A 57,671-nucleotide genomic window follows, 5' to 3' on the forward strand; every position below is an offset into this window, starting at 1 on the left:
TCCTCAAGCGCCGGACGGGCTGGGTGGACGAGTTCTGACGCGGGTGGACGGGATGACCCCCGTGGGTGGGAAAACGGTCTGGACAGCCTCGTCCTCACACGCCGGACCGGCTGGATGGACGGGAGCTGACGCGGGCGGGCGCGATGACCCGCGTGGGTGGGAGAACGGCCCAGACGGCCTCGTCCTCACACGTCCGACCGGCTAGAGGTTCACACCGCCCGCCATGCCTCCAGGGCCAGCCCCGGCTCGTCCTTCCGGCGGGTGGTCAGGAGTTGGCCGTTGTCCGGGTGGAGTGTGGCTGCGACCACCCGGCCCTCGTTGTCCTCGGCCAGTGACAGCTGTACGTCCGCCGGGAGTTGGGGGCCCGACTCGGTCCACCAGGCGCCGGCGTACTCCTGCTCGGTCGGGTAGGCGGCGAAGGCGATACGGCCGCTCGCGGAGCGCTGGGCGAGGAGCGTGCAGTCGACGTCGTCGAGGCGGCAGCGGATCGCGGACACCGGTCCCGGTCCGACGCAGGTGATGAGGGGGACGGGCTCGCTGCCGGCCCGCCAGGCGCACACGGTGTCCGTCTCGTCCGTGAAGAAGAGGGTCACGTGGTCTTCGGAGGTGGCGAGAGCCCGCAGGGTGCCCGGTCGCGCCGCCACCTTCAGCGGTTCCTCGTCCAGCGCGGGGATGTGGCCAGGGCCCGCCTGGGTCCAGCGCAGGATGCCCGCCGGTGAGGCCGCGTACAGTTCGACGAGCCCGGCCGCCCGGGTCACGGCGGCCAGTTCGCCCTCGACCTCACGGCCCTTGAGGTCGCGCCACGGACCCCAGCCGCCGCGCTCCTTCTGGCCGCGCATACTGACGCCGCCGCCCCTGTTGCGTACGAAGACGTGGGCCCGGCCCTGCGCGTCGACCGTGACGGCCGGTACGCCCGTCGCCTTGCCCTTCTGGTTGGGGTGCCCGAGCCGGTTCCAGTCGAGCGCGGCGAGATGCGGCCGGAAGTGGGTGGAGTGGACGAGTCCCGCTTCCTCGGCTCCCGTTGGACGCCAGGAGACGAGATGGGCGTAACCGTCGGCTCCCTGGCCCACGGCGAGCACCGGGTGGACGCGCTGGTCGCCGCCCACCGTGCGAGGAGCCGTCCAGGGGCCGCCCGGGTGCTGCTCGGCCCAGCACCACACCGCTTCCTCCCGCGGAGCGTAGGCGCTGAGCCGGCCGTCCCGGCCGCGTATGAGCCAGTCGCCGTTCACTGTGCGGACCATTGACACTCCCCTATTCTAATCGGGCCGCGTGATCCGCCTTCGTGCGACCCTGGCCTCATGGACGCCCCGCTTCTCCTGATCGTCGACGCCGCCAATGTGGTCGGGTCCGTGCCCGACGGCTGGTGGCGCGACCGCCGGGGAGCCGCGGAGCGCCTGAGAGACCTGCTCGTCCCGTACGCCACGCAAGGGCTTCCGGAACACCCGGGTCCCCTGGAAGTCGTCCTCGTAGTCGAGGGAGCCGCCCGCGGAGTGACCTCCGTGCCGGGAGTACGGGTCGACGCGGCGCCCGGCAGTGGCGACGACCGCATCGTGGAGCTGGCCGCCGAGGCCGCGGACCGCCCGCGCCTGGTGGTCACGGCGGACCGTGAACTACGACGCAGGGTGGGCGCGTTGGGCGCGGAGGTCACGGGTCCACGGACCGTCCGCCCATGACTTCCTCAAGCCCCTGACTTCCTCAAGTCCCTAGCACCCTCAGGGCCGTAGCCCCCTCACCTCACGCGTGCGTACAGCACCGCACCGTCCACCACCTCCACCTGCTCGTACCCGGCCGCCAGCAGTCTCCGTAGCGACGGCACCCGTTCCGGTGCGTACGGCTTGCCCCGGGAGTCGTCGACGACGAGGGCCGGGGCGTCGGCGGTCAGTTCGTCGGGGAAGACCGGCCAGGCGCCGTCGCCCCAGCGGCGCCGGGCCAGCGAGGCGAGCAGTACCGCGGTCAGCAGTTGGGCCGCTCGCCAACAGCCGTGCCTGGACGGCGAGATAGCCCTCGTCCGGGTTCCACAGCCGTAGCCGGAACTGTGTAGAGGACGCTATTCGGCCCCGCATTCTCCGCCGAAGCGGGACATACGGGGCCGGGGCGTTGCGAGGATTGACTACTGGGCGTCTCCGCGCGGCGGCTTCATGATCTGGCCGACCGTGGTCTCCTCGTGCCGTCCGAGGCGGCTGTGGGAGCGGCCGTACAGGAAGTACACGAAGAAGCCGATCGCCATCCAGATGCCGAACCGCACCCAGGTCTCGGCGGGCAGGTTGAGCATCAGCCACAGCGAGGCGAGGACGGACACGATCGGCAGGAACGGCACCAGCGGGGTGCGGAAGGAGCGGTGCAGCTCGGGGCGGGTGCGGCGGAGGGTGATCACGCCGATCGCGACGACGACGAAGGCGAAGAGAGTGCCGATGTTCACCAGTTCGGCGAGTTCGCTCAGGCTGGTGAAGCCCGCGACGATCGCGATGATGACACCGAGCAGGATGGTGGGCCGGTGCGGGGTCTTGAAGCGCGGGTGGACGCGGGAGAAGAAGCGCGGCAGCAGTCCGTCGCGGCTCATCGCGAAGAAGACCCGGGTCTGGCCGAGGAGCAGGATCATGCAGACCGTCGTGAGGCCGACGGCGGCGCCGAAGCTGATGAAGCCCGCGTACCAGGGATGTCCGGTGGCCTTGAACGCGTCGGCCAGCGGGGCGTCCACGGACAGTTCGGAGTAGTGCTGCATACCGGTCACGACGACCGACACGGCGACGTACAGCGTGGTGCAGATGAGGAGCGAGCCGAGGATGCCGCGTGGCATGTCCCGCTGCGGGTTCCTGGTCTCCTCCGCGGCCGTGGCCACGACGTCGAAGCCGATGAAGGCGAAGAAGACGACGGAGGCGGCCGTGAAGATGCCCATCACCCCGAAGTTGCCGGGCGCCCAGCCGAACATCAGCTGGATGAGGGGGGACTGGAGATCGTCGCCGGCCGGCACCGGCACGGAGTCCGGGATGAAGGGCTTGTAGTTGTCGCCCTTGATGAAGAATGCCCCGGCGATGATCACGACCAGGACGACGGTCACCTTGATGGCGACGACGAGCGAGGTGATCCGCGCGGAGAGCTTCATGCCGAGCACGAGGATGCCGGTGAGCACGAGGACGAGGGCGGCGGCGAGGATGTCGAAGCCGAAGCCGTCGGCCCCCTCTCTCCCGCTGAGCGCCTCCGGCAGCTGCCACCCCGCGTTGTCCATCAGCGAGGCGATGTAGCCGGACCAGCCGACGGCGACCACCGCCGTGCCGAGCGCGAACTCCAGCACGAGGTCCCAGCCGATGATCCAGGCGGGCAGTTCACCGAGGGAGGCGTACGAGAAGGTGTACGCCGATCCGGCCACCGGGACCGTGGACGCGAACTCGGCGTAGCAGAGCGCGGCGAGCGCGCAGACGACCCCGGCCGCGACGAAGGCCAGGGCTACGGAGGGGCCGGCGTTGTTCTTGGCGACCGTGCCGGTGAGAACGAAGATGCCGGTGCCGATGATGACACCGACGCCGAAGACCGTCAGATCCAGGGCTGACAGGGATTTCTTGAGCGCGTGCTCCGGTTCCTCTGTGTCCAGGATGGACTGCTCGACCTTCTTCGTCCTGAAGAGGGTGCTGCTCACGGGCTTACCTCCCACGCTTGGCGTCCTCGACATGATCGAGAGGGGGCGTAGTCCGTATGCCCCGGCACGTGGGGATTCACGCGAATGGGCCGGTTTCACCACCGTAACGGGTGTTGAAACCGGCCCACTTGCAGGTGACACAGGCTCTCAGTCGCGGGCGGGCTCCACCGAGGCGTGGGGCTGCTCGAACCGGCCGTCGAGCTTCGAGACGAGGCCGGTGACCTGCCGGGCGATGTCCGGTGCGGTCAGTCCGATCTCGGCCATGACCTCCTTGCGGGAGGCGTGGTCGAGGAAGCGCGGCGGGATGCCGAAGTCGCGCAGCGGTACGTCCACGCCCGCGTCGCGCAGGGCCTGGGAGACCGCCGAACCGACGCCGCCGACCCGCGAGTTGTCCTCGACGGTGACGACGACGCGGTGCTGCTCTGCGAGCGGGGCGATGGCCTCGTCGACGGGCTTGACCCAGCGCGGGTCGACGACGGTCGTGGTGATGCCCTGCTTGTCGAGGAGGCCGGCGATCTCCAGGCACATGGGCGCGAGGGCGCCGACGGAGACGAGGAGCACGTCCGGGGCGTCGGTACCCGGCTCGCGCAGTACGTCCATGCCGCCGATCCGGCCCACGGCGGGTACGGCGGGGCCGACCGCGCCCTTGGAGAAGCGGACCACGGTCGGTGCGTCGGTGACCTCGACGGCCTCGCGCAGCTGGGCGCGGACCTGGTCGGCGTCGCGCGGCGCGGCAAGGCGCAGGCCCGGGACGACCTGGAGGATCGACATGTCCCACATGCCGTTGTGGGAGGCGCCGTCGGTGCCGGTGATGCCTGCCCGGTCGAGGACGAAGGTGACACCGCACTTGTGCAGGGCCACGTCCATCAGGACCTGGTCGAAGGCGCGGTTGAGGAAGGTCGCGTAGACGGCGAAGACGGGGTGCAGTCCGCCGGTGGCGAGGCCCGCGGCGGACACGGCGCCGTGCTGCTCGGCGATGCCGACGTCGTACATGCGGTGCGGGAAGGCGTCCGCGAACTTCTTCAGGCCGACCGGCTGCAGCATCGCGGCCGTGATGGCGACGATGTCCTCGCGCTCCTTGCCGAGCTTGACCATCTCCTCGCCGAAGACGGAGGTCCAGTCGGCGCCCGAGGCCTTGATCGGCAGGCCCGTGTCGGGGTGGATGGGGCCGATGCCGTGGAAGCGGTCGGCCTCGTCCTGGAGGGCGGGCTGGTAGCCGCGGCCCTTCTCGGTGAGGCAGTGCACGATGACCGGGCCGCCGAAGCGCTTGGCGCGGGCGAGCGCCGACTCCAGGGCCTCGATGTCGTGGCCGTCGATGGGACCGACGTACTTGAGCCCCAGGTCCTCGAACATGCCCTGCGGGGCGATGAAGTCCTTGAGGCCCTTCTTGGCGCCGTGCAGGGTCTCGTAGAGGGGCTTGCCGACGACGGGCGTGCGCTCCAGGAGGTCCTTGCCGCGGGCCAGGAAGCGCTCGTAGCCGTCGGTGGTGCGCAGGGTCGCCAGATGGTTGGCGAGGCCGCCGATCGTGGGTGCGTACGACCGTTCGTTGTCGTTGACGACGATGACGAGCGGGCGGTCCTTGGCGTCGGCGATGTTGTTGAGCGCCTCCCAGGCCATGCCGCCGGTGAGGGCTCCGTCGCCGATGACGGCGACGACATGGTCGTCCTTACGCAGGACCTCGTTGGCTTTCGCGAGGCCGTCGGCCCAGCCGAGGACGGTGGAGGCGTGCGAGTTCTCGATGACGTCGTGCTCGGACTCGGCCTGCGAGGGGTAGCCGGACAGGCCGCCCTTCATCTTCAGCTTCGAGAAGTCCTGGCGGCCCGTGAGCAGCTTGTGGACGTACGACTGGTGGCCCGTGTCCCACAGGATCCGGTCCTGCGGCGACTCGAAGACGCGGTGCAGGGCGATGGTCAGCTCGACGACACCGAGGTTGGGGCCGAGGTGGCCGCCGGTCTTGGAGACCGCGTCGACGAGGAAGGTCCTGATCTCGCCGGCCAGCTGGTCCAGCTGCTCCAGGCTGAGCCGGTCCAGATCGCGCGGTCCCCTGATGCGGGTCAGCAGCGGCACCCGTGCCTCCTTGCAGTAGAGCTGATCGAGCTTTGCCGGGCCTGTCGAGTCTAATGTTCCGCCTTTCACGGCGACGCCCGGGCTGTGCGTCGTACGTCACGCGATCGGCCGTAAAACATCTCGCCCAAACTCCCCGCCACCAAACGCATGCGGACACACAAAGGTGCCCGGCGCCTCCACGGGCACCGGGCACTCGTGCGCCCCTAAGGGGCGCGGGGAACTGCGCGACCAGCCACAACGGACGCGCAGGTCACAGCATTACGCGCGCCCCGCGGTCTTCTGGGTCTTACGGGTGATCGAGTCGATGACCACCGTGGCGAGCAGCACACCACCGGTGACCATGTACACGACCGGCGTAGCGATCCCCTCAAGAGCAAGCCCGTACTGGATCGAGGTGATCACCATGACACCGAGCAGCGCGTTCCACGTACGCCCACGCCCACCGAAGAGGCTGGTACCACCGATGACGGCCGCCGCGATGACGTTCATCAGAAGGTCACCCGCACCGGCACTCTGGTTGGCCGCGGCGATCTTCGAGGCCCAGAACAGACCACCCACCGCCGCGAAGAACCCCGCGATGGCGAACACGGAGATCCGTACCGCCGTGACGTTGATACCCGCACGCCGGGACGCCTCCACGCTGCCGCCGAGCGCGAAGATCTTGCGGCCGTAGCCCGTGCGGCGCAGCACGAAGTCGGACACGACCAGGACCACGACGAACAGCAGCAGCGCCAGCGGCAGACCCTTGTACTGGTTGAACATGATCGCGGCGGCGAAGGCGATGACCGCGAGCACCACGGTGCGCACCACGATGTCGACGAGCGGCCGGGCCGGGATGCCCGCGGCCTCGCGACGGCGGCTGTCCAGGAAGGAGGTGACGAAGAAGAGCGCCACCGCCGCGATCGCGAGACCGTAGGCGGCCGCGACGTCCGAGAAGTAGTACGTGGTCAGCTTGCCGACCACGCCGTCGCCGTCGATGTTGATCGTGCCGTTCTCGCCCAGGATCTGGAGCATGAAGCCGAGCCAGAACAGCAGGCCGGCCAGGGTGACCGCGAACGCGGGCGCACCGATCCTGGCGAAGAAGAAGCCGTGCATCGCGCCGATGGCCGCGCCGCCGGCGAGGGCGATGAGCACGGCCAGCCACTCGTTCACGCCGTGCGTGACGCTGAGGACGGCCATGATGGCGCCCGCCACACCGCTGACCGAGCCGACCGACAGGTCGATCTCGCCGAGCAGCAGCACGAAGATGATGCCGACGGACATCATGCCGGTGGCGACCATCGCGACGGCGATGTTGTTGAGGTTCTCGGCGGAGAGGAAGGCCGAGTTGAGGCTCTGGAAGATGACGCAGATGACGATGAGGCCGATGACGACCGGGATGGAGCCCAGGTCACCGGCGCGCATCTTGCGCTTGAACTCGTCGAAGTAGCCGGCGAAGCCGCGCTCGCGCACCAGCAGCCGGGGGTCGACGGCGACGTCGGCGCCCGCGGCGGCCTCGGGGTTCTCGACGATGTGCTCGTCCTCCGGCGAAACAGAGGTCTTGTCGATGCTCACTTCTGAACCTCCCCGTTACCGCGCGCCGCACGACGGGTCACGGCGTTGTCCGTGGCACCGGTGATGGCGGAGATGATCTCTTCCTGCGAGGTGGTCTTGACCTCGAAGACGCCGTTGTTGCGGCCGAGCCGGAGCACGGCCACCTTGTCGGCGACGGCCTTCACGTCGGCCATGTTGTGGCTGATGAGGAGGACCGCGTGGCCGCGCTCGCGCAGCCGCTCGACCAGGTCGAGGACCTGGGCCGTCTGCTCGACGCCGAGGGCCGCGGTGGGCTCGTCGAGGATGACCAGCTTGGGCTCGCCGAGCATGGAGCGGGCGATGGCCACCGTCTGGCGCTGACCGCCGGAGAGGGAGGCGATCGGAATGCGCACGCTGGGGATGCGGATCGACAGCGTCTGGAGCAGTTCGAGGGAGCGGCGCTCCATCTCGACCTCGTCCAGGACGCCGCGCTTCTTCACTTCGCGGCCCAGGTAGAGGTTGCCGACGACGTCGATGTTGTCGCACAGCGCGAGGTCCTGGTAGACGGTCGCGATGCCCAGGTTCTGGGCGTCGTGTGGCTTGTTGATCTGGACGGTCTTGCCGTCCCATTCGATGACGCCCTCATCGATGGGGTGCACGCCGGCGATCGTCTTGACCAGCGTGGATTTTCCGGCGCCGTTGTCGCCGACCAGGGCGACCACCTCGCCGGCGTGGACCTCGAGCTCTACGTCGGTGAGCGCCTGGACGGCACCGAACCGCTTGGAGACCCCGCGCAACGCCAGAACAGGCGTAGCGGACACGTGAACCATCTCCTTCGCCGCCTGACCCGGCGGGAGGTTGTGCAGAAGAGTTTGGGGGGTGAAGTTGTTCCGTCCGGCGCCCCGCCCTAGCTTGCGGGGCTGGTGGTTGCGGGGCGCCGGAGGGGCTTCGAGTGCGCGAGTCCCTTACCGGAATTCAAGCCCCGTACGGGAATTCAAGAGCGAATTCCCGTACGCGGGAAGGGACTTGCGGTTGCCTAGTTCAGGCCGACCTTGGCGCAGGCCGCCTTGAACTTGGCGGTGCAGATCTCGTTGACCGTGTAGATGCCGTCCTTGATGACGGTGTCGTTGATGTTGTCCTTGGTCAGCGAGACGACCGGGACGAGCACCGACGGGACGCCCTTGGTGGTCGGGCTGTCGACGGAGTCCTTGGCGATGGAGTCGAGCTTCTCGCCCTTGGCGAGCGCGACGGCCATCTCCGCGGCGACGTCCGCCTCCTGCGGGTAGGGCTTGTAGACGCTCATGTACTGCTCACCCGTGACGATGCGCTGCACACCGGCGAGCTCGGCGTCCTGGCCGGTGACCGGCGGGAGCGGGGTGACGCCCGCGGCCTTCAGGGCGGTGATGATGCCGCCCGCCATGCCGTCGTTGGCGGAGTAGACGCCGACGATGTTGTTCTTGCCGATCGAGGAGATCGCGCCTTCCATGTTGGCGTTGGCGTTCTCCGGCTTCCACTCCTTGGTGTCGTACGACTTGGCGATGTCCACCTTGCCGTCGAGCTCGGAGAGCGCGCCCTTCTTGAAGAGGGCGGCGTTCGGGTCGGTGACCGCGCCGTTCATCATGACGATCTTCGCGGAGGGCTTGGCCTTGTCGCCCAGGGCCTCCAGGAGCGCCTTGCCCTGGACGCGGCCGACCTCTTCGTTGTCGAAGGAGGTGTAGGCGTCGATCGGGCCCTCGGCGAGACGGTCGTACGCGACGACGGGGATGCCGGCGTCCTTGGCCCTCTTCACCCCGCTGGCGATGGCCTTGGAGTCCACCGCGTCCACGATCAGCACGTCGACCTTGTTGGTGATCATCGTGTCGACCTGCTGGGACTGCGTGGTGGCGTCCTGCTTGGCGTTGGCGTAGACGATCTCGCCCTTGTTGTTCGTGAGCTCCTTGACCTTCTTCTCGATCAGGGGCTTGTCGAACTTCTCGTACCGGGCGGTCTGGTTCTCCGGAAGGAGGAGACCGACCTTGATGTTGTCGCCCTTGGCGGCGGTCTTCGTGGAGTCGCCGTTGTCGCCGGACTCCTCGGCGCTGCCACAGGCAGCCAGCGAGACGGCCATCGCACCTGCTGCAACGGCAAAGGCGGCGCGGCGCATACGCGTGTTCACTTCAGAAACCTCCCTGACGAGGCCGCGACGTTGCGGCCGAGGTGGCTGGAAGTCAACTCGGCCACAAGTGCGACGTCAAGAAGTAAATCCTTAACGAGATGGCAACGGTGCCATCCGTTCTCTAAGTGAAGGCAGGTGTGGCCGCGGCAAGCGATCCGTCCAAAAGGGTTGAATCGCCCATCTCGCTGAGAGCGAGAGCGAGCGCCCCGAGGACCTCCGCCCGACCGCCAAGTGCCCCTGGCAGAACGGATAGTTGACGTGCCGCACTGGGGATCGCATAGCGGCCGACGGACTCCCTGATGGGTCCTAGTACGAGCTCTCCGGCCTCGGCGAGATCACCGCCGAGCACCACACGGCTCGGGTTGAGCAAGTTGCAGAGATTGGCGACTCCACTGCCGATGTGTCGGCCGACGTCGGCGATCACCCGACGGCAACCAGGGTCTCCGTCCCGTGCCAGCCGTACGACACCTTCCATGGTCAGGTCCGTGCCGTGGCTGGACTGGAGGAGCGGCAGCACATAGCGCGCCGCCGCGAACGTCTCCAGGCAGCCGCGGTTGCCACACCGGCAGACCGGGCCGGACTCATCAAGAGTAATATGCCCGATTTCTCCCGCTGTGCCACCCGGGCCGCGATAGATCTTGCCGTTGATCACGAGTCCGGCGCCGACACCGCTCGCGACCTTGATGTACGCCAGGTCCCTGACGCCCCTGCCGCTTCCCCAGACGAGTTCGCCGAGGGCGCCGAGGTTGGCGTCGTTGTCCACGTGCACCGGTACGCCGAGGCGTCCCCCCAGCTCCTCGGCGGGCTTGGTGCCGGTCCAGCCCGGCAGGATCGCGGTGGAGCCGAGCGTCCCGGACTCCACGTCGATCGGCCCCGGCACGCCGAGGCCGACGCCCGTGATCTTCGTACGGTCCACGCCGGTGGCCGCGATCAGACGGCTGACCAGCTGTTCCGCGCGATCGAAGCCCTGGGCGGCGGAGGCGTCCACGTCGAGCGGCTCGGACTCCTCGGCCAGCACCTGGTGGGCGAGATTTCCGATCGCGACGCGCAAATGCGTATGCCCGAAGTCGACGCCGATCACGATGCCGGCGTCGCCGCTCAGGCTGACGCTGCGGGCCCTTCGGCCGCCTGCCGAGGTGGGTGTGACCTCGACCTTTCCGCCGTCCTTGAGCTCCCGGACGATGTTGGAGACCGTGGCCGCGGACAGGCCCGTCGTCCTCGCGATCTCTGCCTGCGTGAGCGATCCGGCCAGGCGTACGGCGCGTACGACCCGCTCGAGATTTGCTCGGTGCAGCGACGACTGCGACCCCGGAGTCTCCACGACGACCTCCTGCGTACGGGGTCGCCTCGGTGAGACCCCGTCTATGTCCAACTAGTGAACTCTAAGCTGAGCCGTTTGGGCTGCCTCCCGTCAAGAGGTTGAGCAGAGGGGCGCATGCCGGTGCCCGCACACACCAGGGTGGCCCCGGCCTCATTCCGGGACCACCCTCGCAAACCGAACCGACGGCCGAACCGTTACTTGAGGGCGCCCGCCGTCAGTCCCTGTACGACCTGGCGCTGGAAGATGATGTACGCGGCGAGCACCGGCAGCATCGCCATCACGAGGCCGGCGAAGAGGCCGGACCAGTCGCCCTTGTAGCCCTGGCTGACGGCCAGCTGGACGAGGCCCTGGGTGAGCACCTTCCGGTCCGGTTCGGTGTTGAGCACCGTCGGCAGCATGTACTGGTTCCACTGCCCCAGGAAGTTGAAGATGCTGATGCTGATCAGACCTGGCTTGGCCATCGGCAGCATCACCTGGAAGAACGTCCTGGTGTGCGAGGCGCCGTCCACGAAGGCCGCCTCGGCCACCGAGGTCGGCAGCGTACGGAAGAAGGCCGTCATGAAGAACACGGTGAACGGCAGCGAGTACGCGATGTAGACCAGGATCAGTCCGGGCAGCGTGTTCAGCAGCGAAAGGTTCTGCATGACGTAGAACAGCGGAACCAGCGCCAGGATGATCGGGAAGCTCATCCCTCCGATGAAGAGGAAGTAGATGAAGCGGTTCCCGGGGAACTCGAAGCGCGCGAGGACATACGCCGCCATGGAGCCCAGCAGCATGGTGCCGACGAGCGAGAACCCCACCACGATCACGGTGTTGAGGAAGTAGTCGCTCATGTTCGCTTCGGTCCAGGCGCGCGACCAGTTCTCGAAGTGCAGTGTGTCGGGCAGCGCCCAGGGCGAGCTGAAGATGTCCCGGTCCGTCTTGAACGAGGTCATCACCGCCCACAGCAGCGGCAGCACGACCATGAACGCCCAGAGGATGAGCATGCCGTGCGAGAAGAAGTTGAGGGTCCTGCCCTCGGTGGGCTTCTCCAACGGCCCGGGCACCGCCGTCGTCTTGGTGACGGGCGGCCGCTCCTCGGCGGTCTCGGCGGGAGGCGTATCGGTCGTCATCACTCGTGTCCTCCTCGCGGCTCGGTCAGCTCGGTCCGCATCAGTACTCCAGCCGCTCGCGCCGGCCCAGCCTCATCACGACAGCCACGAAGAGCAGCGTCACGATGAGCAGGGCGACACCGATCGTCGTCGCGTAGGCGGCCTGTCCGTCACGGAACGCCTTCTGATAGACGTACAGCGGCAGGACGGTCGTCGAATAGTCGGGGCCACCGCCGTTCGGCCCCACGGTCATGATCTGCACGACCGCGAAGGACTCGGCGCCGAGCGCCAGGATGCCCATATAGGCCCAGCCGGACTGCACGGTGTCCCAGAGCAGCGGCAGGGTGATTTTGAAGAACGTGGTGATGCGGTTCGCGCCGTCCAGCAGCGCGGCCTCGTAGTAGTCCCTGGGAATGGAGGCCATTCCGGCGGAGAAGAGCACCACGAAGAAGCCGACGGTGCACCAGACGAGGACCGCGAAGACGCACCACAGGGCGAGGTCGGGGTCGCCGAGCCAGTCGGGCTGGACGCTGTCCAGACCCACCGCCTTCAACCCGGAGTTCAGTGCGCCGCTGTTGGGGTTGTAGGCGAACTGAAAGAGCAGGGCGACGATCGCGATCGACAGCACCTGCGGAAAGAAGTAGACGACCTTGTAGAAGGAAGATCCGCGGACGCCCGCGATCGCGGCGTTCTTCCGGCGCCGCCCGCCGACATTGAGCATGAAGGCGAAGAACAGCGCCAAGGTGAGCGTCACCAGGGGCAGCAGCAGGACGAACAGCACGCTGTGCTGGAAGGACTTCCAGAAGACCTCGTCGTCGAGCATTCTCGTGTAGTTGTCGAAGCCCACCATCTTGAATTCGGGACTCAGACCGCTCCAGTCCGTGAACGAATAGTAGATGGACTGGATGAAGGGCCAGATCACGAAGAGGCTGTAAATGGCCAGGGGGGCCGCCAAGAACCCCACGATGAAGCGGTATTTACCGTGTTGCATTCCTACCGACCCGATCTTCCCGCGGGAGCTGCCGTCGATGCCGCACATCCAGGTCCTGTCTCCCTGATCTTCGCGGATCAGCGCGCGGCGTCTGGTGCGGTGCATCGGCGTGCGGCCGCATCGCCCTCGTACTGGACGTACTTGGGTGATGCGGCCGTGCGGCGAGGTGCCGTGCCAGGCGTCGTGTGCCCGCGAAGATCGGGGAGACAGGGCCTGGAGCCGGGGCCCCGGTCACCGCCCGGGGCCCCGGCCGCGCTCACTGGTGCTTGTAGTGCTGGATGGTGTCGTCCTTGGCCGCATCGTCGGCGTAGGCCTGGATCTTCTTGACGGCCTCGGCCGGCGTGAGCCGCCCCGCCATCATCTCGCCGAGGCCGCCGACGCCGATCTTCTCCTTCTGCAACGCCACGTACCAGTCCTGGATACGCGGGTTGACCACGTTGTCGCCGGCCTTCTCCAGCGCCGCGACACCGGACTTCAGACCCGGGGTCAGCTCGATGCCGTCGGTGCCGCCGTTGAACGCGGTCAGCGACTTGACGGACGAGGTGAAGTTCTTCGACGAGTCCTCGCTGAGCATGATGCGCAGCTGCTCCATGCCGCCGTCGGTGTTCTTGGCCTTGGCGGGGACGATGAAGGGCTCGCCGCCGGACGCCCAGATGGTGCCGAACGGCATCTTGTCCGAGCTGTCGATGCCGGTGGGCGCGGACACCGCGAGGTTGAAGTCCTTCGGCATGGTCTTCGCCGCCTCGTTCTCCACCCAGGAGCCGTTCGGGATGAAGAGCGCCTTGCCCTCGGTCCAGGCGGTCTGGGACTGGATGTGGTCCAGGCCCGGGGTGCCCTTGAGGATGTAGCCCTTCTTGAACAGCTCGTAGTACGCCTCGAAGCAGGTCTTGACCGCCGGGTGCTTCCAGGCGTTCGGCTCGAGGTTGTCGATGGCGTCGAGGACCTCGCGGCCGCCGACCTTGGCGATCATCGGGTAGAGCGAGAAGGGGATGTAGTACGGGTGCTTGCCCGCGTACGTCCAGCCCGCCATGCCCTTCTTCTTCGCCTTCGCGCAGACCGCGAGCATGTCGTCCCAGGTCTCCGGGTACGTGGCGTCGAGCGAGTCCAGCGCCTTCTGGGAGTACCACACGCCGTAGACGGTGTACGCGTAGTACATGATCCAGACCGGGTCGCCGTCGAACTGGCCCATCTCGACGATGCCGGGACGCAGGGTGTCCCGGACCTTCTTGCTCGGGTCGTCGACGGACGGCGCGTCCAGCAGCGGCGTGAGGTCGGCGAGCTGCTTCTTGCCGACGAGGACGCCCATGTCCATCTGCTCGGCACCGGAGTTGTCGATCAGGTCCGGCGGGGTGCCCTGGTTGAAGCGGGGCTGCAGGACCGACTGGATCTTCTGGGTCGAGGAAAACTTGACCTTCGCGTCGGGGAACTTCTTCTCGTAGACCGCCTTGGCGTCCTCGGCGTACTTCGTGCCGAAACCGCCGTCGAAGATGACGATCTCCAGCGACGCGGTCTCATTGACGGCGAGCGGGTTCTCCTTGGTCTTCTTGCCCTTGTCGACCTTTTCGTCGCTGCCGCTGTCACCACTGGCACACGCCGACAGGAAACTCATCGTGGGTACGGAAATCAGGCCGAGCGCAGCGGACCGCTTGATCAGATCGCGGCGGCCGATACCCTCACGGTTGTTGTGGGCGGAAGTGGATCCCATGCTCAAGTCCTCGCCTTCATCAGGACTCAGGCGGTGAACCGGACCCTCCCCGGCACCGCGGTTGGTACTGCATTACCCGGGGACAACCCCCGGCCCCCCGGCAGGAAAAGCAGGTCGGACGGGATGCCCGGCGCTTCCGCGAGGGGACGTCAGTAGAGCTGGATCGTGCCTGAAATACCGGGATCAGCGGGAATGCGCGGCGGTCCCCTTGATCGCCGTGCCCCTCGCCTCCCCGGCCTCTGCCTGCCCGCGACCGGTCGAACGACTGGGGCGGACGCCGACAGGTATAGTCCACTTCCCGCCAGCTGAGCAAGATCGAATGCACAGTTGGCCGACACTCTTTCCCGAAGTGAGACCTCGCGGAAATATCAGCCGCCCGCGCGCTCATCGCACAAGAAGCGATCAGGCGGCGATCAGCGCCCGAACAGGAAGCCGACAGGTGAGCCCACGAGTGGACCGTCGGCCGGGCCGTCAGCATTACCCTCGTACGCCACATTCAACACCCTTGACATCACTGGCCACTTGACTCCCTACTGGACCTTGCGCAGCGAAGTTGACAACGTTGTCCACGCGCCACGTGAGTGAGCCGCAGGGGCGCGCCGGTCGAGAACGTGTGGGGGCACCCCCGGACGAAGTCTGGGGGAGCGCGGAGGCCCGAAGGGTTGAGCACGGTCGCGCTCTCGACACCGGCTGTAGCGCCCCGGAGGCGAACTGGCCGAAGAGAGAGAGGCAGGGTGCTCGCGCATGCACCACAGATCTCGGCACGGATCTTGGCACAGAGCACGGCACGGATGGGGTTCCACGGCGGTCCTCGGAGTGGCCGCCTTCACGCTGGTGGTGGCCTCGCAGGGGGCCGCCGTCGCCCGGCCCGGTGAAGCGGCCGCCGCGGACCGGGAGTTCGGTTCCTCCTTCGAGACGGGTGATCCCGCACCCGACTGGCTCAACACCGTCGACACCACGCCCGACGGTACGAAGCGGTCGTCCGGTGTCGACGGCGGTTACAGCACCGGCATCCCCGGCAATGTGACCGACCACGTCACGGACGTCCGCGCGAGCGGCGAGAACACCGGCGCGGGCGAGGTGAAGGAGAACCTCGTCGACGTCGAACCCAGCACCAAATGGCTGACCTTCGAGCCCACCGGCTGGGTGGAGTTCGACCTGGACGCCCCGGTCAGGCTGGTCACGTACGCGCTGACGTCGGCCAACGACCACGACGAGCGCGACCCGAAGGACTGGACTCTCCAGGGCTCCGCGGACGGCAAGGACTGGAAGACCCTCGACACCCGCACGGGCGAGTCCTTCGGCGAACGGTTCCAAACGAAGTCGTACGACCTCGGGGAGCCCGCGGAGTACCGGCACTTCCGGCTCGACATCACCGGGAACAACGGCGCCTCCGACGCCACCCAACTCGCCGACGTGCAGTTCTCGACCGGTGGCGGCGAGGAGCCCGCGCCCAAGGACATGCTCTCGCTGGTGGACCGCGGCCCGAGCGGCTCCCCGACCGCGAAGGCGGGCGCGGGCTTCACCGGCAAGCGCGCCCTGCGGTACGCGGGCACGCACAAGGCGGACGGCCGCGCCTACTCGTACAACAAGGTATTCGACGTGAACGTCGCCGTCGGCCGCGACACCGAGCTGGCGTACCGGATCTTCCCGTCGATGGCGGACGGCGACCGGGACTACGACGCCACGAACGTGTCGGTGGACCTGGCCTTCACGGACGGCACCTATCTGAGTGACCTGCGCGCCCAGGACCAGCACGGGTTCGCGCTGACGCCGCAGGGGCAGGGCGCGGCGAAGGTGCTGTACGTCAACCAGTGGAACAACGTCGCCTCACGCATCGGCTCGGTCGCGGCCGGCCGGACCGTCGACCGGATCCTGGTGGCGTACGACTCGCCGAAGGGCCCCGCGAAGTTCCGCGGCTGGCTGGACGACGTCGCGCTGCGCGTGAAGCAGCCGGAGAAACCGAAGGCGCACTTGTCCGACTACGCGCTGACCACACGCGGGACGAACTCCAGCGGCGGCTTCTCGCGCGGCAACAACTTCCCCGCGACAGCCGTGCCGCACGGCTTCAACTTCTGGACGCCGGTGACGAACGCGGGGTCGCTCAGCTGGCTCTACGACTACGCGCGCGCCAACAACGCGGACAACCTGCCCACCATCCAGGCGTTCAGCGCCAGCCACGAGCCGAGCCCCTGGATGGGTGACCGGCAAACCTTCCAGGTGATGCCGTCGGCCGCGTCCGGCACACCGGAGACGGGCCGCACGGCCCGCGCGCTGCCCTTCAAACACGAGAACGAGACGGCGCGCCCCTACTACTACGGCGTGCGGTTCGAGAACGGGCTGAAGGCGGAGATGGCGCCGACGGACCACGCGGCGGCCCTGCGGTTCACCTATCCCGGTGACGACGCGAGCGTGCTCTTCGACAACGTCACGGACCAGGCGGGCCTGACGCTCGACAAGGAGAACGGGATCGTCACGGGCTACTCGGACGTGAAGTCGGGTCTCTCGACGGGCGCGACCCGGCTCTTCGTGTACGGCGTCTTCGACGCGCCGGTCGTCGAGGGAAGCTCGTCCGGGGTGAAGGGCTATCTGCGGTTCAAGCCGGGCGACGACCGCACGGTGACGCTCCGGCTCGCCACGTCCTTGATCAGCATCGACCAGGCCAAGGACAACCTCCGCCAGGAGATCCCGGACGGCACGTCCTTCGGGACGGTCAAGTCACGCGCCCAGAAGCAGTGGGACCGGATCCTCGGCAAGGTGGAGGTCGAGGGCGCGACGCCGGACCAGCTGACGACGCTGTACTCCAGCCTCTACCGGCTGTATCTGTACCCCAACTCCGGCTTCGAGAAGGTCGGTTCGAAATACCAGTACGCCTCGCCGTTCTCGCCGATGCCAGGACCGGACACCCCGACGCACACCGGCGCGAAGATCGTCGACGGCAAGGTGTACGTCAACAACGGCTTCTGGGACACGTATCGGACGACCTGGCCCGCGTACTCACTTCTGACACCCAGTCAGGCGGGCGAGATGGTTGACGGGTTCGTACAGCAGTACAAGGACGGCGGCTGGACCTCGCGCTGGTCCTCACCCGGCTACGCAGACCTGATGACCGGCACCTCGTCGGACGTGGCGTTCGCGGACGCGTACGTGAAGGGGGTCGACTTCGACGCCAGGTCGGCGTACGACGCGGCGCTGAAGAACGCGACCGTCGTGCCGCCCTCCTCCGGCGTCGGCCGCAAGGGCATGACGACCTCCCCGTTCCTCGGCTACACGAGCACCGACACGCACGAGGGTCTGTCGTGGGCGCTCGAGGGCTATCTCAACGACTACGGCATCGCGAAGATGGGCCAGGCCCTGTACAAGAAGACGGGCGAGAAGCGCTACAAGGAGGAGTCGGAGTACTTCCTCAACCGCGCCCAGGACTATGTCAACCTCTTCGACGACAAGGCCGGCTTCTTCCAGGGCCGCGACGAGAAAGGCGACTGGCGGGTCGAGTCCTCCAAGTACGACCCGCGGGTGTGGGGTTACGACTACACGGAGACGAACGGCTGGGGGTACGCCTTCACCGCGCCCCAGGACTCGCGCGGCCTCGCCAACCTGTACGGCGGCCGGTCCGGCCTCGCGGAGAAGCTCGACACGTACTTCGCGACCCCCGAGACGGCCTCGCCCGACTTCGTCGGCTCGTACGGCGGCGTCATCCACGAGATGACCGAGGCCCGTGACGTACGGATGGGCATGTACGGGCACTCCAACCAGGTGGCCCACCACGTCAACTACATGTACGACGCGGCCGGTCAGCCCTGGAAGACGCAGAAGAACGTCCGCGAGGTCCTCTCCCGCCTCTACACCGGCAGCGAGATCGGGCAGGGCTACCACGGCGACGAGGACAACGGCGAGCAGTCGGCCTGGTACCTCTTCTCCTCGCTGGGCTTCTACCCGCTGGTGATGGGCAGCGGCGAATACGCCGTCGGCTCACCGCTGTTCACCAAGGCGACCGTGCATCTGGAGAACGGCCGGGAGCTGGTGGTCAAGGCGCCGAAGAACAGCGCGCGGAATGTCTACGTGCAGGGTCTGAAGGTCAACGACAAGGCGTGGAAGTCGACTTCGCTCCCCCACTCGCTCATCTCCCGTGGCGGGGTGTTGGAGTTCGACATGGGGTCGAAGCCGTCCTCGTGGGGCACCGGGAAGAACGCGGCGCCCGTCTCCATCACGCAGGACGACAAGGTGCCGTCGCCGCGGGCCGATGTCGTCGAGGGCGAGGGGGCGCTGTTCGACGACACGTCGGCGACGGACGCGGTCGCTTCGGCTTCGGTGGATCTGCCGATCGCCAAGGAAACCAAGGCGGTTCAGTACACGCTGACGTCGTCCCTCCGCGCCGGCGCGCCGAAGGGCTGGGTTCTGCAGGGCTCGTCCGACGGGACTACCTGGAAGGACATCGACAAGCGCTCCGGCGAGTCCTTCGCCTGGGACAGACAGACCCGGGCGTTCTCGGTCGCGACGCCCGGGACGTACCAGAAGTACCGACTGGTCATCGACGGTGAGGCGACGCTCGCGGAGGTGGAACTGCTGGCCTGACGAACGGCCCACGGCCTACGGCCCACGGGCACGAGCGGGCGCGGAGGTTTCTCCGTGCCCGCTTTGTCGTGCGCGACCGCCGGCGCCCGGAAGGGCTCGGTCGCGGCTCCTGACGGCTTTGCCATCTCTTTACAACCCACTCCGCCGCTGCCTCGTCTCTCCGCTCGATCCATGACTCAGCCCGCCGAGCCCCCGGGCCGGCGGACCGACGAAAGAGAGCGACTCATGCGCCGAACTGTCCTCAGTGCCATGGCACTTGCGTGCACCGCCGTGTTGGCGGGCACCGTGCCCGCGTTCGCCGACGGGGCGAGTCCGACTCCCTCGAGCGCCCCGGCGACCGCGGCACCGACGCCGGTCCCGGCGGACCCCTCGGAGCCGACCCGGGCTCCGGACAGCACCGCCCCGACCTCGGCTCCGAGCGAGGCGCCGAGCGACGCGCCGTCCCCGGGCCAGGTCTCCGTCGTGCCCAGTGGCGCACCGGACACCGGTGTGACGTCGGCATCGGCGGACTCCGGCTCCGAGGGCGCCCTGATCGGCGGGGGCGCTGCCGCGGTGCTCGTCGCCGGCGGCGCGGGGATCTTTCTCGTACGGCGTCGGCGGGCGACCGGGGCATGACGTCGCCCTCCAGGCGCGCTTTCGTCACCGCGGCGGCGGCTTCGCTGCTCGTGAGCTGCGGCGGCAACCAGGGCGGGGGCACAACCGCACAAACCCCGAGCACATCACCACCGTCTTGGCGGTCCTCCGCGAAGAGGGCGCGCGCCCTTGGTCGTTCGGTCCCGGTCGGGTTGCGGATCCCGGCCATCGGGGTCGACACGCCGGTCATGCAGTTGGGGCTGGCCTCGGACGGCAGCGTGCAGGTGCCGCCGATCACGGCGAACGACCGGGCGGGCTGGTACCGGCACTCGCCGACACCGGGGCAGACCGGCCCGTCGGTGATCCTCGGCCATGCGACGGTCGGAGCCTACGGGGACGGGGTGTTCCGTCAACTCGGGCGGTTGCGGCGGGGCGAGCAGATCACGGCGCGCCTGGAGAACGGCGCGACGGCGGTGTTCGCCGTCAACGCCGTACGGACGGTCGCCAAGGCCGACTTCCCGGCGGACCAGGTCTACGGGAATGTGGACCGTCCCGAACTGCGGCTCATCACCTGCGGCGGCCCCCGCACCGGTGACGAATACCGCGACAACGTGATCGTCTTCGCCACACTGGACTCCGCGAGCCCCTGACCCGCCTCCGGATCCCGGGCCGATGGAACCTACGCAGGCGGCCCGGGATCCTCCCGTACGAGACCCGCGTACGAGACCCGCGTACGAGGCCCCGGTGCGAGGGCTACGCACGTGACCTACGAGTGCCGTCACGACCATCACGACCATGGAGAGCGTTGAAACGGTCCAGCGAGAAGGCAGCGTCCGAGCTGTTCGCCGCCCTCTACCCGCGCCTCGCCGGCTGGTGCCGTCGGCTGGTCGACGACGACGAGACGGCCCACGAGATCGCCTCGGAGGCGTTCACCCGGCTCTGGGCCCGTTGGTCATCCGTCGCGGAGCCCCAGGGCTTCCTCTACGTCACCGCGGCCAACCTCGTCAGGGACCACTGGCGCAAGCTCGAGCGCGAACGCAGGGCCGTGCACCGGGCCACCACCGAAGCCGCCGTCCGCCCGCAGACCGAACAGGCCGACCCCTCGGTCCGTCTGCTCGTGCAGTCGCTGCCGGAACGGCTGCGCGTCCCGATCCTGCTGCACTACTACGCTGACATGCCGATCCGGGAGGTGTCCGTGCTGACCGGGCGCAAGGAAGGAACCGTCAAGGCCGACCTCCACGCGGCCCGCGAACTGCTCCGTGCCCACCTGAGGAGAAGCCTTGATCACACACTCTGACGAGGGTCCGGACTTCGAACCCGACGACCCCCTCGCCGTCATCCTGCGGCCCACCACCGACTACCTCGGCCCGCCTCCCGGCCGCTACGAGGCGGTCCGCCGCGCCGCGGCCCGGCGCCGGCTGCTCCGTGCCGCGGCCGGAGTCGGCGCCGCGTGCGCCGTCGCCGCCCTCATCGCGCTGCCACTGCGCGTTTCGCCGGACGGGGCGCCCGTGTCCCCGACGGTCCCGCTCGCCCCGCCGCCCGCGAGCAGCCCTTCGACCGCGCCCACCCCGTCCACCCCGTCCGCGACACCCGCGCCCGTCAGCCCGGAGCCCACGGACGGGGCCAGGCCGGACAGCAGCCCCGGCGCCCCGACCGACCGGACCGTTCCCACCCGCGCGCCGTCGGCGGTACCGACGCCGTCCATCGAGCCGTCGGAGGTTCCAAACTCGGTCGATGCCGCGCCCGAGCGCGAGACCCGGCCGTAGGCCACGACCGCACCGCGCCGCTGCCTGGCCGATTGGCTGAGCCACCGGACCACCGGACCACCGAGCCACCGAGCCACCGAGCCACCGAGTGGACAACTGGCCCAGCCACTCCTCCACTCCACCTCACCACCCTCAACCAAACCTCAACTGGCTTGACATCGTTGTCCGTTGAAGGAGTAGAGTCATGCGTGCAGACCATTCGACAACGTTGTCGCGTCGTCCTTGGTCGACACACGCCATGCAGCACCCGGACCGACGTCCCCCCGGCCGGCCCGGCTCGCGGACCCGGTGGATTACGGCCACCGGGTCCGCCCTGAGCAGCGCCGCGGACTCAGCAGTTCGACGCGGCCAGGCTCTGCTCGGCTCAGCCCACCCGGCACGGGAGGGCGGTCGCCGTATCACCCCCGGCCCCCTCGACGACGTACCCGAAGGTGGCGCTCTCGCCGGGATCGAGCGACCCGTTCCAGTCGGCGTTGTGGACCATCACGTTCTGGCCGGTGTACGTGGCGTTGCCGCTCCAGAGGCTGGCGACGGACTGGCCGCTCGGCAGGGTCCAGTCGACCATCCATCCGAGCATCGGCACGTCGCCGGTGTTGGTGACGGTCACCTCGGACTGGTAGCCGCCGTTCCAGCTGCCCGTCGTCCTGCGACTCGCGGAGCACGCGCCGGGCGGGGGCTCGGTCGGGTTGCCCGGGTCCTTGATGCCCGTCACCTCTCCGTTGCCGCCGTCGAAGACGACGTCGGAGCAGGAGTAGAAGGTCTCCGCGCTGTCCGAGCGCTGCCAGACCATGTAGATGATGTGCCGCCCCGACTTGCCGTCAGGGAGCTTGCCGGACCAGGAGTAGTTGGCGTCGACCGTGCCCGGGGAGCCGTTGAGCGGCGGGTGGTCGACGCTGAGGAACGGCTGTTCCTCCATGTCGTTCCAGGTGAGCGTCCTGGTCGGGTCGAAGCCGTCCTTGGTGATGTAGACGTAGAACCAACCCGGGTGCGCCGCCCAGGCGTTGTAGGAGAAGTCGACGGTCGCGCCCGAGGTCAGATGGGTGAGCGGCCAGTCGCTGCTCGGCTTGTTGAAGCCGGTGAAGTTGGTGTTGCCGCCGCTGCACAGCTCGCCGTCGGGCACGAAGCCGCGGGTGCGGCCGGCGCCGTCGGAACGGAGTACCGAGAACCAGTTGTAGAACGGCGTCGTGCCGCTGACCTGCTGTGCCGCCTTGCAGGCCGGGTTGATCGGTTTGATCTCACCAGTGTCGGTGAGCCCGTCCTGCCAGCACAGGAAGGTGCGGCTGCCGGGCTTCATGGGGGTGCCGTGGGCTTTCGCCTCGCCGCCGGCCGAGACGACCAGGCCGAGGGCCGGGATCGTGACGACCAGGGCCAGCAGGATGAGAAGGAAGGCTCTGCCCCGGTTGGGGAGCCGTAATCGCCCTCGTGGGCGGGGAGTTGGGGGTGAAGTTTTTGTCAGGATCATGACAGATACACCCGTCCGATCACTCGTAGGCCGTGTGGTGTCTGTGTGCGGATGCGTGAGGCGGGAGCGACCCTGGGGCGGGTTCCGGTCCACCTTGTATGGGAGCGCTCCCACCTCACGTGGCTTTGAAGCTAGCGCGGACCCGAACCGCTGTAAACGCCTGACGCACGAGGGTGCTGTCGCAACCTGAGGCGAGCCTGGAGTCAGGCCCGCGTCGGTGCCCGTGAAGTCGGGGCCGCTTGCGGTGGCGGTGATGTCGGCGTCGGCGTCGGCTTCCGTGCCGGTACCGCGGGAGCGGAAATCGTGTCCACGGGCGGCAGTTGGGCCGTACCGGCGGGCGGCAACACGATCATGAACTCCGTACGGCCCGGCTCGCTGTCGACGCCAATCCGGCCCCCGTGCGCCGCCGTGATCGCGGCGGCGATGGCGAGGCCGAGACCGGAGCCACCGCTCGTGGCGGAGGCGCGGAAGCGCGAGGCGTCGCCACGGGTGAAGCGTTCGAAGACCGCGGGGAGGAGGGACTGCGGGATGCCGGGGCCGTCGTCGCGGACGCGGATGGCGCAGTGCGCCCCGGTGGCCTCCACCGAGGCGACGACGGTCGTGCCAACAGGCGTGTGCATACGGGCGTTGGCCAACAGGATGGTCACGACCTGGCGCAGTCGGGCCTCGTCGCCGATGACAAGCGCCGGGGAGTCGAGCAGCAGCGCGAGTTGCCAGTTGTGGTCGTCTCCGGCGGCCCGCGCGTCCCAGACGGCCTCGGCCATCAGCGCCGCGAGGTCCACTTCGGCCAACTGGAGGTGCCGTCCCTCGTCGAGCCGGGCGAGCAGCAGCAGGCCCTCGACCAGCCCGGTCATGCGCGCGGACTCGTCGAAGACGCGCCGCCACGCCAGGCCGGCCTCGGTCCTCTCGGTGCCGCGGTTCATGAGTTCCGCGTATCCGGAGATGGACGCCAGGGGCGTACGGAGTTCATGGCCGGCGTCGGCGAGGAAGCGGCGCATGCGTTCCTGGCTGCGACGTATCTCCTCCTCACCGCGCCGACGCTCCGCGAGCGTGGACTCGACGTGGTCGATCAGGTGGTTGAGGGCGGCGCCAACCTGGCCGGCCTCACTGCCGGGGTCCGTGTCGCGTTCGGGGACGCGGGTGAGGCCGGTGACCTCGCCGTGGCCCAGCGGCGAGCGGGATACCTCGGCGGCGGTGGCGACGACCCGCCCGAGCGGCCGCAGCTGTCGCCGGATGACGACGCCGCAGACACCACCCGCGAGGGCGAGCCCCGCCGCGCCCACCGCGGCCTCGACCGCGACGAGCCGGCCGATCATGTCCTGTACGTCGTCCATGGGGAGCCCGACGAGTACGCGCCCGCCGTCGCCTGCGATGGCGGTCATCCGGTAGCTGCCGAGGTCCGGAACGGTACGGGTGCGCAGGGTGCCGTCGGTCGCGATGCCGTCCAGGGCCGCGCGCTGGGCGGCGGTGAGGATCTGCTGCCGGCCTTCCTGGGTCACGACCTCGGCGGCGACGACCACGTTCCCGTCGTCGTCGAACCGGGCGGCGAGCGTGCCGGCGGCCTGCCCCCGCTCGTCGAGGAACCCCAGGTCCGTGGCGTTCCCCGTGCGGCGCTGGAGCCCGCTCTGACTGCGCTCCGCGGTGTCGGTGACTCGCTGATCCAAGTCACCGACCAGATAGGCGCGTTGGACGAAGAACGAGGTGACCGCCATCGCCACGCACACGGCGACGAGCGTGCCACTGACGAGGACGAGAAGCCTGGTACGCAGGGACCTCCCGCGCAGGCGCACGCTCATCTCCCGTCCTCCGGCCGCGGCGGCCTGATGGTGTACCCGACAAGAAGGGAGAAGGGCTTTGTGGCGTAGCAGTCGGCGCCCGCGGCGAGGCCGTCGAGGACGACGGCGTGCGGGGCGCGGCCGCGTCCGTGGACTGGCCGCGGCGCGAACTCGCCGTCCGCCACCGGACAGGGCCGCCGGTCGGCCTCCGTGACGGCCGCGGGGAGCAGCTCCGTGAGGCCTGGTTCGTCGTCGACGATCAGCACACGGACGCGGACGAGATCGCGGTCACGGTCGCGGTCGTTTCGGGTGCGGGACATGTCTCGATCCTGTCCCGGCGTACTGAGGGAATCCTGTGTTCCAGCTGAGCCGCAGCCGTGTGACCGCACGCGGCCGACCGGACGGCGCCCCACCCCGGAGCGTATGGAGATCGCCAACTCCCTTGGCCGAAGGGTGCATTGGCACCCCTCGGCCACAGGATTCCCTTGAGTCGCTTTCCACCCAGCGCTCACTCTGATCACTGGCTCCCGCTCACCAGGACGGGAGCGTTCAGCGTTCAGGGGAGGAAGTCCACCCATGCGAAGACTCCACGCCCTCTGGGCCGTGGCAGCCTCGGCCGGTCTGCTCGCGGGGGCCGTCACGCCCTCGGCGGCCGATCCCACGTCCCCGGTCACCCCGCTGGGCAACAAGCCCGGCACCACGACCACGCAGACCGTCACCCTCATCACCGGTGACACGGTCACCCTCACCACCGCCGCCTACGGCAAGTCCGCCGTCGACGTCCGGCGCGGCAAGGGCCGCGCGTCCGCCACCTTCCTGTCGAGCGAGCAGAAGGGCGAGGTCAGCGTCGTACCGGACGACGCGGTCCCGCTGCTTCAGGCGGGCCGTCTCGACCCGGCCCTGTTCAACGTCACCCAGCTCGTCAAGCAGGGGTACGCGGACTCGAAGACCGGCGCCATCCCGCTGATCGCCACCTATCGTCAGGGGAACACGCCCCCCGAAGGCGCGCGCAGGACGCTGTCCCTGCCCGGCATCGACGGTGCCGCGCTCACCGCGAAGAAGTCGACCGCCGAGAAGTTCTGGGCGGACATCGCGCCCGACGCCGAGAAGACGGCTGCCGAGCCCACGGCCAAGGCGGCCAGGCAGCTCGAAGGCGGCCTCGACAAGCTCTGGCTGGACGCCAAGGTCAAGGCGTCCCTCGACGTCAGCGTCCCGCAGATCGGCGCACCCGAGGTGTGGCAGGCGGGCTACGACGGCAAGGGCGTCAAGGTCGCCGTCCTGGACACGGGTGTGGACGCCGGACACCCGGACCTCGCGGGGAAGATCGGGGAATCGAAGACGTTCGTGCCCGATCAGGCGGTGCAGGACGGCCATGGCCACGGCACGCATGTCGCGTCCACGATCGCCGGCTCGGGCGCTGCCTCCGACGGCAAGCGCAAGGGTGTGGCGCCGGGCGCGGAGCTGATGGTCGGCAAGGTCCTCAACAACGCGGGCTCCGGCCAGTCGTCGTGGATCATCGCCGGCATGGAGTGGGCGGCGGAGTCCGGCGCGGACATCGTCTCCATGTCCCTCGGCGGTACGGCCTCGGGCCCCTCGGACCCGCTGAGCGAGACGGTGGACGAGCTGTCCGCGTCGACGGGCGCCCTCTTCGTGATCGCCTCGGGTAACTCGGGCCCGCGGGAGCAGACCGTCGGTACGCCGGGCATCGCCGACTCGGCCCTCACGGTCGGCGCGGTCGACAAGTCCGACAAGCTGGCCTCGTTCTCGAGTCGTGGCCCACGCCCCGGCGACTTCGCGGTCAAGCCGGAGATCACCGCGCCCGGTGTGAGCATCACGGCGGCCCGCGCCTCCGGTACCTCCATGGGCACACCGCTCGACGACAACTACACGGCGGCCAACGGCACTTCGATGGCGACCCCGCACGTGGCGGGCGCGGCGGCGCTGGTCGCGCAGGCCCATCCGGACTGGACGGGCGAGCAGGTCAAGCAGGCACTGGCCAGTACCGCGAAGACGAACGCCGACAACTCCGTGTTCGAGCAGGGAGACGGCCGCGTCGACGCCGTGCGGGCGGTCGCCCAGAACGTCTTCGCCACCTCGGCGCTGAGCTTCGGCAAGTACGAGGACGGCGACACGGAGGTCGACAGCAAGGACATCACCTACACCAACACCACTGACACGCCAGTGGAGTTGAAGCTCTCGTCGTCCCTCGCCGACGTCACCCTGGGGGCCGGCACCGTGACCGTGCCCGCGAAGAGCACCGCAACGGTCCCGGTCAGCGTCGACCCGGCGAAGGCGACCCAGGGCCGGTACGCGGGCCACATCACGGCGACCGCCGACGGCATCCTGGTCACGACGGGTGTCGGCTTCGAGAAGGCGCCGAAGACGTACGACCTGAAGATCTCCCTCTTGGGCCGCGACGGCAAGCCGACCACCCGCGCGTCGCTCTACACGTTGCAGGAGCTGAACGGCGCCTACGCCAACGAGTACGGCTACATCGGCGACACCGGGACCTGGGAGGTCCCAGCCGGTACGTACTCCATGGTCACCTGGATCGCCGACGCAGACGCAGGCGGCGTGGCCGTCGGCACGTCGGTCGTCGGCAATCCCGAGATCAAGGTCGACGGGGACACCCAGGTCACGCTCGACGCCCGCAAGGCGGTGGAGATCAAGCCGAAGACCAAGGAGGACTCCGAGTTCCAGGGCTTCAGCACCTCGTGGCACCGCGAAGGGCCGGGCAGCTCCTGGGGGTTGACGTACAGCCAGGGCTTCTGGACCGACCACGTGTATGTGGCGCCGACCGAGAAGGTCACCGAGGGATCCCTGGAGTTCTACGCCAAGTTCCGTCTGTACGCGAAGGAGTTGACGGCGAGCGTCACCACTCCCGAGAAGTACGCGCTGCCGCTCGACTACACGCAGACGTACAACGGCTTCCCGGTGAAGTTCACGGGTGACCGGAAGGTGCAGGCGGTGGACGCGGGCGCCGGTACCGCGGCCGACTTCAAGGGGCTCGACGTCAAGGGCAAGGCGGCGGTGGTCGGAGTCGCCGCCGACACGTGGGGGCCGGACGAGGCAATGGCCAACGCGACCGAGGCGGGGGCGAGTTATCTGATCGCGTACCGTAAGAAGGCCGGCCACTGGATCACGGCCGTGGACAGGGCGACGACGATGCCGGTGGTGATCGCCACCGGCGAGAACGGCGAGAAGCTCACCACCCTGCTGAAGAGCGGCAAGAAGGTCACGCTCAAGCTGGGCGGCACAGAGGTCAGCCCGTACGTCTACAACGTGACCCTTCCGCAGTCCGGAGCGATCTCGCCGGACCAGACGTACACCCTGGACCGCTCCACCACAGCGAAGGTGAAGAGCCGTTACCACGCGGGCAGGGCGGGCGAGATGGGGGCCGACACCGTCTACACATACCGCCCATGGCAGCTGTACGCGATCGAGACCAGCGACTACATGCAACTCGGCCGGGAACGCACCGAGTACTTCAACGTGAGCCCCGACACCCGTGTCTGGCACACCGTCTATCCGTCCTGGGAGGCGAACGGGGGCCAGTGGAACACCCTGCGGACCTACGGCAAGGCGGGCACCCGGCCGAGCGAGGACTGGCTGCGCCAGGTCGTACGCCCGGCGACGAGCACCGAGTACGGCCTCTCGGAGCGCACCGGCGTCAAACTCACCGTCTACGTACCGGAGTTGAGCGACGCGACGCCCGGGCACTACGGGTACGTCAGAGACGTCAACGACACCGCGCAGGGCAAGCTCTACGCGGACGGCCGGCTGGTCGGCGACTCGACGGTCGGCGGATACGGCGTCTTCGACGTCCCGGCGGCGAAGGCCTCGTACCGCTTCGTGCTCGACACCCAGCGCAAGGCCGGCTGGACGCCGTTCTCGACGAACACTCACACCGAATGGTCCTTTGCCTCGGCGCACACCGATGAGGAGACGGCGCTGCCCCTGCTCTCCGTCGACTATGACCTGGACGGGCTCGACCTCCTCAACCGAGCTGAAACCAAGCGGAAGTTGGAGCTCGGACTCTCCATCCGGGATCAGGAGGGGAGCGTCAAGGCCAAGGCCCTCAAGGCCTGGGTCTCGTACGACGACGGCGGTTCCTGGAAGGAGGCGAAGGTCCGGCACGGCGAGACCGAGATCAAGCACCCGAAGGGCGCGGAGTTCGTGTCGCTGCGCGTACAGGCCTCCGACGGTGCCGGAAACCAGGTCGATCAGACCGTGCTGCGGGCGTACGGCCTGAAGTAGTGGCCTGAGGTGATGGCCTGAAGTAGGAGCGCCGCCAAAAGCGGTGCGGCGGCCTTAACAAAGATCCTCTAGCGTGCCGAGCCATGGTGAACACGGCATACGACTCGGCACTCAGACGGAGCCCCGCACCCAGACAGACCCCCGCCGCGAGCCCCTGGGCCGCGGTGGGGGTCTCCGCCTTCGACGAGCTGCTGTACCAGGCAATTCTCCATCAGCCCGATGCGGGGGCGGCCGGCTGGGCACGGCTCACCGACGCGTCCCCGGCCCGGGTGCGCGAGGCCTGCGAGCGGCTGCTCACGCTCGGTCTGCTCCAACCGCCCGATTCCACCGGCGGGTTACGGGCCGTGGATCCGCGGGTGGCGATCCGCGCCCTGATCCGGCGGCGCGAGACCGAGTCCGAACTGCTCGCCGCCACCGCCGACGAGATGGCCACGGCCTACGAGGCGGGGCTGCTGCGCGAGGAACCGTCGCGCCTGCTCGACGTCGTGTCGGGCGAGGGCGCCAACGCCGCGCGCCTGGAGGAGCTGTACGCGCGCGCCGAGCGCGAGGTGTGCGTCTTCGACACTCCCCCGTATCTCGCCCCGCGCACCCCGCAGTTGGACCTCCAGGCGGATCTGCTGAGCCGCGGCGTCGTCTACCGCACGGTGTACGCGGCCACCGCCCTGGAGGACCCGGACGTGCTGTACCACGCCTGGAAGATGGTCGAACTCGGCGAGCAGGCCCGGGTGTTGCCCACCGTGCCGGTCAAACTGCTGGTGGTCGACGGCCGCACGGCGATGCTGCCCCTGACCGCGTCGGCCGCGGGCGGCTACTGTGCCGTCGTCGTACGGCACTCGGCGGTGACCGAGGCGCTGCAGAAGCTCTTCGAGCTGGCCTGGCAGCAGGCGACGCCCCTCGGTCAGCCGGTCACCGACGGTGAACTCACCGAGGGAGAGCGGGCGTTGACGCGGCTTCTCGCCGCCGGGATGAAGGACGAGGCGGTGGCCCGGCACCTCGGTGTGAGCCTGCGGACGCTGCGTCGGCGGGTGAGCGATCTGCAGGAGCGGCTGGGCGCGGCGAGCCGTTTCCAGCTGGGGGTACGGGCGGCGCAGCGCGGCTGGGTGTGACGGTATGACGCGAAGGGCCGCACCCTGAGTCCTACCAGAGATGCGGCCCCTCAACTGCCGTACCGGATCGCTTACTTGATCCCTTACTTTCGGATCAGGCTGCGCAGCACGTACTGCATGATGCCGCCGTTGCGGTAGTAGTCCGCCTCGCCGGGGGTGTCGATGCGGACGACCGCGTCGAACTCGACGCCGGTGTCGGTGGTGACCTTCACCGTGCGCGGCGTGGTGCCGTTGTTCAGCTCCTCGACGCCGGTGAAGGAGAACGTCTCCTCGCCGGTCAGACCGAGGGACTCGGCGGACTGGCCCTCCGGGTACTGCAGCGGCAGCACGCCCATGCCGATGAGGTTCGAGCGGTGGATGCGCTCGTACGACTCGGCGATGACGGCCTTGACGCCGAGCAGCGCGGTGCCCTTGGCGGCCCAGTCGCGGGACGAGCCGGAGCCGTACTCCTTGCCGGCCAGGATGGCCAGCGGGACGCCCTGCTCGATGTAGTTGCGCGAGGCGTCGTAGATGAACGACACCGGCGCGTCCGGCTGGGTGAAGTCGCGGGTGTAGCCGCCCTCCGTGCCCGGCGCGATCTGGTTGCGCAGGCGGATGTTTGCGAACGTGCCGCGGATCATGACCTCGTGGTTGCCGCGGCGCGAGCCGTAGCTGTTGAAGTCACGACGCTCCACACCGTGCTCGGTGAGGTACTTGCCGGCCGGGGTGTCGGCCTTGATCGCACCGGCGGGCGAGATGTGGTCCGTCGTCACCGAGTCGCCCAGCTTGGCCAGCACGCGCGCGCCCGCGATGTCGGAGACCGGGGTGGTCTCCATCGTCATGCCCTCGAAGTACGGGGGCTTGCGGACGTACGTGGACTGCGGGTCCCACTCGAAGGTGTTGCCGGTCGGGATCGACAGCGCCTGCCACTGGGCGTCGCCCGCGAAGACGTCCTGGTAGGACTTGTTGAACATGTCCTCGCCGATGGCGTTCGCCACGACGTCGTTGACCTCGGCCTCGGTCGGCCAGATGTCGTCGAGGTAGACCGGCTTGCCGTCCTGGTCGGTGCCCAGCGCGTCCTTGGTGATGTCCACCTTCATGGAGCCCGCGATGGCGTATGCGACGACCAGCGGCGGGGAGGCCAGGTAGTTCATCTTGACGTCGGGGTTGATCCGGCCCTCGAAGTTGCGGTTGCCGGAGAGCACCGAAGTGACGGCCAGGTCGTGCTCGTTGACCGCCTTGGAGACCTCCTCCGGCAGCGGTCCTGAGTTGCCGATGCAGGTGGTGCAGCCGTAGCCGACGAGGTTGAAGCCGACCTTGTCGAGGTAGGGGGTGAGCCCCGCCTTGTCGAAGTAGTCGGTGACGACCTTGGAGCCCGGGGCGAGCGTGGTCTTGACCCACGGCTTGCGGGTCAGGCCCTTCTCCACGGCCTTCTTCGCGACGAGCGCGGCGGCGACCATGACGTACGGGTTCGAGGTGTTGGTGCAGGAGGTGATCGCGGCGACGGTGACGGCGCCGTGGTCGATCTCGTAGGTCGAGCCGTCGGGGGCCGTGACCGTGGTCAGGCGGGTCGGTACGCCGTTGCTGGTGGCCGGGGCGTCGGAGGCCGGGAAGGACTCCTCGCCCGCCTCGTCGGCGGTGTCCACGTAGTTGCGGACGTCCTGCGCGAACTGCTGCTTGGCGTTGGCGAGGATGATCCGGTCCTGCGGGCGCTTCGGGCCTGCGATCGACGGGACGACCGTCGACAGGTCCAGTTCCAGCTTCTCGGAGAAGTCGGGCTCGGCGGCCGGGTCGAGCCAGAGGCCCTGCGCCTTGGCGTACGCCTCGACGAGCGCGAGCTGCTGCTCGCTGCGGCCCGTGAGCTTCAGGTACTTGATGGTCTCGCCGTCGATCGGGAAGATCGCGGCGGTGGAGCCGAACTCCGGCGACATGTTGCCGATGGTGGCGCGGTTCGCGAGGGAGGTGGCGGAGACGCCCTCACCGTAGAACTCGACGAACTTGCCGACGACACCGTGCTTGCGGAGCATCTCGGTGATGGTCAGCACGAGGTCGGTGGCGGTGGTGCCGGGCTTCAGCTCGCCGGTCAGCTTGAAGCCGACGACGCGCGGGATGAGCATCGAGACCGGCTGGCCGAGCATCGCGGCCTCGGCCTCGATACCGCCGACGCCCCAGCCGAGCACACCGAGGCCGTTGACCATGGTGGTGTGCGAGTCGGTGCCGACGAGGGTGTCCGGGTAGGCCTGCCCGTTACGGACCATGACGGTCCGCGCGAGGTGCTCGATGTTCACCTGGTGGACGATGCCGGTGCCCGGCGGGACGACCTTGAACTCGTCGAAGGCGGTCTGGCCCCAGCGCAGGAACTGGTAGCGCTCCTTGTTGCGGCCGTACTCCAGCTCGACGTTCTGCGCGAAGGCCTCGTTGGTGCCGAACTTGTCGGCGATGACGGAGTGGTCGATGACCAGCTCGGCCGGGGCGAGGGGGTTGATCTTCGCCGCGTCGCCGCCCAGCTCCTTCACGGCCTCACGCATGGTGGCGAGGTCCACGACGCAGGGCACGCCGGTGAAGTCCTGCATGATCACGCGGGCCGGCGTGAACTGGATCTCCTGGCTGGGCTGGGCCTGCGAGTCCCAGCCGCCAAGGGCACGGATGTGGTCGGCGGTGATGTTCGCGCCGTCCTCGGTACGGAGCAGGTTCTCCAGCAGGACCTTGAGGCTGTACGGAAGGCGGGCCGAGCCTTCCACCTTGTCCAGCCGGAAGATCTCGTACGACTCGTCGCCCACGCTGAGCGTGCTACGGGCGTCGAAGCTGTTCGCCGACACGACAGTCTCCTTCATTCATGTGCGCGTACCACCGCATCCTGCCGCCACGCCCTCTTGGCCGATCCGCTAAGGTCAGGCTAAGTTAGGTAACCCTTACCGATCGGGCGGCTGCGGCACGCCTCGGCAGATATCTCGATGTCGAGATAACTCTAGTACATGGGGCCGGGTTGGTCATGCCCGGCCTCCTCGCCCTGCTCCAGTGAAGGCCGACACCCGGGGCAGTCCCGTCACGGACATCACGAGCGAGTAGAGCGAGGTCGTCGCCGTGATGAACAGCCGGTTGTTCTTCGGACCGCCGAAGGCGATGTTGGAGACCGGCTCGGGCACGTGCAGTCTTCCGATGAGGGCGCCATCGGGGTCGTAGCAGTGCACACCGTCGTCGAACGCTGCGGCCCACAGCCGCCCCGCGTCGTCGAGACGGATGTTGTCGAAGCCGCCGTCGGTGCGCTCGGCGAACACCCTGCCTTTCGAGAGGGTGCGGTCCTCACGCACGTCGAAGACGCGGATCTGCGCGGCTCGCGTGTCGGCGACGTACAGCTGCTTCTCGTCCGGCGAGAAGACCAGGCCGTTCGGTCCGCCGAATCCGTCCGCGACCCGGTGGACCCCGCCCGTCACGGGGTCGATCCGATAGACGTCGCAGGTGCCGATCTCACTCTCGGCACGGTGTCCCTCGTAGTCGCTGATGATCCCGAAGTCCGGGTCCGTGAACCAGACGGAGCCGTCGGAGCCCACGACCGCGTCGTTCGGGCTGTTGAGGCGCTTGCCCTCGAAGCGGTCGGCGAGCACGGTGACGCGGCCGTCGTGCTCGGTGCGGGTGACCCGGCGGTTGCCCTGCTCGCAGCTCACCAGCCGGCCCTCGCGGTCGAGCGTGTTGCCGTTGACGTATCCGGCCGGGGAGCGGAAGACCCCGGTCACGCCCGTCGCCTCGTCCCAGCGCAGCAGGCGGTCGTTGGGAATGTCGCTCCAGATCAGCTGCCGCCAGGCGGGCAGATAGAGCGGCCCCTCGGCCCAGCGGCAGTCGGAGTGCAGCCGCTCGAGCCGTGCGTCGCCGTTGGCGCACCCGCCGGTGCGAAAGCGCTCGTCCAGAACCTCGTACAGGTTGTTGAGCATCTCGCCGGACATCGTCAACATCTCCCCGAGTTCAGTTGAATGTCATTCGCGGTGATCATAATATGCCCGAACCAGATATGGTGAAGGCATGGGGATGGTCAAGGGGATCGTGGACGACATCGACAGGGCGCTGATCGCGGAGCTCCAGCGCGACGCCACACGGGCCTACGCGGCACTGGGCAAGGCGGTCGGCCTGTCGGCAGGCGCGGCTCATGACCGCGTACGTAAACTCCGTGAACGCGGTGTCATCCGCCGCACGACCGTGGATGTCGACCCGGCCGCTCTCGGACGGGGCGTACTCGCCTTCGTCATGGTCGACTCGTCGGCCTGGATGGGCGGCGCGGCCGAATCCTTCGCCGCCGTCCCCGAGATTCAGGAAGCCCACGTCATCGCCGGCACTGCCGCCGTCCTCGTCAAGGTGCGCACGGCCACCACGGAGCAGTTGCAGGACGTCCTGCGGCGGCTGTACGCGATCGAGGGCGTGAGCGGGACGCAGGCGACGATAGTGCTGGAGACGTTCTTCGAAAGGCCGGTCTGCGCGTGAATTTCTGGTCGATCTATCAGCACGGCTTCGCGCGGGTCGCCGCGTGCACCGGCCATGCCGCCATCGCCGAGCCGTGCGCCAACGCCGAGGCGGTCCTGAGGCAGGGCCGCCGATGCGCGCAGGAGGGGGTCGCCGTCGCCGTGTTCCCCGAGCTCTGCCTGTCCGGCTACTCGATCGAGGACCTGCTGCTGCAGGACGCGTTGCTCGACGAGGTCGAGGCGGCGCTCCAGACCGTGGTGGCCGGGTCGGCGGAGCTGCTCCCGGTGCTCGTCGTCGGTGCCCCGCTGCGCCACCGCCATCGGATCTACAACTGCGCGGTCGTCGTGCACCGAGGGCGGATCCTCGGTGTCGCGCCCAAGTCCTACCTGCCGAACTACCGCGAGTTCTACGAGCGGCGGCAGATCGCCGCGGGCGACGACGAGCGCGGCGGGACGATCCGGGTCGGCGGTGCGACCGTGCCGTTCGGCACGGATCTGCTCTTCGAGGCGGAGGACGTCCCCGGCCTGGTGCTGCACGCGGAGATCTGCGAGGACATGTGGGTGCCGGTGCCCCCGAGCGCGGAGGCGGCGCTGGCCGGGGCGACCGTTCTCGTCAACCTCTCGGGCAGCCCGATCACGGTCGGGCGGGCCGAGGACCGGCGGCTGCTGTGCCGCTCGGCGTCCGCGCGCTGCCTTGCAGCCTACGTCTACGCGGCGGCCGGACTGGGCGAGTCGTCCACCGACCTGTCCTGGGACGGCCAGACCATGATCTACGAGAACGGCGTCCTGCTGGCCGAGACCGATCGTTTCCCGCAGGGCGACCAGTACGCGGTGGCCGACCTCGACCTCGACCTGCTGCGGCAGGAGCGGCAGCGGACGGGCACGTTCGACGACAACCGCCGTACCCACACCGCGCGTACGGGCGGCTTCAGGCAGGTGTCGTTCCGGCTCGATCCGCCCGCGACCGACCTCGGGCTGCGTCGCCGGATCGAGCGGTTCCCGTTCGTGCCGGCCGATCCCGATCGCCTCGCCCAGGACTGTTACGAGGCCTACAACATCCAGGTCTCGGCTCTGCAGCAGCGGCTGGCGGCGATCGGCGGCCCGAAGGTCGTCATCGGAGTGTCGGGAGGCCTCGACTCCACGCATGCGCTGATCGTCGCCGCCCGGGCCATGGACCGCGCGGGCCGGCCCCGCAGCGACATCCTGGCCTTCACGCTGCCCGGTTTCGCGACTGGCGAGCACACGAAGGGCAACGCCCACAAGCTGATGCGGGCGCTCGGCGTCACCGCGGCCGAACTGGACATCACGCCCACCGCCCGGCTCATGCTCAAGGAGATCGGTCACCCCTTCTCGTCCGGTGAACCGGTGTACGACGTGACCTTCGAGAACGTGCAGGCCGGGCTGCGCACCGACTACCTGTTCCGGCTGGCCAACCAGCGCGGGGGCATCGTGCTCGGCACCGGCGACCTGTCCGAGCTGGCGCTCGGCTGGTGCACGTACGGCGTCGGCGACCAGATGAGCCACTACAACGTCAACTCCGGCGTGCCGAAGACGCTCATCCAGCACCTCGTCCGATGGGTCATCAGCAGCGGCCAGTTCGAGGAGGAAGCCAACGAGACGCTGGCCGCGATCCTCGACACGGAGATCAGCCCGGAGCTCGTGCCGGGCGAGGAACTGCAGTCCACCGAGTCCAGGATCGGCCCGTACGCGCTGCACGACTTCACCCTCTTCCACATCCTGCGCCACGGCTTCCGGCCGTCGAAGATCGGTTTTCTGGCCTGGCACGCCTGGCACGACCGGGACGCCGGCGCGTGGCCGCCGGGGTTCCCCGAGGCCAAGCGGACGGCGTACGAGCTGCCGGAGATCCGGCACTGGCTGGAGACGTTCTGTCGCCGCTTCTTCGGGTTCGCGCAGTTCAAGCGCTCGGCGATGCCGAACGGGCCGAAGGTCCTGGCCGGTGGTTCGCTTTCGCCTCGCGGCGACTGGCGCGCGCCGTCCGACAGTACGGCGGAGACCTGGCTGAGGGACCTCGCCCGCTGGGACGGGAACACGGACCGCCTCAAGTGACTCGAACCCCCTCAAGTCACTCGAACCACCTCAAGTGACTCGACCCCCCCTCAACTGACTCGGACTTCCGCAACTGCCGTGAGCGAGAGGGGAGATGCGGTGCCTCGCGTCCGCGCGTTCGGCGTACCGACCGGCATTCGGGGTACCCGGCGGCGGACGAAAGGAGGCACGTATGCCCCTCACATTCCGCAAGAGCTTCCGGATCCTGCCGGGGGTGCGGCTGAACATCAACCGGCGATCGTGGTCCTTCACCACGGGCGGCCGGCACGGTCCGCGGCGCACGCACAGCAGCACGGGGCGCCGGACCACCTCGATGGATCTGCCGGGTCCCTTCGGCTGGCGGCGGACCAGCAGCAAGCGCCCCAAACGTCGCTGAGGGACCGTCACTCTCCCGGACCCCCCGAGATGCCCCATCTCATATGTGAGATAACCTGCCGCCATGGCAGACGACTACCTCGTACGCATCGGCAAGCTCATCCGTGACGCCCGTCAGCACCGGGGATGGACACAGACGCAGCTGGCCGAGGCGCTCGGCACCAGTCAGAGTGCGGTGAACCGCATCGAACGCGGAAACCAAAACATCAGCCTTGAGATGATCGCCCGAATCGGTGAAGCCCTGGACAGTGAGATCGTCTCGCTCGGCTATGCGGGTCCGATGCATCTTCGGGTGGTCGGCGGCCGTCGGCTCTCCGGCTCCATCGACGTGAAGACCAGCAAGAACGCGTGCGTGGCGCTGCTCTGCGCGACGCTCCTGAACAGGGGTCGCACCGTGCTGCGCCGCGTCGCCCGCATCGAGGAGGTGTACCGCCTTCTGGAGGTGCTCGGCTCCATCGGCGTACGCACCCGGTGGATCAACGGCGGCGTGGACCTGGAGATCGTGCCGCCGGCCGAGCTGGAGATGACGTCGATCGACGCGGCGGCAGCCCGCCGTACGCGCTCGATCATCATGTTCCTCGGCCCCCTGCTGCACCGGATGGACAGCTTCAAGCTGCCGTACGCGGGCGGTTGCGACCTGGGTACGCGGACGATCGAGCCGCACATGATCGCGCTGCGCCGGTTCGGCCTTGACATCACGGCCACCGAGGGTCTGTACCACGCACGGGTGGACCGCGAGGTGACCCCGGGCCGTCCCATCGTGCTGACCGAGCGCGGCGACACGGTGACCGAGAACGCGCTGCTGGCCGCCGCGCGCCACGACGGCACGACCGTCATCCGCAACGCCTCGTCCAACTACATGGTCCAGGACCTGTGCTTCTTCCTTGAGGCGCTGGGCGTTCGGGTCGAGGGCATCGGCACCACGACGCTCACCGTGCACGGCGTGCCGAACATCGACGTCGACGTGGACTACTCGCCGTCCGAGGACCCGGTCGAGGCGATGAGCCTGCTGGCCGCCGCGGTCGTCACCGAGTCCGAGCTGACCGTGCGCCGCGTGCCGATCGAGTTCCTGGAGATCGAGCTCGCGGTCCTGGAGGAGATGGGCCTCGACCACGACCGCACCCCCGAGTACTTCGCGGACAACGGCCGTACGCGCCTGGTGGACCTGACCGTCCGGCCCTCCAAGCTGGAGGCGCCGATCGACAAGATCCACCCGATGCCGTTCCCGGGTCTGAACATCGACAACGTCCCGTTCTTCGCGGCCATCGCCGCCTCCGCGCAGGGCAAGACACTGATCCACGACTGGGTCTACGACAACCGCGCGATCTACCTCACCGACCTCAACCGCCTCGGCGGACGCCTCCAACTCCTCGACCCGCACCGAGTGTTGGTCGAGGGCCCGACCCGCTGGCGCGCCGCCGAGATGATGTGCCCGCCCGCGCTGCGGCCGGCCGTGGTCGTCCTGCTGGCGATGATGGCGGCCGAGGGCACGTCCGTGCTGCGGAACGTGTACGTCATCAACCGGGGGTACGAGGATCTGGCGGAGCGGCTCAACTCCGTCGGGGCACAGATCGAGACCTTCCGGGACATCTGAGGCGTACGAGCGGGGTCCGTGCTCGCCGCGGTCTCCTCCAGGGCGGCCCGGCACGAACGCCGTCACCGCGGCCGACGCACGAGCATCCCGCCGCGCTTCAGCGAACTGAGGACGAGCGAGGTGTCCACGGACGTCACGTCCCGCAGCCAGGGAGCCCGGGTGACGAAGTCGTACAGGGCCTGCTCGCTGGGCAGTGCCGCCAGCACCAGGATCTGATGCTCTCCGGTGACGAAACTGGCGTACCGGACATGGACGTTGTCCGCCAGCGCCGCCGCCACCGCCTCGGCCTGCGCCGGAGCGCTGCGCACCCGGAGCACGGCCTCGACCGGCAGTCCGAGCAGGGCCGGCTCGATCACGGCACGGATGCGTACCCTGCCGCCTTGGCGCAGCGCGGCCAGGCGCCGCCGCGCGGTGGCCTCCGACACTCCGGCGACGCGGCCGAGTTCCTCGTAGGTGCACCGCCCGTCCTCGGCCAGCGCGTTCAGCAACAGGCGGTCCGGGCGGGAGAGTTCGTGTGCCACGTCACCGGGCGGCATCACGTCGCCATCGGACGCCGGTGACGGCGCGGGCGCCTCGGACGGGCCCGCAAGGGCGGCGATCTCGTCGTCGGTGAGCAGACCGGAGTGCCACTCGCGGATCGTACGGATGTGGCGCAGCACCGGCAGGGTGTACGTCTCCACCATGCCCGGCAGGCCCGGCAGTTCGTCCATCACCAGGCTCGCCAGATCTTCCCGGGGGCAGAGCAACTCCGCGACGCAGTCCGGGGATCCGGTCAGCACATGGGTGAAGACGCAGTCGGACCGGCGGGCCAGCGCGCTCGCGGCCATCCGTGCCTGCCCCGGGGCGCAGCGCACCCCGACCACCGTGCTGCGGCCGTACAGGGCCATGGCCCCGATCCGCACGAGACCGGAGTCCAGCAACCGTGTTCCCCGGCGGACGACGGTGCGTTCGGCCTCGCCGAGTGCCGTCGCGATGCGATGCCATGAGGCCCGGCCGTCTATCTGCAGGGCGCTGATGATGCGCCGGTCCAGCGAATCCGCCACGGGACCGGTCTGCCGTGCGTTCATCGCACCAAGTCTATGGCCGATTCCGTCACTTCGGCCGAGATTCTTGTTCCCTTCCGTCAGCGTGCCCGAGCCTGCACGACATGAGCCGCACGAACCGATGACTCCCGCTCTCACGCCATACGGAGATGATCGACGTGGCCGCGACACCAGGAACGACACGGGCAACTTCCCTTGGGCACCAGGCGGTTGAACCCGAGCAGGCCCCCGCCACCAGGCGAGGCCGGCTGGCCCTGCTGGGCCCCGGCCTGGTGCTGGCGGCCGCGAGCGTCGGTGCCGGGGACATGGTGACGTCCCTCGCGGGCGCCTCCGGGTACGGGATGGCGCTGCTGTGGGCGATCCTCATCGGCGTCGTCCTGAAGTTCGCGCTCACGGAGGCGGTGGGACGGCTGTACCTGGCGACCGGCCAGACCGTGATCGCGAGCCTGCGGTCGGTCGGGCGCTGGCTGCCCGCGGCGTTCTTCGTGTTCGTGCTGGTCATCGGGCTGCTCTACGGGGCGGCGCTCGGCTCGGTCGCTTCGCTCGCGCTGTCCACGCTGTTCCCCGCCCTGCCGCTGCGTCCGCTGGCCATCGCGATCGCGTTGGCGTCCGCCGCGATCGTGTACGTCGGCCGCTATGCGCTCTTCGAGCGGGTGATGAGCGGCTTCATGCTCGTCAAGTTCCTCGGCATGGTCGCCCTGGCGATCGCCACGCTCGCCACCACCGACGATCTGCCGGGTCTGTTCTCCTCGTTGCGCCCGAGGCTGCCGGAGGGGGACGTGGTGACCGTGCTCGCCCTCATCGGCGGGGTGGGCGGCACGGCCGGGATCGCCTCGTACAGCTACTGGGTGAGGGAGAAGCGCTGGCAGCACCGGAGCTGGCTGCCCGTCATGCGAGCGGACTCCGCGGTCAGTTACACCGTCACCTTCCTCTTCGTGCTGTGCACCACCGTCGTGGGGACGGGTCTGCTGTACGGCACCGGCGAGACCATCAGCGGCAACGACGGGCTTGCCGCGCTCGCCGACCCGCTCGGCGCGGACCTCGGGTCGGCGGCCCGCGTCCTGTTCCTGGGGACCTTCTTCTTCGTGACGCTGAGCGCGCTCGTCGGCGGGTTCAACGCCCTCTGCTACCTGTTGGCGGACTCCCTGCGGAACCTGCGCGGCATTCCGGAGAGCGACGCCGAGCCCCACATGGCACAGACCAGCCGGCCCTTCCGCCTCTTCGTGCTCTATTGCGCGGCCGCGGCGGTCGCCGTCACGTTCATGGGAAAGCCGGTCGCCCTGGTGCTGACGTACGCCGCCTTCGGGTCCCTGATCCTGCCCCTGCTGTCCGGGGCGCTACTGGTGCTGCTCAACCGGCGGGGCATCGAACCCCTGTACCGGAACAAGGTCATGTCGAATGTGCTGCTGTCCGGCGCCTTCATCCTCTTCGGGGTGCTGGCCGCCGTGCAGCTCAAGGAAACGTTCTGAGAGGCGTCGCACCCGTCGTGAATCCCATGGATGAGCTCTGCTTCCGGACCGCCACCGATCTCGCGGCCGCGATCCGGCGTCGCGAGGTGTCCGCCCGCGAAGTCGTCACCGCCCACCTCGCGCAGATCGAGCGCGTCAATCCGGCGGTGAACGCCATCGTCACCCTCGTCGCCGACCAGGCACTGGAGGAGGCGGCCAAGGCCGACGCGCGGCTGGTGGCGGGCGCGGAGGTCGGCCCCCTGCACGGGCTGCCCGTCGCACACAAGGACCTCCACGACACCGCGGGCATCCGCACGACATACGGCTCGCCGATCTTCGCCGACCGTGTCCCCGACCGGGACCACCTGGTCGTCGAGCGCCTCAGGAACGCCGGGGCCATCACCATCGGCAAGACCAACGTCCCCGAACTCGGCATGGGTTCACACACCGTCAACAAGGTGTTCGGGCCCACCCGCAACCCGTACGACCTCTCCCGCAGCGCGGGTGGCAGCAGCGGCGGCGCCGGTGCCGCGCTCGCCTGCGGCATGCTGCCGATCGCCGACGGCAGTGACACCGGCGGGTCGCTGCGCAATCCCGCGTCCTTCAACAACGTCGTGGGGCTGCGCCCCTCCCCCGGCCGGGTACCGTCCTGGCCCGACAAGGCGCCGTGGGGGCAGCTGTCGGTGAAGGGGCCGATGGCCAGGACGGTGCAGGACGTCGCGCTGGGCCTGTCCGTGCTCGCGGGTCCCGACCCGCGCAGCCCGCTCGCCCTGGAGACGCCGGGCGCCGCCTTCGCGGGCCCCCTGGACGGCGATGTGCGCGGTCTGCGGGTGGCCTGGTCGGCCGACCTCGGCGGGGCCGTGCCCGTCGACGCCGAGGTACGGGCCGCGCTGGATCCGGCGGTCGAGGTGTTCGCCTCGCTGGGCTGCGCGATCGAGGAGGCCTGCCCCGACCTGTCCGGCGCCGACGAGGTCTTCCTCGTCCAGCGCGCCTGGCAGATGGAACTCGCGTACGGGACCCTGCTGGACGAGCACCGCCACCGGATGGCCTCGGACGTGGTGTGGAACATCAAGGAGGGCCGCACGCTCACCGGCCCCGATCTCGGCCGGGCCCAGCTGCTGCAGGCCGCCCTCTACCACCGCGTCCGGGAGTTCTTCGAGACGTACGACCTGCTTCTGCTGCCGGTCAGCCAGGTCGCCCCGTTCGACCTCCGGCTCCCCTACCCCGCCTCCGTGGACGGCACCCCGATGGAGACGTACCTGGACTGGATGCGCTCGGCCTACCTGATCTCCGTCACCGGTTGTCCCGCGCTGTCGGTGCCGGCCGGCTTCACCCCGGAGGGCCTGCCGGTCGGGCTGCAGGTGGTCGGCCCGCACCGGCAGGACCTGGCGGTCCTGCGGGCCGGGTACGCCTTCGAGCAGGCGACACGGACCGCCGAGCGCAGACCGCCGGTCGTCCTGAAGGACGGGGGCCGGTCATGACGCCGCCCCGCAGCGCCGTGGTGATCGGTGCGGGCATGACAGGTCTGGCGACCGCCTGGTTCCTCCAGGAAGCGGGCGTCGAGGTCACCGTCGTCGACCGCCGGCAGGTCGCGGCCGGCGCGTCCTGGGGGAACGCAGGCTGGCTCTCCCCCGCCCTCGCCGTTCCGCTGCCCGAGCCGGGCGCCCTGCGCCTGGGACTGCGCACGCTGCTGTCACCGTCCTCGCCGCTCTACATCCCGCCCCGCGCGGACCCGCGCCTGGCCCGGTTCCTGCTGTCGTTCAGCCGCAACTGCACTCACCGGCGATGGCAGGTCGCGATGAGCGCGCTGGCCCCGCTGAACCGGCGGGCGCTCGCCGCGTACGACGAACTCGCCCTGGGCGGCGTCGCCGAACCGACGCGGCCGAGCGACCCGTGCCTCATCGCCTTCACCACCGAGGCGGCCCGCGCGCCGTTCACCGCCGAGCTGGAGGCGGTGCGCGCGGCCGGTCAGAGCGTCGACTACGACCTGCTGACCGGCGCCGAGGCCCGGGCCCAGGAGCCCGCGCTCTCCGAGCGGATCAGCGCAGCCGTACGGCTGCGCGGTCAGCGTTTCCTGAACCCGGGTGCCTATGTCGAGGCGCTCGCCGGTGCGGTGCGCGAGCGGGGCGGCAAGATCGTCGAAGGGCTGAGGGTGACCCGGATACGGGACCACGGCGGCGAGGTCGCCGTCCTCGGCTCCGACGGTACGGGCCTGCGCGCCGATGTCGCCGTGCTCGCCAACGGAGCCTGGCTGAACCGGCTGGCGGGACCTTTCGGCGTACGCGCCGCCGTCCAGTCCGGCCGCGGCTACAGCTTCACCCTGCCTGCTGACGGACTGCCCACGAGGCCCACGTACTTCGCCGCACAGCGCGTGGTCTGCACACCGCTCGGTGAGCGTGTACGGGTTGCCGGAATGATGGAGTTCACCGCCCCCGACCGGCCCGCGGACCCGCGCCGCGTCCAGGCCGTCGTCGACGCGGCACGCCCCATGCTGCCCGGCGCCGACTTCAGCCGCCGTACCGACGAATGGGCGGGCCCGCGCCCCTGCACCGCGGACGGGCTGCCCCTCGTCGGTCCGACCCGCTCGCCGCGCGTGCATGTCTGCGGCGGCCACGGGATGTGGGGCATCGCCCTGGGCCCGCTGAGCGGCAAACTCCTCGCCGAATCGATCGTGACCGGGCAGAACGCCGCCGAACTCGCCCCCTTGCACCCCCTGCGCTGAAGCACCCCCACACGTGACGGCCCAGGCAGCGGGTCGTTGGACCGGGCACTGGACCGGGCGGGCGGTTTCCGCAACAGCCCATTCCGCCCCTTCCACCTGCCCTGCCCTGCCCCAGGAACCGCCTCCATGCCCGCACAGCCGTTCTCCGCGCTCGCCCCGGCCCCGCCCGGACCGGACTGCCTCCCCGAGGTCCCGCGGAAGCCCGCATACGGCCCGCTTCGGGCGCGGACGTGCCGCGTCCCGGTGCTCGCGGTCCTCGCCGTCCTCCCGCTGTACGGGGTGTGGGCCGTGTTTCTCGCGACGGGTGGCGGCGATCTCGCGGCGCAGTACGCCTGGGCGGGATTCGCCGCACGGAACCCGGACGCGGCGTACGGGCTGTTCTGGTACGGCGGCACGCACACCGCCAACTACAGCGTGCTGTCACCCCCGTTGATGGCGGTGCTGGGGGTACGCACGGTGTCCGTGCTGGCCGGAGTGGCCGGCACCTGGCTGCTGGGCTCGCTGCTGGAGCGGACCGTCACCAGGGCGCCGCTGTGGCCCGCGCTGCTCGGGGCGTTCGGGCTGTGGGCCAACCTCGCCTCGGGGCGGACCACGTTCGCCCTCGGGCTGGCCCTCGGACTCGCGGGCCTCCTCGCCGTGGCCGGGCGTCCGGAGCGACCGGACCGGATCACCACGGGCACGCCCACCAAAGGCACGCTCACCACCGGCGCGCTCACCGCGGGCGCGCTCACCACCGGCGCGCTCGGCGCACTGTTCGCCACCCTGGCCAGCCCGGTGGCCGGGCTGTTCCTGCTGGTGGCCGGTGCCGGATATCTGCTCGACCGGAGGTACGCCAAGTGCCTCGCCCTCTCCGTGCCGCCCGTCGCCGTCGGCGCCCTGACGGTGTTTCTGTTCCCCTTCCAGGGCGAGCAGCCCATGGCCGCGGGCCGCACGCTGCTGCCCCTGCTCCTGTCCGCCGCCGTGCTGTGGGCGGCTCCCCGCGAGTGGCGGGTGGTACGGGCCGGAGCGGCCGTGTACGCCGTCGGGGTGGTGCTGACCTGTCTCGTTCCCTCGCCGATCGGCACCAACGTGGAACGGCTCGCGGCGCTCTTCGCTCCCGCGGTGCTGCTCGCGTGCCTGCGGGATACCGGGTCCGCCGCCGCCCGCATCACCCGGGCCATCGTGGGCCGGGCCCTCCCGCCGGCTCTCGCGCTCGCCGCGGCGGTCGCGTGGACCGGCACGATGACGGTCAACGACCTGCGGGTCACCACGGCCGTACCGGCCTGGGCCACGCACACCGAGGGGGTGCTCGCGGAGCTCGACCGGCTCGACGCGGACCGCGACCGGGTCGAGGTGGTGCCCGCCCGCAACCACCGTGAAGCCGCGCTCTTCGCCCCGCACGCGCAGCTGATGCGGGGCTGGAACCGGCAGTTGGACGTCGAGCGAGGGCGGCTGTTCTACGAGGGCGCGCTCGACGCTCCGCGCTATCACGCCTGGCTGCGCCACTGGGCCGTGGCGTACGTCGTCGTGCCTGACGCCAAGCCCGACGGGCCCGCCGAACACGAGGCCGCCCTGGTCACCTCCGGGCAGGACTGGCTCGAGCCCGTGTGGCACGACGCGCACTGGAGGATCTACCGCGTCAGGGACGCGCAGCCGCTCGCCTCGGCGCCGGCACGGGTGGTGCGGGCGGGCGAGGCCGACGTGGTGCTGCGCGTGCCGCACGCCGGGACGGTGACCGTACGGGTCCGGTACTCGCCGTGGCTGCGGGCCGACGGGGCCTGCGTACGGCCGGACGGACCCTGGACCCGGCTGACCGTGCGGCGGGCGGGTGTGTATCGGCTGGATTCGAGCTATGTGGGCGGGCCCTCGGCGGAGGACGGTTGCCGGCCCTCTTCGGCGGAGGGTGCGGGGCGGCGGGACGGCTGAGGTTTCTGGCGAGACGGGCCCGCCCGCCGGGTCTCCTGGGGCTCGGCGGGCGGGCCGTCCGTGGGCGTGCTCGCCGAAGGTCAGCCGACGAGCGTGACGTTCCGCTTCTGGGCCACGTGGAAGTACGGCAGCGGAAGGCCGCTGTCGGAGCGCAGCTCCATCAGCGTGGCCTCGACGCGAGCCGTACCGGGCTTGAACCGGCCCGGCTCCGAGTGGTCGGCGTTCGTCCAGCGGTGCTCGGCACCGTCGCAGACCGCGAGGGTGCCACCGACGCCCTTCCGTACGAGGCCGACGCTCTTGCCCTGGCCCAGGGAGGAACTCACGAAGACCGGGCCGGTGGCGCCCGTGCAGCGGTAGGTGCCGGAGAGGGTGACGGTGCCGTCCGCGTCGACGTGACCCGTCGAGTCGACGGTCACCGTCCCGAACGGATCGGCCTTCTCCGGCACTTCATGTGAATCGGAGACCGCGTGTGCGGACGAAGCGGTGAGCAGCAGCAGAGCGGCACCGGCGGCTGTGCCCATGACCTGGCGCAATGGCATCGGAGTACCTCCTGGGAGTGGGGACTTCCACAGGTACCGGCCCGGTGCGCTCGCGGGCGTCATCGTCACCCCTTTGGTGGCGAGTCCGCACCGTCCGTCTTCGGCACGTCCGAGTGTTGTCCGCGTGTTGTCACGCTTCCCTTCCGGCTGTTCCGATGAGTTCTCGACGGGCGCATGGTCTATCTATGCGAGGCGACGACAACGCCGCCCGAACCCATCGCACGTGGAGGTACGCCATGTGTTCCCACCAGCCTTCGTGCCCGTCCGCCGACCGTTCCGAGCGCGTCCACCACGACGACGCGCACATCGTCGCCTCGCACCCCGAGCAGGGCTGGTACCTGCTGTGCGACGGCGTGATCGTCTTCGACGACACCGGCGCGCTGCTGCCCGACGGCCGTGTCGTCGCCCCGCACCGGGTGCCGGCCGAGCAGCTGGCCATCGCGGCCTGACATCCATCGCTCAGGCCGGTACGGCGACTCCGTCGAGTTCCACCATCGCCTGGGTGTCCCAGAGCCGGACCACCCCGATCACCGCCATCGCGGGGTACTCGCGTCCGGCCAACCGCCGCCAGATACGCCCGAGTTCGGGAGCGTGGGCGCGATAGCCGTCGACATCCGTCGTGTAGACGGTGACGCGGACGAGATCGGCGGGCTCACCGCCCGCCGCGCGCAGGGCGGTGAGGAGATTGGCCAGGGCACGCTCGAACTGCAGGGGGAGCGTGGCACCGACGATCTTTCCGTCGGTGTCGAGTGCGGTCTGGCCCGCGAGGAAGACGAGGCGGGAGCCGGTGGCCGTGACGGCATGCGAGAAGCCGGTGGGCGGGGACAGCTCGGGCGGGTTGACGCGCTCGGTGGTCATCGCGGCTCCTCGGTCGTCGTGGCGTACAACTCCTTGGCGATGACGGCCCGTTGGACCTCGCTGGCGCCCTCGTAGATCCGTGGGGCGCGCACCTCTCGGTAGAGGTGCTCGAGTAGGTGACCGCGACGCAGGGCCCGGGCACCGTGCAACTGCACCGCCGCGTCGACGACGTACTGGGCCGTCTCGGTCGCGAGCAGCTTCGCCATCGCCGCCCGTTTGGGCACATCCGGTTCACCCGCGTCGTACGCCGCCGCTGCCGCGTACACCATGAGGCGTGCCGCCTCCGTGCGCAGGGCCATCTCGGCGACCTGGTGGGCCACGATCTGAAGGTCCTTCAACTTGCCGCCGAACGCGTCCCGTTGGGCCGTGTGCCCGAGAGTCGCGTCCAGCGCGGCCTGCGCCATGCCGACCGCGAACGCTCCGACGCTGGGCCGGAAGAGGTTCAGCGTGCTCATCGCCACGCGGAAGCCGCGCCCCGGTTCACCGAGCACGTCGTCCGCCGTCACCGGAACGCCGTCGAAGGCGAGGGTGCCGATGGGGTGCGGGGAGAGCATGTCGAGGGGTGCGCCGGTGAGGCCGGGCCGGTCGGCAGGGACGAGGAAGGCGGTGACCCCGCGCGAACCGGCGTCGGGGCCGGTACGCGCGAAGACGGTGTAGAAGTCGGCTTCGGGGGCGTTGGAGATCCAGCACTTCTCACCGGTGAGGCGCCATCGGCTGGGGCCGTCGGGCTCGGCGCGCAAGGCCAGCGCCGCCGCGTCCGAGCCCGCGCCCGGCTCGCTCAGCGCGAAGGCCGCCACCGTGGTGCCCTCGCTCACCCCGGGCAGCCAGCGCTCGCGCTGGGCCGCGGTTCCGTACACGTGGACGGGATGCGCGCCGAGCCCCTGGAGGGCCAGGGCCGTCTCCGCCTCCGTGCAGGCGTACGCGAGGGACTCCCGCATCAGGCAGAGGTCGAGCGCGCCGGAGGTGAACAGGCGGTCAAGGAGCCCGAGCCGGCCGAGCTCGGCGACGAGCGGGCGGTTGACGTGGCCCGGCTCGCCCTTCTCGGCCACCGGGCTCAACCGGTCCGCGGCGAGCGCGCGCAGCTCCGCGCACCAGGCGGTTTGTGCCGGATCGAGCGAGAATGCGGACATGGCCGGTCCCCTCTCCCGTGTCGGGCTGCACTGCGAGGCTATCGCGGACCGTTGACTGTCGTCACCAACACGATACGCTCCTGGTGCGAGCCCACCACGACGAGGGGGCGAACCGCCATGGACCCCATGGACCCAAAAGACCCCAGGGATACCGTGCGGCCGACGACCTCGGCCCACGTAAACGCTTACGCAAACGATTACGCCCAGGCCCGCGCAGCCGCCGACGCGGCCGCCGATTCGGCCACCGGCACGGCCGGCGCCGGTGCCACCGCGCACGTCGACACCTTCGCCCGCGACCACCTCCCACCCCCCGACCAGTGGCCCGAGCTCCGCTTCGACCTCCCCGAGCTGCGCTACCCCGGGCATCTGAACTGCGCCGCCGAGCTCCTCGACCACGCCGACCCCGAGCGCCCGGTCTTCCGCACCGCCTCCGGTGACGTGTGGACGTACGGCGAACTCCGCACCCGCGTCGACCGCATCGCCCACGTCCTGACGTCCGATCTCGGTGTGGTCCCCGGCAACCGGGTCCTCCTCCGCGGCCCCACCACCCCGTGGCTGGCCGCGTGCTGGCTGGCCGTGCTGAAGGCGGGTGCGGTCGTCGTCACGGCCCTTGCCCAGCAGCGGCCCCACGAGCTGGCCACGATGTGCGAGATCGCCCGGGTGGAGTACGCGCTCTGCGACATCCGGTCGGTGGACGACCTGGCGAAGGCGGAGATCCCCGGGCTGCGGATCACGACGTACGGTGGGGACGCTCCCGACGACCTCCTGAACCGCGAGGCCTCTGACGAGCCGTTCACCGCCGTGGACACCGCGGCCGACGACGTGGCGCTGATCGCGTTCACATCCGGCACGACCGGCCGCCCCAAGGGCTGTATGCACTTCCACCGTGATGTGTTGGCGATAGCGGACACTTTCTCGAATCATGTCTTGCGACCACACCCCGACGATGTCTTCGCGGGCAGTCCCCCGCTGGGTTTCACCTTCGGGCTCGGCGGCCTGGTGATCTTCCCGATGCGTGTCGGCGCCAGTGCGCTGCTGCTCGAACAGGCGGGTCCCAAGCAGCTGTTGCCCGCGATCGCCGAGCACCGCGTGTCGGTCCTGTTCACCGCGCCGACCGCGTACCGCGCGATGCTGGACGAGCTGGCCGCGTACGACATCACGTCCCTGCGGCGCTGTGTCTCGGCGGGCGAGAACCTCCCCGCCGCCACCTGGCAGGCCTGGCACGACCGCACCGGTCTGCGCGTCATCAACGGCATAGGCGCCACCGAACTGCTGCACATCTTCATCTCCGCGGCCGACGAGCAGATCCGTCCCGGCACGACCGGTGTCCCCGTACCGGGCTGGCACGCGCGCGTGGTCGACGATTCGGGTGAGCCCGTGCCCGACGGCGAGCCCGGACTGCTCGCCGTGCGCGGCCCGGTCGGCTGCCGCTACCTGGGCGACCAACGGCAGCGGGAGTACGTACGCGACGGCTGGAACATCACCGGAGACACCTACGTCCGCGAGCCCGACGGCTACTTCCGGTATGTGGCCCGCGCGGACGACATGATCATTTCCGCCGGATACAACATCGCGGGCCCGGAGGTCGAGGACGCGCTGCTGCGTCACCCGGACGTGGTCGAGACCGCTGTCGTGGGACACCCCGACGAGTCGCGCGGCCAGGTCGTGGTGGCGTACGCGGTACTGCGGCCCGGCGCCCGGCAGGACGCCGAGGCGCTGCGCGCGTTCGTCAAGTCCGAGCTGGCGCCGTACAAGTGCCCGCGCGAGATCGTCTTCCTGGACGCGCTGCCGCGGACGGCGACCGGGAAGCTCCAGCGGTTCCGGCTGCGTACGGACGTCAACCCGGTACGTGCGGAGGGCGGTTCCATGCGGACGGAAAGTGATCACCTGCCCGCGGAAGGCGATCCCGCGTGACGCCGACGATCTAGAGTGATCAACGTGTCCGAGCAGCACGCACCCCGGTCCCTCATCGTCACCTTCTACGGCGCGTACGGCCGCTTCGTCCCCGGTCCCGTACCCGTGGCCGAACTGATCCGGCTCCTCGCCGCGGTCGGTGTTGACGCGCCCTCCGTGCGCTCGTCGGTGTCCCGGCTCAAACGCCGCGGGCTGCTCGTGCCGGCGCGCACGGCGACGGGTGCGGCCGGGTATGTGCTGTCGCCGGAGGCGCGGCAGCTCCTGGACGACGGCGACCGCAGGGTCTACGCGGTCTCGCCCCCCGAGGACGACTCCTGGGTGCTGGCCGTGTTCTCCGTGCCGGAGTCCGAGCGGCAGAAACGTCACGTGCTGCGCTCCCGGCTGGCCGGCCTCGGCTTCGGGACGGCCGCGCCCGGAGTGTGGCTCGCACCGGCGCGCCTCTACGAAGAGACCCGCCATACGCTGGAACGGCTGCGTCTCGACGCGTACGTGGAGCTGTTCCGCGGTGAGCACCTGGGCTTCACGGCGACGGCCGAGGCGGTCGCCCGCTGGTGGGACCTGGCCGCGATCGCCAAGCAGCACGAAGCGTTTCTCGACCGCCACGCGCGCGTGCTGCACGACTGGGAGGCGCGGACGGACACCCCTCTGGAGGAGGCGTACCGCGACTATCTGCTCGCCCTGGACTCCTGGCGCCATCTTCCGTACGCCGATCCCGGGCTGCCCCCCGCACTGCTCCCCCAGGACTGGCCGGGAGCCCGCTCGGCGGCGGTCTTCCGGGCGCTGCACGAGCGGCTGCGGGACGCGGGGGCGGCCTTCGCGGGCGTACCGAAGAGTGGCCCGCATCCCGAATCCATGTGACGTCAGTCACAATTCAGGTCGCTAAGGGAACGCTCAGGTTACTCCGGCCCTCTTCTCATATTCCTTACCTAGCGTCGTGACGCATGAGTCTGATGCGCAGTCTGAACCGGGCGCTCTCCGCCACCACGGGCCTCCAGGTGCGTAGGGCCGCTCCCGTCGCACCGCCGCAGCCGAAGAAGACCGCGGCGAAACCGGGGAAGCGGCCCACGCCGGTGTACCGATGTCCTGCCCCCGAGGACCTCGCGACGGACCGGCTGCTGCGGGAGCCGGTCTTCATCATGTCGCCTGTGCGCTCCGGCTCGACCCTGCTGCGGATGCTCCTGAACGCGCACTCGCGGCTGCACTCCCCGCACGAGCTGCACATCCGCCGCCTGGAAGTCGGCTTCGGCAGCAAGCTGTCGCAGCGCGCCATGAGCGCCCTCGACCTGGAGCGCGGCGACCTGGAGCATCTGCTCTGGGACCGGGTCATGCACCGGGAGCTGGTGAAGTCGGGCAAGGACTTCGTCGTCGAGAAGACCCCCAGCAACGCGTTCGTACACCGGCGCATCAGGGACTGCTGGCCCGACGCCCGCTTCGTCTTCCTGCTCCGCCACCCGGCGTCCATCGCCCGGTCCTGGCACGAGGGCGACCCCGACAAGCGGACCTACGACGAGGCCGCGGCCGACGCGCTGCGCTACATGAAGGCCGTCGACAACGCCCGCAAGGGGATCACCGGCGGCCACACCGTGCGCTACGAGGACATCACCGCCGACCCCGAGAAGGAGATGCGCCGCCTCTGCGCCTTCCTCGACGTGGACTTCGAGCCGTCGATGCTCGAGTACGGCAGGAAGGACGACACCCAGGTCGTGAAGGGCCTCGGCGACTGGCGGGACAAGATCCGCAGCGGCCAGGTGCAGAGCGGGCGCGCGCTGCCCGCCGAGGACGAGATCCCGGAGATCCTGCGGCCGATGTGCAGGGCCTGGGGTTACAGCTCGTGAAGCCGCATGCCGAGATAACGGAGGTCTGGCCGCGTGACGGGCGCGTCCGGCTCGTCGGGCGCATCCACGGGCGGCCCGCCGACGGCTACTGGCGGCTGCTGCTCACCCGCCGCGGCCGCGCCGGCCACCGGCTGGACTACCCGGCCCAGGTGAAGGGCGACCGCTTCGAGAGCGAACTGCTCATCGCCGACCTTGCGGCGGCCGCCGACACGGCGGAGGTCGAGGAGTGGGACATCCATCTCACCGACGGCGAGGCGGAGTTGCGGGCCGGGCGCCGGCTCGACGACGTCCACGGCAAGAAGAAGATCATGGTCTTTCCCGAGCAGCGGATACACGGCCTCAGCGTGCGTCCGTACTACACGGTGAAGGACAACCTTTCGCTGAAGTGCCGTACGGGAGCAGCAACATGACAGTTCATCAGATCCGACAGGTTCGGCAGATCCGGACGCGGCCGAAGGTCCGCTATCTGCTCCTGCACGCGTACGGCCGCGGCGGGACCATCCGCACGGTGATGAACCAGGCCAACTCCCTTGTGCAGGCGGGCTGGGAGGTCGAGCTGGTGAGCGCGCTGCGCCGCCGGGACGACATCCAGTTCCCGCTCGACCCGCGCGTCACGGTCACCACGGTCGTCGACGAGCGCGAGGAGGCGTACACCCCGCCGTCGGGCGTGGCCGGACGCTGGCTGGGCTGGCGCCGCGGACGGCTGACTGAGCAGCCCGCACGGCATGTCCCGGCGGGCGAGTTCGGCCACCGCTACTTCAACCGGTACGTCGAGCAGCGGCTGATCGCGTACCTGTCCTCGCTGCGCGACGGGATCCTGGTGACCACGCGGCCCGCGCTCAACTTCCTTGCGGCGGAGCATGCGACGGGCGGCGTGGTGCGGGTCGCGCAGGAGCACATGAACCACGGCACGCACAAGCACGATGTGCAGAAGCGCATCCGGGAGACCTACCCGCGCTTCGACGCCGTCGCCGTCCTGACGGACCGGGACCGGGAGGAGTACGAGCGACTGCTGCCCGGCACCCGCGTCGTCCGCATCCCGAACGCCGTGCACTCCCTCGACCAGGTCCCCTCCGACCACCGCTCGAAGATCGCGGTGGCGGCCGGGCGGCTCTTCCCGCAGAAGGGCTTCGACCTGCTGATCCCGGCGTGGGCGAAGCTCGTCGAGACGTACCCCGACTGGCAGCTGAGGATCTATGGCAGCGGTGAGAAGAAGGCCGAGCTGCGGGCGCTCATCGAGGAGCACCACCTCTACAACCACGTGTTCCTGATGGGCCACACGGACCGGCTCGACGACGAACTCGCCAAGGCCTCCTTCTACGTGCTCAGTTCGCGCTTCGAGGGACTGCCGATGGTGATGATCGAGGCGATGAGCCACTCGCTGCCCGTGGTGGGCTTCGACTGCCCCACCGGCCCATCGGACGTGCTCACGCACGGAGTTGACGGGTTGCTGGTTCCCCCGGAGGACCCCGACGCGCTCGCCGACGCCATGGCCAAGCTGATGGGCGACCAGGCACTGCGCGCGGACATGGGCGTCGCGGCCGTGCTGACAGCGGCCTCGTACGGACCGGACGCCGTGCACCCGCGCTGGGAGGCCCTCTTCGGCGAACTCCACGAGCTCCACGAACATCACGAACGTCACGGACTTGCCGAGCAAGGGCACCGCGCCGCGGGTGCCGCGAAGGGACAGCGCGCATGACCACCACGGCAAGGGGCCATCACAAGCCTCCCAGGGCTCCGGGAGCCACGATCTGGCTCACCGGCCTGCCGAGCGCGGGCAAGACGACGATCGCCCGCACCCTCGCCGGCCGGCTGCGCTCCGAAGGGCATCGTGTGGAGGTCCTCGACGGCGACGAGGTCCGCCGCTTCCTCTCCGCCGGCCTCGGCTTCTCCCGCGAGGACCGCTACACCAACGTGCAGCGCATCGGCCTGGTCGCCGAAGTACTCGCGCGCAACGGGGTGTTGACCGTGGTGCCGGTCATCGCGCCGTACGCCGACAGCCGCGAGGCGGTGCGCAAACGACACGAGGCGAGCGGCACGCCGTACATCGAGGTGCATGTCGCGACGCCGGTCGAGGTGTGCAGCGAGCGCGACGTGAAGGGCCTGTACGCGCGGCAGGCGGCGGGCCGGCTGACCGGGCTCACGGGGGTCGACGACCCGTACGAGCCGCCGCCGGACCCCGCCCTCACGCTGGAGACGCAGTCGCAGACGCCCGAGGAGTCGGCGGGCTCGGTGCATGCGGTGCTGGCGGCCAGGGGGCTCGCGTGAGAGGCGTCTCAGTGAGGCGTGAGGTCAACTCCCCAGCCTGAGACGGGGTTTGGGGGCGTCCGTACGGCCGGTCTGCGGACGCCTGCTGCCCGCCCGGTACGGCATGGGCCACTCGACGCCCGGTCCCGTGTAGCCCTGCTCGGCCGCCGCGTGCAGCGTCCAGTGCGGGTCGTACAGATGCGGCCGGGCGAGGGCGCACAGGTCCGTACGCCCCGCCAGGATCAGGGAGTTGACGTCGTCCCAGGAGGAGATCGCGCCCACGGCGATCACCGGGATACCGGTCTCGTTGCGGATCCGGTCGGCGTACGGCGTCTGGTACGACCGCCCGTACTCCGGCCGTTCGTCCGCCACCACCTGTCCCGTCGAGACGTCGATCGCGTCGGCGCCGTGCGCGGCGAAGGCACGGGCGATCGCGACGGCGTCGTCGCCGGTGGTGCCGCCGCCGGCCCAGTCGGTGGCGGAGATGCGTACGGTCATCGGCCGGTCCTCGGGCCACACGGACCGTACCGAGTCGAAGACTTCGAGCGGGAAGCGCAGCCTGTTCTCCAGCGAGCCCCCGTACTCGTCCGTCCGGCGGTTGGTCAGCGGCGACAGGAAGCCGGACAGCAAGTAGCCGTGCGCACAGTGCAGTTTGAGCAGATCGAAGCCGCAGCGGGCCGCGCGCCAGGCGGCGGCGGTGAACTGCTCGCGGATGGCAGTGAGTTGATCCTGCGTCAGTTCTTCTGGGATCTGACTGTCGGGCCCGTACGGGATCGGGGACGCGGCCACGAGCGGCCAGTTGCCCTCCTCCAGCGGCTCGTCGATGCCCTCCCACATCAGCTTCGTCGAGCCCTTGCGCCCGGAGTGACCGAGCTGCACACCGATGGCCGCACCCGGCGCCTGCGCGTGCACGAAGTCGGCGATCCGCCGCCAGGACTCGGCCTGCCGGCCGGTGTAGAGCCCGGCACAGCCCGGTGTGATCCGCCCCTCCGGGCTCACGCACACCATCTCGGTCATCACCAGACCGGCGCCGCCCAGCGCCCGTGCGCCGAGGTGGACGAGGTGGAAGTCGCCGGGGACGCCGTCCTCGGCCGAGTACATGTCCATCGGCGAGACCACGACCCGGTTGCGCAGGGTCAGTCCGCGCAGCCGGAACGGCGTGAACATCGGCGGCGTACCGGGCGGGCAGCCGAACTCCCGCTCCACGGACTCCGTGAAGTGCGCGTCGCGCAGCCGGAGGTTGTCGTGCGTGACCCGGCGGCTGCGGGTGAGCAGGTTGAAGGCGAACTGACGGGCGGGCTGGTCGAGATAGAGCCCCAGGTTCTCGAACCACTCCAGGCTCGCGCGCGCGGCCCGCTGGGTGGAGGCGACGACGGGGCGCCGCTCCTCCTCGTACGCGGCCAGGGCCTCGGGCAGTTCGGCGTGCTCCTCCAGACAGGCGGCCAGCGCCAGGGCGTCCTCCACCGCCAGCTTCGTACCGGAGCCGATGGAGAAGTGCGCGGTGTGCGCGGCGTCCCCGAGCAGCACCGTGTTCCCGTGCGACCAGCGCTCGTTGACGACGGTCCGGAAGTTGATCCAGGCGGACTTGTTGGACCTGAGCGGCCGTCCGCCGAGCGCGTCCGCGAAGATCTTGGCGCACCGCTCGACGGACGCCTGCTCGTCGAGCTCCGCGAACCCGGCCGCCTCCCACACCTCCTCGCGCATCTCGACGATGACGGTGGAGGCGTCGGCCGCATAGGGATAGCCGTGGAGCTGCATCACCCCGTGCTCGGTCTCCGCGATCTCGAAACGGAACGCGTCGAAGGCGAAGTCGGCGGCGAGCCAGATATAGCGGCACTGGTGCGTGACCACATGTGGCCCGAACACATCGCTGTATGCCTCGCGGGTGGTGCTGTTCACACCGTCCGCCGCGATGACAAGGTCGTACGTCTCCGAGAGCCACTCCGGGTGCGGCGCCTCCGTACGGAAGCGCAGCTCGACCCCGAGAGAGCGGCAGCGCTCGTGCAGGATCTCCAGGAGTCTGCGCCGGCCGAGGGCGGCGAAGCCGTGTCCTCCGGAGGTTTGGCGTGTGCCTCGGTGCACGATGTCGATGTCGTCCCAGCGGATGAAGTCCTGTTGGAGGGCGGCGTACACGACCGGGTCGGCGTGTTCGATGCCGCCGAGTGTTTCGTCGGAGAGGACTACGCCGAAGCCGAAGGTGTCGTCGGGGGCGTTGCGTTCCCAGACGGTTATGTCGCGGGCGGGGTCGAGGCGTTTCAGTAGGGCTGCGGCGTAGAGGCCGCCGGGGCCGCCGCCGATGATCGCCACTCGTAGGGGGTGGCTGGTCGTCTGGGGCGGCTGCGGGTCGGTGGGGGCTGGTCGCGCAGTTCCCCGCGCCCCTTGGGTTGGCATGCTTACCGTCCCCTCCATTTGGGAGGGCGCTTTTCTGTGAAGGCCGCGTGGAACTCTGCGTAGTCCTCCCCGGTCATCAGCAGCGCCTGGGTCGAGGCGTCGAGTTCGACGGAGGCGGCGAGCGGCATGTCCAGTTCGGCGGTGAGCAGGGCCTTCGTCTGGGCGTACGCGAGGGCCGGGCCCTCGGCGAGACGACGGGCCAGCGTCTGGGCGGCCTCGTCGGCGCGGCCATCCTCGGTGAGTTCGCTGATCAGGCCGATCCGCTCGGCCTCGGGCGCCCGTACCGGCTCGCCCAGCATGAGGAGCCGGGTCGCGTGGCCGAGTCCGACGACCCGGGGCAGCAGATAGGCCGCCCCCATGTCGCCGCCGGACAGGCCGACGCGGGTGAAGAGGAAGGCGAAGCGGGCGGTGGGGTCGGCGACCCGGAAGTCCGCCGCGAGCGCCAGCACGGCTCCCGCGCCCGCCGCGACCCCGTGCACCGCCGCGATCACCGGGAACGGGCACTCGCGTACGGCCCGGACGACCTGCCCGGTCATCCGGTTGAAGTCGAGCAGCTGGGCCGTGTCCATGGACAGGGTCGCGCCGATGATCTCGTCGACGTCGCCGCCGGAGCAGAACCCGCGTCCCTCGCCGGCGAGCACCAGGGCGCGTACAGCCCGCTCCCGGGACAGCTCGGCGAGCAGGTCGCGCAGGTCGGCGTACGCGCCGAAGGTGAGCGCGTTCAGCTTCTCGGGGCGGGCCAGGGTGACCGTCGCCACCCCGTCGGCTAGCTCACAGCGCAGGTGCTGCCAGTCGGGCGTGCGGGTCGCGGAGCCGGTGAAGGGACTCATGACGTGCGGCCTCCTCGGGCGGGGGCGGCGGTCGCGGCGGGGGTGCTACACCTCGAAGCTATCACCCATCCGTGACTGTCGTCACGAGTGCGCGATAAGCCAGTCATCCGGTTACGGAGCCGGTCACCGAGTCACGACTCGGCGATAGCCCCGTAACGACGGGCACGGAGCACGGGAGCCGGACCGTTCAGCTGGGTACGGAGCCCGGTATCAGCCCGATACCGGGCCGAACGTCCCGAAAAGAGCCCACCGAGCGACCCTGTCCGGTTGCGTCGTACCATTCCTAAAGTTGAAAGCAGGACATCCTGCTCCATGAACGGACCCGCCTTGCACGAGCCCTCCGCCCCAGCCTC

At 69.6% G+C, this 57,671-nt stretch carries 44 protein-coding genes and 1 pseudogene (1 of these 45 cut by a window edge); 24 read left to right on the forward strand and 21 right to left on the reverse strand.

Annotated features, from left to right (window positions below; all coding sequences use genetic code 11):
- Positions 1-209: 209 nt before the first annotated feature.
- Positions 210-1,229 carry a hypothetical protein gene (locus tag GAS53_RS26815; protein ID WP_151480338.1) on the reverse strand — a complete coding sequence of 340 codons (1,020 nt, stop codon included), beginning with the start codon at positions 1,227-1,229 and terminating at the stop codon, positions 210-212.
- 69 nt (positions 1,230-1,298) lie between these two features.
- Between GAS53_RS26815 and GAS53_RS26820 the strand changes: the two genes are divergently transcribed.
- Positions 1,299-1,673: a PIN domain-containing protein gene (locus GAS53_RS26820; RefSeq protein ID WP_151480281.1), complete on the forward strand. Its 375-nt coding sequence runs from the start codon at positions 1,299-1,301 to the stop codon at positions 1,671-1,673.
- 437 nt (positions 1,674-2,110) lie between these two features.
- Here the strand turns inward: GAS53_RS26820 and GAS53_RS26825 are convergent, their stop codons facing one another.
- From GAS53_RS26825 to ngcE, 9 genes are all read right to left on the reverse strand, one after another.
- Complete coding sequence (locus tag GAS53_RS26825; RefSeq protein ID WP_151480282.1) at positions 2,111-3,634, reverse strand: amino acid permease; 1,524 nt, start codon at positions 3,632-3,634, stop codon at positions 2,111-2,113.
- 147 nt (positions 3,635-3,781) lie between these two features.
- Positions 3,782-5,701, reverse strand: a complete 1,920-nt coding sequence (dxs, locus tag GAS53_RS26830) for a 1-deoxy-D-xylulose-5-phosphate synthase (protein ID WP_151480283.1) — start codon at positions 5,699-5,701, stop codon at positions 3,782-3,784.
- A 258-nt stretch (positions 5,702-5,959) separates the two neighbouring features.
- The gene (locus tag GAS53_RS26835) at positions 5,960-7,255 is read right to left on the reverse strand and encodes a sugar ABC transporter permease (RefSeq protein WP_151480284.1); all 1,296 of its coding nucleotides are present in this window, start codon (positions 7,253-7,255) and stop codon (positions 5,960-5,962) included.
- Positions 7,252-8,043: an ATP-binding cassette domain-containing protein gene (locus GAS53_RS26840; protein WP_192583296.1), complete on the reverse strand. Its 792-nt coding sequence runs from the start codon at positions 8,041-8,043 to the stop codon at positions 7,252-7,254. The genes GAS53_RS26835 and GAS53_RS26840 overlap by 4 nt, the downstream gene beginning before the upstream one ends.
- A 206-nt stretch (positions 8,044-8,249) precedes the next feature.
- Positions 8,250-9,356, reverse strand: coding sequence for an ABC transporter substrate-binding protein (locus tag GAS53_RS26845; RefSeq protein WP_151480339.1), 1,107 nt, complete (start codon positions 9,354-9,356; stop codon positions 8,250-8,252).
- 133 nt (positions 9,357-9,489) lie between these two features.
- On the reverse strand, positions 9,490-10,689 hold the full coding sequence (locus GAS53_RS26850) for an ROK family transcriptional regulator (protein WP_151480286.1): 1,200 nt from the start codon (positions 10,687-10,689) through the stop codon (positions 9,490-9,492).
- Between the two features lie 194 nt (positions 10,690-10,883).
- Positions 10,884-11,804: a carbohydrate ABC transporter permease gene (locus tag GAS53_RS26855; protein WP_404829295.1), complete on the reverse strand. Its 921-nt coding sequence runs from the start codon at positions 11,802-11,804 to the stop codon at positions 10,884-10,886.
- A 37-nt stretch (positions 11,805-11,841) separates the two neighbouring features.
- On the reverse strand, positions 11,842-12,771 hold the full coding sequence (locus tag GAS53_RS26860; protein ID WP_151480288.1) for a carbohydrate ABC transporter permease: 930 nt from the start codon (positions 12,769-12,771) through the stop codon (positions 11,842-11,844).
- 256 nt (positions 12,772-13,027) lie between these two features.
- Complete coding sequence (gene ngcE / locus GAS53_RS26870; protein WP_151480289.1) at positions 13,028-14,476, reverse strand: N-acetylglucosamine/diacetylchitobiose ABC transporter substrate-binding protein; 1,449 nt, start codon at positions 14,474-14,476, stop codon at positions 13,028-13,030.
- 744 nt (positions 14,477-15,220) lie between these two features.
- Between ngcE and GAS53_RS26875 the strand changes: the two genes are divergently transcribed.
- The 5 genes from GAS53_RS26875 to GAS53_RS26895 all read left to right on the forward strand — a co-directional run bounded on the left by GAS53_RS26875 (position 15,221) and on the right by GAS53_RS26895 (position 21,390).
- Positions 15,221-19,051: a GH92 family glycosyl hydrolase gene (locus GAS53_RS26875; protein WP_192583297.1), complete on the forward strand. Its 3,831-nt coding sequence runs from the start codon at positions 15,221-15,223 to the stop codon at positions 19,049-19,051.
- 225 nt (positions 19,052-19,276) lie between these two features.
- A complete protein-coding gene (locus GAS53_RS26880; protein WP_151480290.1) occupies positions 19,277-19,666 on the forward strand; it encodes a Tat pathway signal sequence domain protein in 390 nt (129 codons plus the stop codon).
- Positions 19,663-20,274 (forward strand): class F sortase, encoded by a 612-nt coding sequence (locus tag GAS53_RS26885; RefSeq protein WP_151480291.1) that lies wholly within the window; start codon positions 19,663-19,665, stop codon positions 20,272-20,274. Before GAS53_RS26880 ends, GAS53_RS26885 begins: the two co-directional genes overlap by 4 nt.
- A gap of 155 nt (positions 20,275-20,429) precedes the next feature.
- On the forward strand, positions 20,430-20,921 hold the full coding sequence (locus GAS53_RS26890) for an RNA polymerase sigma factor (protein WP_151480292.1): 492 nt from the start codon (positions 20,430-20,432) through the stop codon (positions 20,919-20,921).
- Positions 20,905-21,390 carry a hypothetical protein gene (locus GAS53_RS26895; RefSeq protein ID WP_151480293.1) on the forward strand — a complete coding sequence of 162 codons (486 nt, stop codon included), beginning with the start codon at positions 20,905-20,907 and terminating at the stop codon, positions 21,388-21,390. Before GAS53_RS26890 ends, GAS53_RS26895 begins: the two co-directional genes overlap by 17 nt.
- A gap of 364 nt (positions 21,391-21,754) precedes the next feature.
- On the opposite strand, the gene GAS53_RS26900 is transcribed toward GAS53_RS26895, so the two are convergent.
- The 3 genes from GAS53_RS26900 to GAS53_RS26910 form a co-directional block, all read right to left on the reverse strand.
- Complete coding sequence (locus GAS53_RS26900) at positions 21,755-22,852, reverse strand: lytic polysaccharide monooxygenase auxiliary activity family 9 protein (RefSeq protein ID WP_151480294.1); 1,098 nt, start codon at positions 22,850-22,852, stop codon at positions 21,755-21,757.
- A 203-nt stretch (positions 22,853-23,055) separates the two neighbouring features.
- A complete protein-coding gene (locus GAS53_RS26905) occupies positions 23,056-24,648 on the reverse strand; it encodes a sensor histidine kinase (protein WP_151480295.1) in 1,593 nt (530 codons plus the stop codon).
- A complete protein-coding gene (locus tag GAS53_RS26910) occupies positions 24,645-24,947 on the reverse strand; it encodes a response regulator (RefSeq protein WP_225859099.1) in 303 nt (100 codons plus the stop codon). The genes GAS53_RS26905 and GAS53_RS26910 overlap by 4 nt, the downstream gene beginning before the upstream one ends.
- Positions 24,948-25,203: 256 nt before the next feature.
- Here GAS53_RS26910 and GAS53_RS26915 point away from each other — a divergent pair, with 256 nt between their 5' ends.
- Positions 25,204-28,884, forward strand: a complete 3,681-nt coding sequence (locus tag GAS53_RS26915; RefSeq protein WP_151480296.1) for a S8 family serine peptidase — start codon at positions 25,204-25,206, stop codon at positions 28,882-28,884.
- Positions 28,885-28,967: 83 nt separating this feature from the next.
- Positions 28,968-29,990, forward strand: coding sequence for a response regulator transcription factor (locus GAS53_RS26920; protein WP_151480297.1), 1,023 nt, complete (start codon positions 28,968-28,970; stop codon positions 29,988-29,990).
- An 83-nt stretch (positions 29,991-30,073) separates the two neighbouring features.
- Here the strand turns inward: GAS53_RS26920 and acnA are convergent, their stop codons facing one another.
- Positions 30,074-32,788: an aconitate hydratase AcnA gene (gene acnA / locus GAS53_RS26925; protein ID WP_151480298.1), complete on the reverse strand. Its 2,715-nt coding sequence runs from the start codon at positions 32,786-32,788 to the stop codon at positions 30,074-30,076.
- Between the two features lie 171 nt (positions 32,789-32,959).
- On the reverse strand, positions 32,960-33,910 hold the full coding sequence (locus GAS53_RS26930) for an SMP-30/gluconolactonase/LRE family protein (protein WP_192583298.1): 951 nt from the start codon (positions 33,908-33,910) through the stop codon (positions 32,960-32,962).
- A 97-nt stretch (positions 33,911-34,007) separates the two neighbouring features.
- Here GAS53_RS26930 and GAS53_RS26935 point away from each other — a divergent pair, with 97 nt between their 5' ends.
- The 4 genes from GAS53_RS26935 to GAS53_RS26950 all read left to right on the forward strand — a co-directional run bounded on the left by GAS53_RS26935 (position 34,008) and on the right by GAS53_RS26950 (position 38,456).
- Positions 34,008-34,442, forward strand: a complete 435-nt coding sequence (locus GAS53_RS26935) for an Lrp/AsnC family transcriptional regulator (RefSeq protein ID WP_151480342.1) — start codon at positions 34,008-34,010, stop codon at positions 34,440-34,442.
- Complete coding sequence (locus GAS53_RS26940; protein WP_151480299.1) at positions 34,439-36,487, forward strand: NAD(+) synthase; 2,049 nt, start codon at positions 34,439-34,441, stop codon at positions 36,485-36,487. Before GAS53_RS26935 ends, GAS53_RS26940 begins: the two co-directional genes overlap by 4 nt.
- A gap of 172 nt (positions 36,488-36,659) precedes the next feature.
- Positions 36,660-36,863 carry a DUF4236 domain-containing protein gene (locus GAS53_RS26945; RefSeq protein ID WP_151480300.1) on the forward strand — a complete coding sequence of 68 codons (204 nt, stop codon included), beginning with the start codon at positions 36,660-36,662 and terminating at the stop codon, positions 36,861-36,863.
- A gap of 63 nt (positions 36,864-36,926) precedes the next feature.
- The gene (locus GAS53_RS26950) at positions 36,927-38,456 is read left to right on the forward strand and encodes a helix-turn-helix domain-containing protein (RefSeq protein ID WP_151480301.1); all 1,530 of its coding nucleotides are present in this window, start codon (positions 36,927-36,929) and stop codon (positions 38,454-38,456) included.
- A 62-nt stretch (positions 38,457-38,518) separates the two neighbouring features.
- On the opposite strand, the gene GAS53_RS26955 is transcribed toward GAS53_RS26950, so the two are convergent.
- A complete protein-coding gene (locus GAS53_RS26955) occupies positions 38,519-39,523 on the reverse strand; it encodes an Lrp/AsnC family transcriptional regulator (protein ID WP_151480302.1) in 1,005 nt (334 codons plus the stop codon).
- Between the two features lie 125 nt (positions 39,524-39,648).
- On the opposite strand from GAS53_RS26955, the gene GAS53_RS26960 reads away from it, so the two are divergent.
- The 4 genes and pseudogenes from GAS53_RS26960 (at position 39,649) to GAS53_RS26975 (ending at position 45,574) form a co-directional block, all read left to right on the forward strand.
- Complete coding sequence (locus GAS53_RS26960; RefSeq protein ID WP_151480303.1) at positions 39,649-40,968, forward strand: Nramp family divalent metal transporter; 1,320 nt, start codon at positions 39,649-39,651, stop codon at positions 40,966-40,968.
- Between the two features lie 26 nt (positions 40,969-40,994).
- Complete coding sequence (locus GAS53_RS26965; RefSeq protein ID WP_151480304.1) at positions 40,995-42,428, forward strand: amidase; 1,434 nt, start codon at positions 40,995-40,997, stop codon at positions 42,426-42,428.
- Positions 42,368-43,669 (forward strand): annotated as a pseudogene (locus tag GAS53_RS26970) (NAD(P)/FAD-dependent oxidoreductase); the annotation flags it as partial. The gene GAS53_RS26965 and the pseudogene GAS53_RS26970, both read left to right, overlap by 61 nt.
- Before the next feature lie 126 nt (positions 43,670-43,795).
- Positions 43,796-45,574, forward strand: coding sequence for a hypothetical protein (locus GAS53_RS26975; protein ID WP_225859101.1), 1,779 nt, complete (start codon positions 43,796-43,798; stop codon positions 45,572-45,574).
- Positions 45,575-45,654: 80 nt separating this feature from the next.
- On the opposite strand, the gene GAS53_RS26980 is transcribed toward GAS53_RS26975, so the two are convergent.
- Positions 45,655-46,113 (reverse strand): DUF6299 family protein, encoded by a 459-nt coding sequence (locus tag GAS53_RS26980; RefSeq protein ID WP_151480306.1) that lies wholly within the window; start codon positions 46,111-46,113, stop codon positions 45,655-45,657.
- Between the two features lie 236 nt (positions 46,114-46,349).
- Here GAS53_RS26980 and GAS53_RS26985 point away from each other — a divergent pair, with 236 nt between their 5' ends.
- Positions 46,350-46,562 (forward strand): DUF5999 family protein, encoded by a 213-nt coding sequence (locus GAS53_RS26985; protein WP_151480307.1) that lies wholly within the window; start codon positions 46,350-46,352, stop codon positions 46,560-46,562.
- Positions 46,563-46,572: 10 nt separating this feature from the next.
- Here the strand turns inward: GAS53_RS26985 and GAS53_RS26990 are convergent, their stop codons facing one another.
- Both GAS53_RS26990 and GAS53_RS26995 read right to left on the reverse strand, forming a co-directional pair.
- Positions 46,573-46,971, reverse strand: a complete 399-nt coding sequence (locus GAS53_RS26990; protein ID WP_151480308.1) for a RidA family protein — start codon at positions 46,969-46,971, stop codon at positions 46,573-46,575.
- The gene (locus tag GAS53_RS26995) at positions 46,968-48,101 is read right to left on the reverse strand and encodes an acyl-CoA dehydrogenase family protein (protein WP_151480309.1); all 1,134 of its coding nucleotides are present in this window, start codon (positions 48,099-48,101) and stop codon (positions 46,968-46,970) included. Before GAS53_RS26995 ends, GAS53_RS26990 begins: the two co-directional genes overlap by 4 nt.
- Positions 48,102-48,254: 153 nt before the next feature.
- On the opposite strand from GAS53_RS26995, the gene GAS53_RS27000 reads away from it, so the two are divergent.
- From GAS53_RS27000 to cysC, 6 genes are all read left to right on the forward strand, one after another.
- Complete coding sequence (locus GAS53_RS27000) at positions 48,255-50,015, forward strand: AMP-binding protein (protein WP_404829296.1); 1,761 nt, start codon at positions 48,255-48,257, stop codon at positions 50,013-50,015.
- A 15-nt stretch (positions 50,016-50,030) separates the two neighbouring features.
- Positions 50,031-50,873 (forward strand): PaaX family transcriptional regulator, encoded by an 843-nt coding sequence (locus tag GAS53_RS27005; protein WP_151480311.1) that lies wholly within the window; start codon positions 50,031-50,033, stop codon positions 50,871-50,873.
- A gap of 83 nt (positions 50,874-50,956) precedes the next feature.
- Positions 50,957-51,850: a sulfotransferase family protein gene (locus GAS53_RS27010; RefSeq protein WP_151480312.1), complete on the forward strand. Its 894-nt coding sequence runs from the start codon at positions 50,957-50,959 to the stop codon at positions 51,848-51,850.
- On the forward strand, positions 51,847-52,260 hold the full coding sequence (locus GAS53_RS27015) for a hypothetical protein (protein WP_151480313.1): 414 nt from the start codon (positions 51,847-51,849) through the stop codon (positions 52,258-52,260). The genes GAS53_RS27010 and GAS53_RS27015 overlap by 4 nt, the downstream gene beginning before the upstream one ends.
- Positions 52,257-53,549 (forward strand): glycosyltransferase family 4 protein, encoded by a 1,293-nt coding sequence (locus tag GAS53_RS27020; protein WP_192583299.1) that lies wholly within the window; start codon positions 52,257-52,259, stop codon positions 53,547-53,549. The genes GAS53_RS27015 and GAS53_RS27020 overlap by 4 nt, the downstream gene beginning before the upstream one ends.
- The gene (cysC, locus tag GAS53_RS27025) at positions 53,546-54,118 is read left to right on the forward strand and encodes an adenylyl-sulfate kinase (protein ID WP_151480314.1); all 573 of its coding nucleotides are present in this window, start codon (positions 53,546-53,548) and stop codon (positions 54,116-54,118) included. The genes GAS53_RS27020 and cysC overlap by 4 nt, the downstream gene beginning before the upstream one ends.
- A gap of 24 nt (positions 54,119-54,142) precedes the next feature.
- Here cysC and GAS53_RS27030 read toward each other — a convergent pair whose 3' ends face one another.
- Positions 54,143-56,506: a bifunctional salicylyl-CoA 5-hydroxylase/oxidoreductase gene (locus GAS53_RS27030; protein WP_151480315.1), complete on the reverse strand. Its 2,364-nt coding sequence runs from the start codon at positions 56,504-56,506 to the stop codon at positions 54,143-54,145.
- The gene (locus tag GAS53_RS27035; RefSeq protein WP_151480316.1) at positions 56,491-57,318 is read right to left on the reverse strand and encodes an enoyl-CoA hydratase family protein; all 828 of its coding nucleotides are present in this window, start codon (positions 57,316-57,318) and stop codon (positions 56,491-56,493) included. Before GAS53_RS27035 ends, GAS53_RS27030 begins: the two co-directional genes overlap by 16 nt.
- 312 nt (positions 57,319-57,630) lie before the next feature.
- Here GAS53_RS27035 and GAS53_RS27040 point away from each other — a divergent pair, with 312 nt between their 5' ends.
- Positions 57,631-57,671, forward strand: the start of a protein-coding gene (locus GAS53_RS27040) for an ATP-binding protein (protein WP_151480317.1). Its footprint extends 412 nt past the window's final position; only the first 41 of its 453 coding nucleotides appear in the window; its start codon is at positions 57,631-57,633; its stop codon lies off the right edge, out of view.

Origin of the sequence: Streptomyces albicerus, assembly GCF_008905045.1 — a bacterium.
Lineage (GTDB): Bacteria > Actinomycetota > Actinomycetes > Streptomycetales > Streptomycetaceae > Streptomyces > Streptomyces albicerus.

Bases quoted from the DNA above. Each gene is read 5' to 3' on its own strand.
- GAS53_RS26820 (WP_151480281.1), top strand. From the start codon at position 1,299: ATGGACGCCCCGCTTCTCCTGATCGTCGACGCCGCCAATGTGGTCGGG.
- GAS53_RS26840 (WP_192583296.1), bottom strand. From the start codon at position 8,043: ATGGTTCACGTGTCCGCTACGCCTGTTCTGGCGTTGCGCGGGGTCTCC.
- GAS53_RS26845 (WP_151480339.1), bottom strand. From the start codon at position 9,356: ATGCGCCGCGCCGCCTTTGCCGTTGCAGCAGGTGCGATGGCCGTCTCG.
- GAS53_RS26860 (WP_151480288.1), bottom strand. From the start codon at position 12,771: ATGCAACACGGTAAATACCGCTTCATCGTGGGGTTCTTGGCGGCCCCC.
- ngcE (WP_151480289.1), bottom strand. From the start codon at position 14,476: ATGGGATCCACTTCCGCCCACAACAACCGTGAGGGTATCGGCCGCCGC.
- GAS53_RS26875 (WP_192583297.1), top strand. From the start codon at position 15,221: ATGCACCACAGATCTCGGCACGGATCTTGGCACAGAGCACGGCACGGA.
- GAS53_RS26880 (WP_151480290.1), top strand. From the start codon at position 19,277: ATGCGCCGAACTGTCCTCAGTGCCATGGCACTTGCGTGCACCGCCGTG.
- GAS53_RS26885 (WP_151480291.1), top strand. From the start codon at position 19,663: ATGACGTCGCCCTCCAGGCGCGCTTTCGTCACCGCGGCGGCGGCTTCG.
- GAS53_RS26900 (WP_151480294.1), bottom strand. From the start codon at position 22,852: ATGATCCTGACAAAAACTTCACCCCCAACTCCCCGCCCACGAGGGCGA.
- GAS53_RS26905 (WP_151480295.1), bottom strand. From the start codon at position 24,648: ATGAGCGTGCGCCTGCGCGGGAGGTCCCTGCGTACCAGGCTTCTCGTC.
- GAS53_RS26910 (WP_225859099.1), bottom strand. From the start codon at position 24,947: ATGTCCCGCACCCGAAACGACCGCGACCGTGACCGCGATCTCGTCCGC.
- GAS53_RS26915 (WP_151480296.1), top strand. From the start codon at position 25,204: ATGCGAAGACTCCACGCCCTCTGGGCCGTGGCAGCCTCGGCCGGTCTG.
- GAS53_RS26920 (WP_151480297.1), top strand. From the start codon at position 28,968: ATGGTGAACACGGCATACGACTCGGCACTCAGACGGAGCCCCGCACCC.
- GAS53_RS26930 (WP_192583298.1), bottom strand. From the start codon at position 33,910: ATGTCCGGCGAGATGCTCAACAACCTGTACGAGGTTCTGGACGAGCGC.
- GAS53_RS26945 (WP_151480300.1), top strand. From the start codon at position 36,660: ATGCCCCTCACATTCCGCAAGAGCTTCCGGATCCTGCCGGGGGTGCGG.
- GAS53_RS26950 (WP_151480301.1), top strand. From the start codon at position 36,927: ATGGCAGACGACTACCTCGTACGCATCGGCAAGCTCATCCGTGACGCC.
- GAS53_RS26955 (WP_151480302.1), bottom strand. From the start codon at position 39,523: ATGAACGCACGGCAGACCGGTCCCGTGGCGGATTCGCTGGACCGGCGC.
- GAS53_RS26960 (WP_151480303.1), top strand. From the start codon at position 39,649: ATGATCGACGTGGCCGCGACACCAGGAACGACACGGGCAACTTCCCTT.
- GAS53_RS26965 (WP_151480304.1), top strand. From the start codon at position 40,995: ATGGATGAGCTCTGCTTCCGGACCGCCACCGATCTCGCGGCCGCGATC.
- GAS53_RS26975 (WP_225859101.1), top strand. From the start codon at position 43,796: ATGCCCGCACAGCCGTTCTCCGCGCTCGCCCCGGCCCCGCCCGGACCG.
- GAS53_RS26980 (WP_151480306.1), bottom strand. From the start codon at position 46,113: ATGCCATTGCGCCAGGTCATGGGCACAGCCGCCGGTGCCGCTCTGCTG.
- GAS53_RS26985 (WP_151480307.1), top strand. From the start codon at position 46,350: ATGTGTTCCCACCAGCCTTCGTGCCCGTCCGCCGACCGTTCCGAGCGC.
- GAS53_RS26990 (WP_151480308.1), bottom strand. From the start codon at position 46,971: ATGACCACCGAGCGCGTCAACCCGCCCGAGCTGTCCCCGCCCACCGGC.
- GAS53_RS26995 (WP_151480309.1), bottom strand. From the start codon at position 48,101: ATGTCCGCATTCTCGCTCGATCCGGCACAAACCGCCTGGTGCGCGGAG.
- GAS53_RS27010 (WP_151480312.1), top strand. From the start codon at position 50,957: ATGAGTCTGATGCGCAGTCTGAACCGGGCGCTCTCCGCCACCACGGGC.
- GAS53_RS27020 (WP_192583299.1), top strand. From the start codon at position 52,257: ATGACAGTTCATCAGATCCGACAGGTTCGGCAGATCCGGACGCGGCCG.
- cysC (WP_151480314.1), top strand. From the start codon at position 53,546: ATGACCACCACGGCAAGGGGCCATCACAAGCCTCCCAGGGCTCCGGGA.
- GAS53_RS27030 (WP_151480315.1), bottom strand. From the start codon at position 56,506: ATGGAGGGGACGGTAAGCATGCCAACCCAAGGGGCGCGGGGAACTGCG.
- GAS53_RS27035 (WP_151480316.1), bottom strand. From the start codon at position 57,318: ATGAGTCCCTTCACCGGCTCCGCGACCCGCACGCCCGACTGGCAGCAC.